Source organism: Lentzea sp. NPDC059081, from assembly GCF_042738015.1.
Classification (GTDB): domain Bacteria; phylum Actinomycetota; class Actinomycetes; order Mycobacteriales; family Pseudonocardiaceae; genus Lentzea.
Genome location: NZ_JBHYGW010000023.1, coordinates 54,114 through 111,226 on the forward strand (window position 1 = coordinate 54,114; position 57,113 = coordinate 111,226).

General features: G+C 70.6%; 52 protein-coding genes (2 of these 52 cut by a window edge). 28 read left to right on the forward strand and 24 right to left on the reverse strand.

Translation table 11 applies throughout. The features are described 5' to 3' along the window. From ACFWV3_RS35260 to ACFWV3_RS35290, 7 genes are all read left to right on the forward strand, one after another. On the forward strand, window positions 1–734 hold the 3' portion of the coding sequence (locus ACFWV3_RS35260) for an NAD(P)/FAD-dependent oxidoreductase (protein ID WP_382417881.1). 604 nt of this gene lie to the left of the window's left edge; the window shows 734 of its 1,338 coding nt (coding positions 605–1,338); its start codon lies off the left edge, out of view; it ends in the stop codon at window positions 732–734. A gap of 85 nt (window positions 735–819) precedes the next feature. Next, window positions 820–2,124, forward strand: a complete 1,305-nt coding sequence (locus ACFWV3_RS35265; protein ID WP_382417883.1) for a cation:proton antiporter — start codon at window positions 820–822, stop codon at window positions 2,122–2,124. Window positions 2,125–2,162: 38 nt separating this feature from the next. Next, the gene (locus ACFWV3_RS35270; protein WP_382417885.1) at window positions 2,163–7,412 is read left to right on the forward strand and encodes a type I polyketide synthase; all 5,250 of its coding nucleotides are present in this window, start codon (window positions 2,163–2,165) and stop codon (window positions 7,410–7,412) included. Further along, a complete protein-coding gene (locus ACFWV3_RS35275; RefSeq protein WP_382417887.1) occupies window positions 7,409–9,064 on the forward strand; it encodes a (2,3-dihydroxybenzoyl)adenylate synthase in 1,656 nt (551 codons plus the stop codon). Before ACFWV3_RS35270 ends, ACFWV3_RS35275 begins: the two co-directional genes overlap by 4 nt. Next, window positions 9,046–9,636 carry a VOC family protein gene (locus ACFWV3_RS35280; protein WP_382417889.1) on the forward strand — a complete coding sequence of 197 codons (591 nt, stop codon included), beginning with the start codon at window positions 9,046–9,048 and terminating at the stop codon, window positions 9,634–9,636. The genes ACFWV3_RS35275 and ACFWV3_RS35280 overlap by 19 nt, the downstream gene beginning before the upstream one ends. Then, window positions 9,636–9,953: a hypothetical protein gene (locus ACFWV3_RS35285; protein ID WP_382417891.1), complete on the forward strand. Its 318-nt coding sequence runs from the start codon at window positions 9,636–9,638 to the stop codon at window positions 9,951–9,953. Before ACFWV3_RS35280 ends, ACFWV3_RS35285 begins: the two co-directional genes overlap by 1 nt. 67 nt (window positions 9,954–10,020) lie before the next feature. Then, window positions 10,021–10,890, forward strand: coding sequence for an exodeoxyribonuclease III (locus ACFWV3_RS35290; RefSeq protein WP_382417893.1), 870 nt, complete (start codon window positions 10,021–10,023; stop codon window positions 10,888–10,890). Here the strand turns inward: ACFWV3_RS35290 and ACFWV3_RS35295 are convergent. The 6 genes from ACFWV3_RS35295 to ACFWV3_RS35320 form a co-directional block, all read right to left on the reverse strand. Further along, a complete protein-coding gene (locus ACFWV3_RS35295; RefSeq protein ID WP_382417895.1) occupies window positions 10,868–11,806 on the reverse strand; it encodes an HNH endonuclease in 939 nt (312 codons plus the stop codon). The genes ACFWV3_RS35290 and ACFWV3_RS35295 overlap by 23 nt on opposite strands. An 18-nt stretch (window positions 11,807–11,824) precedes the next feature. Then, window positions 11,825–13,132, reverse strand: coding sequence for an ATP-binding protein (locus tag ACFWV3_RS35300; RefSeq protein ID WP_382417897.1), 1,308 nt, complete (start codon window positions 13,130–13,132; stop codon window positions 11,825–11,827). Continuing rightward, on the reverse strand, window positions 13,129–13,797 hold the full coding sequence (locus tag ACFWV3_RS35305; RefSeq protein ID WP_382417899.1) for a response regulator transcription factor: 669 nt from the start codon (window positions 13,795–13,797) through the stop codon (window positions 13,129–13,131). The genes ACFWV3_RS35300 and ACFWV3_RS35305 overlap by 4 nt, the downstream gene beginning before the upstream one ends. 4 nt (window positions 13,798–13,801) lie before the next feature. Beyond that, a complete protein-coding gene (locus ACFWV3_RS35310; protein WP_382417901.1) occupies window positions 13,802–13,933 on the reverse strand; it encodes a hypothetical protein in 132 nt (43 codons plus the stop codon). Continuing rightward, a complete protein-coding gene (locus ACFWV3_RS35315) occupies window positions 13,930–14,295 on the reverse strand; it encodes a hypothetical protein (protein WP_382417903.1) in 366 nt (121 codons plus the stop codon). Before ACFWV3_RS35315 ends, ACFWV3_RS35310 begins: the two co-directional genes overlap by 4 nt. A gap of 66 nt (window positions 14,296–14,361) precedes the next feature. Then, entirely contained in the window at window positions 14,362–15,234 is an 873-nt protein-coding gene (locus tag ACFWV3_RS35320; RefSeq protein ID WP_382417905.1) for a hypothetical protein, read from the reverse strand. Between the two features lie 153 nt (window positions 15,235–15,387). Between ACFWV3_RS35320 and ACFWV3_RS35325 the strand changes: the two genes are divergently transcribed. Continuing rightward, window positions 15,388–15,747 (forward strand): hypothetical protein, encoded by a 360-nt coding sequence (locus ACFWV3_RS35325; protein ID WP_382417907.1) that lies wholly within the window; start codon window positions 15,388–15,390, stop codon window positions 15,745–15,747. 18 nt (window positions 15,748–15,765) lie between these two features. On the opposite strand, the gene ACFWV3_RS35330 is transcribed toward ACFWV3_RS35325, so the two are convergent. Then, window positions 15,766–16,542: a hypothetical protein gene (locus tag ACFWV3_RS35330; RefSeq protein ID WP_382417909.1), complete on the reverse strand. Its 777-nt coding sequence runs from the start codon at window positions 16,540–16,542 to the stop codon at window positions 15,766–15,768. A gap of 183 nt (window positions 16,543–16,725) precedes the next feature. On the opposite strand from ACFWV3_RS35330, the gene ACFWV3_RS35335 reads away from it, so the two are divergent. From ACFWV3_RS35335 to ACFWV3_RS35355, 5 genes are all read left to right on the forward strand, one after another. Beyond that, window positions 16,726–18,957 (forward strand): ATP-binding protein, encoded by a 2,232-nt coding sequence (locus ACFWV3_RS35335; RefSeq protein WP_382417911.1) that lies wholly within the window; start codon window positions 16,726–16,728, stop codon window positions 18,955–18,957. A gap of 129 nt (window positions 18,958–19,086) precedes the next feature. After that, window positions 19,087–19,635: a TetR/AcrR family transcriptional regulator gene (locus ACFWV3_RS35340; RefSeq protein WP_382417913.1), complete on the forward strand. Its 549-nt coding sequence runs from the start codon at window positions 19,087–19,089 to the stop codon at window positions 19,633–19,635. 95 nt (window positions 19,636–19,730) lie between these two features. Continuing rightward, a complete protein-coding gene (locus ACFWV3_RS35345; RefSeq protein WP_382417915.1) occupies window positions 19,731–20,924 on the forward strand; it encodes a cytochrome P450 in 1,194 nt (397 codons plus the stop codon). Further along, a complete protein-coding gene (locus ACFWV3_RS35350; RefSeq protein ID WP_382417917.1) occupies window positions 20,921–21,124 on the forward strand; it encodes a ferredoxin in 204 nt (67 codons plus the stop codon). Before ACFWV3_RS35345 ends, ACFWV3_RS35350 begins: the two co-directional genes overlap by 4 nt. A gap of 343 nt (window positions 21,125–21,467) precedes the next feature. Then, on the forward strand, window positions 21,468–22,361 hold the full coding sequence (locus ACFWV3_RS35355) for a hypothetical protein (RefSeq protein ID WP_382417919.1): 894 nt from the start codon (window positions 21,468–21,470) through the stop codon (window positions 22,359–22,361). A gap of 105 nt (window positions 22,362–22,466) precedes the next feature. Here ACFWV3_RS35355 and ACFWV3_RS35360 read toward each other — a convergent pair whose 3' ends face one another. Beyond that, entirely contained in the window at window positions 22,467–22,901 is a 435-nt protein-coding gene (locus ACFWV3_RS35360; RefSeq protein ID WP_382417921.1) for a hypothetical protein, read from the reverse strand. 73 nt (window positions 22,902–22,974) lie between these two features. Between ACFWV3_RS35360 and ACFWV3_RS35365 the strand changes: the two genes are divergently transcribed. Continuing rightward, the gene (locus ACFWV3_RS35365; RefSeq protein ID WP_382417923.1) at window positions 22,975–25,911 is read left to right on the forward strand and encodes a BTAD domain-containing putative transcriptional regulator; all 2,937 of its coding nucleotides are present in this window, start codon (window positions 22,975–22,977) and stop codon (window positions 25,909–25,911) included. On the opposite strand, the gene ACFWV3_RS35370 is transcribed toward ACFWV3_RS35365, so the two are convergent. From ACFWV3_RS35370 to ACFWV3_RS35390, 5 genes are all read right to left on the reverse strand, one after another. Then, the gene (locus ACFWV3_RS35370; protein ID WP_382417925.1) at window positions 25,892–26,692 is read right to left on the reverse strand and encodes a phospholipid scramblase-related protein; all 801 of its coding nucleotides are present in this window, start codon (window positions 26,690–26,692) and stop codon (window positions 25,892–25,894) included. The two genes, ACFWV3_RS35365 and ACFWV3_RS35370, sit on opposite strands and share 20 nt — an antisense overlap. A gap of 76 nt (window positions 26,693–26,768) precedes the next feature. Continuing rightward, window positions 26,769–26,960 (reverse strand): ferredoxin, encoded by a 192-nt coding sequence (locus ACFWV3_RS35375; RefSeq protein ID WP_382417927.1) that lies wholly within the window; start codon window positions 26,958–26,960, stop codon window positions 26,769–26,771. Continuing rightward, a complete protein-coding gene (locus tag ACFWV3_RS35380) occupies window positions 26,957–28,165 on the reverse strand; it encodes a cytochrome P450 (protein WP_382417929.1) in 1,209 nt (402 codons plus the stop codon). Before ACFWV3_RS35380 ends, ACFWV3_RS35375 begins: the two co-directional genes overlap by 4 nt. Continuing rightward, window positions 28,162–29,787, reverse strand: a complete 1,626-nt coding sequence (locus ACFWV3_RS35385) for an ABC-F family ATP-binding cassette domain-containing protein (RefSeq protein ID WP_382417986.1) — start codon at window positions 29,785–29,787, stop codon at window positions 28,162–28,164. Before ACFWV3_RS35385 ends, ACFWV3_RS35380 begins: the two co-directional genes overlap by 4 nt. Window positions 29,788–29,864: 77 nt before the next feature. Next, window positions 29,865–30,401, reverse strand: a complete 537-nt coding sequence (locus ACFWV3_RS35390) for a TetR/AcrR family transcriptional regulator (RefSeq protein WP_382417931.1) — start codon at window positions 30,399–30,401, stop codon at window positions 29,865–29,867. A 70-nt stretch (window positions 30,402–30,471) separates the two neighbouring features. Here ACFWV3_RS35390 and ACFWV3_RS35395 point away from each other — a divergent pair, with 70 nt between their 5' ends. The 6 genes from ACFWV3_RS35395 to ACFWV3_RS35420 all read left to right on the forward strand — a co-directional run bounded on the left by ACFWV3_RS35395 (window position 30,472) and on the right by ACFWV3_RS35420 (window position 36,749). Further along, window positions 30,472–31,539: an FAD-dependent monooxygenase gene (locus tag ACFWV3_RS35395; protein ID WP_382417933.1), complete on the forward strand. Its 1,068-nt coding sequence runs from the start codon at window positions 30,472–30,474 to the stop codon at window positions 31,537–31,539. Between the two features lie 186 nt (window positions 31,540–31,725). After that, entirely contained in the window at window positions 31,726–32,901 is a 1,176-nt protein-coding gene (locus ACFWV3_RS35400) for a nitric oxide synthase oxygenase (RefSeq protein ID WP_382417934.1), read from the forward strand. 22 nt (window positions 32,902–32,923) lie between these two features. After that, entirely contained in the window at window positions 32,924–33,994 is a 1,071-nt protein-coding gene (locus ACFWV3_RS35405; protein ID WP_382417936.1) for an APC family permease, read from the forward strand. Between the two features lie 45 nt (window positions 33,995–34,039). Then, window positions 34,040–35,131, forward strand: a complete 1,092-nt coding sequence (locus ACFWV3_RS35410; protein WP_382417938.1) for an NAD(P) transhydrogenase subunit alpha — start codon at window positions 34,040–34,042, stop codon at window positions 35,129–35,131. After that, a complete protein-coding gene (locus ACFWV3_RS35415; protein WP_045309221.1) occupies window positions 35,128–35,394 on the forward strand; it encodes an NAD(P) transhydrogenase subunit alpha in 267 nt (88 codons plus the stop codon). The genes ACFWV3_RS35410 and ACFWV3_RS35415 overlap by 4 nt, the downstream gene beginning before the upstream one ends. Beyond that, window positions 35,391–36,749, forward strand: a complete 1,359-nt coding sequence (locus tag ACFWV3_RS35420) for an NAD(P)(+) transhydrogenase (Re/Si-specific) subunit beta (protein ID WP_382417940.1) — start codon at window positions 35,391–35,393, stop codon at window positions 36,747–36,749. The genes ACFWV3_RS35415 and ACFWV3_RS35420 overlap by 4 nt, the downstream gene beginning before the upstream one ends. On the opposite strand, the gene ACFWV3_RS35425 is transcribed toward ACFWV3_RS35420, so the two are convergent. The 3 genes from ACFWV3_RS35425 to ACFWV3_RS35435 are packed head-to-tail and all read right to left on the reverse strand — an operon-like array spanning window position 36,715 to window position 40,629. Further along, window positions 36,715–38,688 carry a putative bifunctional diguanylate cyclase/phosphodiesterase gene (locus ACFWV3_RS35425; RefSeq protein WP_382417942.1) on the reverse strand — a complete coding sequence of 658 codons (1,974 nt, stop codon included), beginning with the start codon at window positions 38,686–38,688 and terminating at the stop codon, window positions 36,715–36,717. The genes ACFWV3_RS35420 and ACFWV3_RS35425 overlap by 35 nt on opposite strands. 56 nt (window positions 38,689–38,744) lie before the next feature. Next, window positions 38,745–39,548 carry an SAM-dependent methyltransferase gene (locus ACFWV3_RS35430; RefSeq protein ID WP_382417944.1) on the reverse strand — a complete coding sequence of 268 codons (804 nt, stop codon included), beginning with the start codon at window positions 39,546–39,548 and terminating at the stop codon, window positions 38,745–38,747. Between the two features lie 43 nt (window positions 39,549–39,591). Further along, window positions 39,592–40,629, reverse strand: coding sequence for an MFS transporter (locus ACFWV3_RS35435; RefSeq protein ID WP_382417946.1), 1,038 nt, complete (start codon window positions 40,627–40,629; stop codon window positions 39,592–39,594). Window positions 40,630–40,686: 57 nt separating this feature from the next. Here ACFWV3_RS35435 and ACFWV3_RS35440 point away from each other — a divergent pair, with 57 nt between their 5' ends. From ACFWV3_RS35440 to crcB, 3 genes are read left to right on the forward strand one after another with little or no spacing between them, the layout of a single operon-like run. Beyond that, window positions 40,687–41,130: a MarR family winged helix-turn-helix transcriptional regulator gene (locus ACFWV3_RS35440; protein ID WP_382417948.1), complete on the forward strand. Its 444-nt coding sequence runs from the start codon at window positions 40,687–40,689 to the stop codon at window positions 41,128–41,130. Window positions 41,131–41,134: 4 nt separating this feature from the next. Further along, a complete protein-coding gene (locus ACFWV3_RS35445) occupies window positions 41,135–41,485 on the forward strand; it encodes a fluoride efflux transporter FluC (RefSeq protein ID WP_382417950.1) in 351 nt (116 codons plus the stop codon). Next, window positions 41,482–41,820 carry a fluoride efflux transporter CrcB gene (gene crcB, locus ACFWV3_RS35450; protein ID WP_382417952.1) on the forward strand — a complete coding sequence of 113 codons (339 nt, stop codon included), beginning with the start codon at window positions 41,482–41,484 and terminating at the stop codon, window positions 41,818–41,820. Before ACFWV3_RS35445 ends, crcB begins: the two co-directional genes overlap by 4 nt. Here the strand turns inward: crcB and ACFWV3_RS35455 are convergent. From ACFWV3_RS35455 to ACFWV3_RS35465, 3 genes are all read right to left on the reverse strand, one after another. Further along, the gene (locus tag ACFWV3_RS35455; protein ID WP_382417954.1) at window positions 41,765–44,269 is read right to left on the reverse strand and encodes an NACHT domain-containing protein; all 2,505 of its coding nucleotides are present in this window, start codon (window positions 44,267–44,269) and stop codon (window positions 41,765–41,767) included. The two genes, crcB and ACFWV3_RS35455, sit on opposite strands and share 56 nt — an antisense overlap. 15 nt (window positions 44,270–44,284) lie before the next feature. Beyond that, window positions 44,285–46,552, reverse strand: a complete 2,268-nt coding sequence (locus ACFWV3_RS35460; RefSeq protein WP_382417956.1) for a HelD family protein — start codon at window positions 46,550–46,552, stop codon at window positions 44,285–44,287. An 89-nt stretch (window positions 46,553–46,641) separates the two neighbouring features. Beyond that, a complete protein-coding gene (locus ACFWV3_RS35465) occupies window positions 46,642–47,061 on the reverse strand; it encodes a MarR family winged helix-turn-helix transcriptional regulator (protein WP_382417958.1) in 420 nt (139 codons plus the stop codon). Window positions 47,062–47,197: 136 nt separating this feature from the next. Here ACFWV3_RS35465 and ACFWV3_RS35470 point away from each other — a divergent pair, with 136 nt between their 5' ends. The 3 genes from ACFWV3_RS35470 to ACFWV3_RS35480 all read left to right on the forward strand — a co-directional run bounded on the left by ACFWV3_RS35470 (window position 47,198) and on the right by ACFWV3_RS35480 (window position 48,741). Beyond that, a complete protein-coding gene (locus tag ACFWV3_RS35470; RefSeq protein ID WP_382417960.1) occupies window positions 47,198–47,800 on the forward strand; it encodes a hypothetical protein in 603 nt (200 codons plus the stop codon). A 1-nt stretch (window position 47,801) separates the two neighbouring features. After that, on the forward strand, window positions 47,802–48,020 hold the full coding sequence (locus ACFWV3_RS35475; protein WP_382417962.1) for a DUF6343 family protein: 219 nt from the start codon (window positions 47,802–47,804) through the stop codon (window positions 48,018–48,020). A gap of 133 nt (window positions 48,021–48,153) precedes the next feature. Then, window positions 48,154–48,741, forward strand: a complete 588-nt coding sequence (locus tag ACFWV3_RS35480; RefSeq protein WP_382417963.1) for a TetR/AcrR family transcriptional regulator — start codon at window positions 48,154–48,156, stop codon at window positions 48,739–48,741. Here ACFWV3_RS35480 and ACFWV3_RS35485 read toward each other — a convergent pair. The 3 genes from ACFWV3_RS35485 to ACFWV3_RS35495 form a co-directional block, all read right to left on the reverse strand. Continuing rightward, window positions 48,729–50,069, reverse strand: a complete 1,341-nt coding sequence (locus tag ACFWV3_RS35485; RefSeq protein WP_382417965.1) for a dihydrolipoyl dehydrogenase family protein — start codon at window positions 50,067–50,069, stop codon at window positions 48,729–48,731. The genes ACFWV3_RS35480 and ACFWV3_RS35485 overlap by 13 nt on opposite strands. Window positions 50,070–50,571: 502 nt before the next feature. Next, the gene (locus ACFWV3_RS35490; protein ID WP_382417967.1) at window positions 50,572–50,931 is read right to left on the reverse strand and encodes a VOC family protein; all 360 of its coding nucleotides are present in this window, start codon (window positions 50,929–50,931) and stop codon (window positions 50,572–50,574) included. A gap of 12 nt (window positions 50,932–50,943) precedes the next feature. After that, complete coding sequence (locus ACFWV3_RS35495) at window positions 50,944–52,197, reverse strand: hypothetical protein (protein ID WP_382417969.1); 1,254 nt, start codon at window positions 52,195–52,197, stop codon at window positions 50,944–50,946. Window positions 52,198–52,340: 143 nt separating this feature from the next. Here ACFWV3_RS35495 and ACFWV3_RS35500 point away from each other — a divergent pair, with 143 nt between their 5' ends. Beyond that, on the forward strand, window positions 52,341–53,681 hold the full coding sequence (locus ACFWV3_RS35500) for a S8 family serine peptidase (protein WP_382417971.1): 1,341 nt from the start codon (window positions 52,341–52,343) through the stop codon (window positions 53,679–53,681). 200 nt (window positions 53,682–53,881) lie between these two features. Continuing rightward, a complete protein-coding gene (locus tag ACFWV3_RS35505; RefSeq protein ID WP_089950817.1) occupies window positions 53,882–54,385 on the forward strand; it encodes a DUF3145 domain-containing protein in 504 nt (167 codons plus the stop codon). Between the two features lie 30 nt (window positions 54,386–54,415). Here ACFWV3_RS35505 and ACFWV3_RS35510 read toward each other — a convergent pair whose 3' ends face one another. Both ACFWV3_RS35510 and ACFWV3_RS35515 read right to left on the reverse strand, forming a co-directional pair. Beyond that, on the reverse strand, window positions 54,416–56,134 hold the full coding sequence (locus tag ACFWV3_RS35510; protein WP_382417973.1) for an ABC transporter ATP-binding protein: 1,719 nt from the start codon (window positions 56,132–56,134) through the stop codon (window positions 54,416–54,418). Then, window positions 56,134–57,113, reverse strand: the 3' portion of a protein-coding gene (locus tag ACFWV3_RS35515) for an ABC transporter ATP-binding protein (RefSeq protein ID WP_382417975.1). 637 nt of this gene lie beyond the right edge of the window; only the last 980 of its 1,617 coding nucleotides appear in the window; the start codon falls outside the window, past its right edge — the gene reads right to left on this strand; the stop codon is at window positions 56,134–56,136. The genes ACFWV3_RS35510 and ACFWV3_RS35515 overlap by 1 nt, the downstream gene beginning before the upstream one ends.

A 57,113-nucleotide genomic window follows, 5' to 3' on the forward strand; every position in this document is an offset into this window, starting at 1 on the left:
AGAGCAAGAACCCCGGCTGGGAGGGCGACATCCAGATCGGCCGCCACGAGAGCGGCTGGGTGTGGGCGATCCCGATCTGGAAGGACACGATCAGCGTCGGCTCGGTCATGCGGCGGGAGAGCTTCCAGGCGGACCAGGCGGAGGAGCTGTTCGCCAAGCACGTCGCGAGCCTGCCGCGGATCGCGGACCGGTTGCAGGGCACCACGCCGCTGGCCGACGGCGTCCACGTCGAGACCGACTACTGCTACTACTCCGACACGATCGCCGGTCCCGGCTGGTTCCTGGTGGGCGACTCGGCCGCGTTCTTCGACCCGATCTTCTCCGCCGGCGTGCTGCTGGCCACCACGAGCGGCGTGCGGGCCGCTGAGACGATCGACACGCTCCTCGGCGCCCCCGACCAGGAAGCCGAGCTGCAGCACCGGTACGAGAACTTCTACAAGACCGGCTACGACACCTACTCCCGGGTGATCCACGCCTACTACGACTACGACTACAACCTGCGGAAGTGGCTCGTCACCGTCGGCATGGACTCCCCGGAGGCCCGCTGGAACGACGACAAGTACGTCGTCCGCCTGCTGTCCGGCGACTTCTGGAGCGACAGCCCGGTCAACCGGGCGCTGCGCGCCGAGTCCAAGTGGAACACCTTCGCGCCGTTCGAGCGCGACCTGGAATGCCCGTACTACGGGCACCTGAACGCGGCGGAGGCCGCGGAGGAAGCCGCTGCCGTCTCGTAGCGGCGGAACCGGTCGTGGGTGGTGACGAACCCGTGCCCTGTCACCGCCCACGACCACTTCTCGGCCACTTCAAGGGAGGAAACTCGTGGGGGCGAACTTCGAGCTGGCGACCAAGGTGCTCGCCGCGCTTTTCGTGGTGCTGGCGGCGACCAGGGCCTGCGGACGGCTCGCGCTGCTCGTCGGGCAGCCGCGGGTGGTCGGTGAGATCGTCGCGGGTGTCCTCCTGGGACCGTCCGTGGCTGGGACGTTGGTGCCCGGTGTGCAGGAGTACGTGTTCTCGGCCGACGTGAAGAGCGTTCTCTACGCGCTCAGTACGTTCGGCCTGGCGTTGTTCATGTTCCTCGTCGGCGCGAGCCTCGACCACGGGTTCGTGACCAAGCCCGCGGTGCGCAAGGCGACGGTGCTGGCCGTCTCGGGGATCGTCCCCAGCTTCGCGCTCGGCGCGGCCGTCGCCGCGGTGTTCTACGACCGGCTGTCGCTGCCCGGTGTCAGCGAGCTGCAGCTGCTGCTCTTCCTCGGCGGAGCGCTGTCGATCACCGCTTTCCCCGTGGTGGCGCGGATCCTGGACGAACGCGGCCTGTCCAACACCCGGATCGGCTCGCTGACCCTCGTCGCCGCCGCGGTGGACGACGCGGTGGCGTGGGGGATCCTGGCGGTGATCATCGCGCTGGCCAAGGCGGGTGACGCGTCCGGCGCCGTCGTCACGATCGCGGGCGCGGCGGTGTTCGCCGGCCTGATGCTGACGGTCGGACGCAGGCTGCTCGCCCGGCTGGCCCGCAGGGTCGAGAGCGACGGCGAGCTCAGGCCGCCGACGTTCGCGGTGATCCTGCTGGTGGTGATCGCGGCGAGCTGGTTCACCGACTTCATCGGCGTCTTCTCGGTGTTCGGCGGCTTCGTCACCGGTCTCGCCATGCCGCAGAACCCGGTGCTGCGGCGCGAGCTGCTGACCCGGTTGATGGACTTCAACGCGATTCTCCTGCTCCCCGTCTTCTTCGCCCTGTCCGGGCTGAACACGCGGTTGAGCGGGCTGGCGGACGCCGAGGTGCTGGTGCCGCTCACCACGATCGTCGCGGCGGCGTTCGCCGGCAAGTACGTCGGGTGCGGCCTGACCGTGCGGCTGCAGGGCTTCTCGTGGCGCTACGCCTCCGCGATCGGCGGCCTGATGAACGCCCGCGGCCTGATGATCCTCGTCTTCATCAACATCGGGCTGGCGTACCGGCTGATCACACCGCAGCTCTTCTCGATGCTGGTGGTCGTCGCCGTCCTGACCACGGCCGCCGCCGTCCCGATCTACCGGCTGTCCATGCCGAAGCACATCGAGGACGCCGAGAAGTGGACGCCGACGTCCACCGAGTTCCTGCCCGCCACCGCGCGGGACTCCCACGCCTGACCACGGTCGGCGCCACCACTCGAGAAGGGCAGTGTTCCATGGCTGATGCGACGACGTCGCCCAGGGAGACAGGCCGTGTGCCGATCGCCGTCGTGGGCATGAGCTGCCGGCTCGCCGGCGGTGTCGCCTCACCCGGCGACTTCTGGCGGTTGCTGGCCGACGGCCGCGAGGCGATCTCGGAGGTGCCCCCGGAGCGGTGGGCCGAGTACGCCGAGGCGAGCGCGGCGAACGCGGCTACGTTGCGCAGAACGACGCGCTGGGGCGGTTTCCTCGACGACATCGCCGGGTTCGACGCGGAGTTCTTCGGCGTGCTGCCGCGCGAGGCCGAGCTGATGGACCCGCAGCAGCGGATCCTGCTGGAGGTCGCCTGGGAGGCCCTCGAACACGCGGGCATCGCACCGTCCACTTTGGCCGGTGGCGACGCCGGGGTGTTCGTGGGCGTCGGCTCGGACGACTACGGCCGCCGGCTGCTGGAGGACATCCCGCGGATCGAGGCGTGGACCGGCATCGGCGCCTCCATGTGCGCCGTCGCGAACCGGATCTCCTACGCGCTCGACCTGCGCGGCCCGAGCTTCGCCGTCGACACCGCCTGCTCGGCCTCGCTGGTCGCGGTGCACCTGGCGTGCCAGGCGCTCGAACGCGGGGAGACGCCGCTGGCGCTCGTCGGCGGCGTCAACGTCATGGCGGGACCGGGACTCACGGTCGTGCTCGACGAGGCCGGCGCGATCTCGCCGGACGGCCGGTGCAAGTCGTTCGACGCGTCGGCCAACGGGTACGGCCGCGGCGAGGGCGCGGGCGTCGTCGTGCTCAAGCTCCTCTCCGACGCCGAGCACGACGGCGACCGCGTGCTCGCCGTCATCCGGGGCAGCGCCGTGCACCAGGACGGCAAGACCAACGGCATCATGGCACCCAGCCGGGAGGCGCAGACCTACCTGCTGCGCCGCGCTTACGAGGACGCGGGCATCAATCCGTCCACTGTGGACTACGTCGAGGCGCACGGCACCGGCACGCGGATGGGCGACCCGATCGAGGCCGGCGCGATGGCCGCGGTGTTCGGCGCTGACCGGCCGGCGGACGACCCGTGCCTGATCGGGTCGGTCAAGTCGAACATCGGGCACCTGGAGGCCGGCGCCGGCGTCGCCGGGATGGTCAAGGCGATCCTCGCCCTGACCCACGCCGAGATCCCGCCGAGTCTCAACTTCACCGAGCCGAACCCGGAGATCCCCTGGGACACCGCGGGACTGCGGGTCGTGACGGAACGCACGGCGTGGCCGGTGCACGACCGCCCGCGCCTCGCCGGGGTCTCGGGTTACGGCTACGGCGGCACGATCGCCCACGTCATCCTGGAGCAGGCGCCATCGGTGTCCCAGGGTGCGGCGGGGGAGGCCGCCGGGCCACGGGTGTTCGCCCTGTCCGGCGCGACCGAGGCCGGACTGCGGGCGAACGCCGACCAGCTGGCCGCGCACGTCGAGTCCGAACGGCCTCCGCTCGCCGCGGTGGCGCACACGCTCGCCGATCGCCGCGCCCACCTCGACCGCCGCGCCGCCGTCGTCGCGGAGACGCACGAGGAGCTGGTCGCCGGTCTGCGGGCGCTCGCCGCCGGCGAGGAACCGCCGGGGGTGACGACCGGACGCCCGGTGTCCGGCACGGCCGGTGACGTCGTGATGGTGTTCTCCGGGCACGGTTCCCAGTGGGTAGGCATGGGCAGGGACCTGCTCGACCACGAGCCCGCGTTCCGCGCGGTGCTGGACGAGATCAGCCCGGTCTTCGTCGAGGAGATCGGCTTCGACCCGCGCGAGGTCCTGCGCGGCGACGAGCTCGACGCCACCGACGTCATCCAGCCGATGATCTTCGCGATGCAGCTGGGCCTCGTCGCCGTGTGGGCGGAGCACGGCGTCGAACCGGCCGCCGTGCTCGGCCACTCCGTCGGCGAGATCGCGGCCGCGGTGACCGCGGGCGCGCTGGACCGGATCGACGGCGCCCGGCTGATCTGCCGCCGGTCGAGGCTGCTGCGCCGCGTCGCCGGCAAGGGCGCGATGGCCATGGTGAACCTGCCGTTCGACGAGGTGGAGGCGCGTCTGGACGGACGCGGCGACATCGTGGTCGCCGCCATCGCCGCCGCCACCGGGTCGACGGTGATCGCGGGAGACGTGGACGCCGTCGGCAAGGTGTCGGCGCGCTGGGAGGAGGAAGGACTCGTGGTCCGGCGGGTGGCGTCGGACGTCGCCTTCCACTCGGCGCACATGGACCCGCTCCTCGGCGAGCTGGAGGCCGCGTTCACGGGTCTGGGCACGCGGGACGCGCGGCTGCCGATCTACAGCACGGCGATGGCGGACCCGAGGTCGTCCGCGCCCCGCGACGGCGTCTACTGGGCTGCCAACCTCCGCAACCCGGTGCGGTTCGCCCAGGCCGTGCGAGCCGCGGCGGACGACGGCCGCCGGATCTTCCTCGAGGTGTCGAGCCACCCGGTGGTGGCGCACTCGATCTCCGAGGTGCTCGCGGACGCGGGCGTGGACCAGGCGTTCGTCGGCTCCACCCTGCGCCGCCGGACCCAGGACAGGGCGAGCCTGCTCGCCGGCCTCGGCGCGCTGCACTGCCACGGCGTGCCCGTCGCGTTCGGCCCCGGTGCCGGTGAGCTCGCCGAGCTGCCGGGGAACGCCTGGCAGCACAGGAGGTTCTGGCGCGAGGGATCGGCGGGCAGCCGCCGTGCCGCCGGGCACGACGTCGACAGCCACACCGTGCTCGGCGGCCTGACCACCGTCACCGGTACCACGCCGATGCGGTTGTGGCAGACCTACCTGGACCACTCGTGCCGGCCGTACCCCGGTGACCACCCGGTGCAGCAGGTGGAGATCATCCCCGCCGCGGTGCTGCTGAACACGTTCCTCCAGGCCGCCGGCCAGGCGGGTGCGCCGGTCGCGGCGGGCTGGCCGGGCCTGCGTGACGTCTCGCTGCGCGTGCCGGTGTCCGTCGCGGCGCCGCGCGAGCTGCAACTGTCCTATCAGGACCGTGCGCTGCGGCTCGGTTCCCGGTTGGTGGACGAGGTGGAGGCCGGTGACCAGGACGGCTGGCTGACGCACACGACGTCGTCGGTGGACCAGGCGCCGTCGGCACCCTCCGGCCTGCTCGACGCGGCGTCGCTGAGGCTGCGGTGCGCGGAGTCGTTGCCGGAGGACTTCGTCATCGACCGGCTCGCGTCGATCGGTGTCGCGGCCATGGGTTTCCCATGGGCGATCGAGGAACTGCGCCGCGGTGACGACGAGCTGTTCGCCGTCGTGTCGGCAGGGGAAGACGAGCCGGGCACGTGGGCGTCGGTGCTGGACGCCGCGCTGTCCATCGCCTCCGTCGTGTTCAGCGGTCAGCCCGTCCTGCGCATGCCCGCCGCGATCGGCCGCGTCGCGTTGTCCGGTGGCTCTCCCGGCCGGGTGCTGCTGAGCGTCCGGGCGTCCAGCGACGACACCGCCGACGTCCGGGTCGCCGGCGAGGACGGTCAGGTCGTCGCCGAGCTGCTCGACCTGCGGTACGGGCGGCTGGACGGCGATCCCGGCGCCACGGCGAGCCCGCGGCGGCTGGTGCACGAGCTGGCGTGGCGCGATTTCGACCCCGGTGCGCCCGGCCACCTCGGCACCGTGGTCGTGCTCGGCGGGAAGCACCGGCTCACCGGCGCGGTGACGGCGGGGCTCGCCGCGGCGGGCGCGTCCCACCGGCTGGTCGACGACCTCGGTGAGCTGAACCGGTTGCGCGACTGGCTCGGCCCCGACGGCGCGGTGCTCGTCGTGCCGGACGAGGACGGCGAGGACGTGGCCGGCGCCGCCGCGCGGTCGGGCTGGCTCGCCGCCGCGGCCGCCGCCACCGTCGCCGGCTGGGCCGGTCCGCGGCCCCGGATCTGGCTGGTCACCGCGGGTGTCAAAGAGAGCGCCTCCCCTGCCGCGCTCGGGCAGTCCCCGCTGTGGGGCATCGGCAGGATCATCGGCGGCGAGCACGGGGACGTGTGGGGTGGTGTCGTCGACCTCGACCCGTCCGACGTCGCCGGTTCCGCCGCGCTGGTGCCGGGGCTGCTCGCCGCACGGCCCGGCGAGGACGTGGTCGTCCTGCGCGACGGGGTCGCCCGCCGCTCGCGGCTCGTACCCGTCGACCGCGCGCCGCAGAAGTCCACTGTGGACTGCCGGCCGGACGGCACGTACCTCGTCACCGGCGGCCTGGGAGTGCTCGGCCTGGAGATCGCCCGCTGGCTCGCCGGCCGCGGTGCCCGCCGCATCGTGCTGGCCGGCCGCCGGGGCTTGCCGTCCCGCGAGGGGTGGGACGAGGTCACCGACCCCGCGACGGTGGCGCAGATCGCCGCGGTGCGGGCGTTGGAGGGCCTGGGTGTCACGGTCGTCGTGGCCGAGCTCGACGTCAGCGACCGCGACCGGGCCGCCGAGGCGCTCGCCTCCGTGACGTCCGGGCTGCCGCCGGTCCGCGGCGTGGTGCACGCCGCCGGTGTGCTGGACAACCGGATGCTGGCCGACCTCGACGAGGACTCGCTGCGGCAGGTGCTGCGGCCGAAGGCGGACGGCGCGCTGGTGCTGCACGAGCTGTTCCCGCCGGGCAGCCTCGACTTCCTCGTGCTGTTCTCGTCGTGCGGCTACCTGCTCGGGCTGCCGGGGCAGGCGAGCTACGGCGCCGCCAACGCGTTCCTCGACGCCTTCGCCGCGCACCGGCGTGCGGCGGGAGCCGACGACACGATCAGCTTCGGCTGGACCTCGTGGCGCGGCCTGGGCATGTCGACCTCCTCCGAGCTCATCGACGGCGAGCTCAACGCGCGGGGCACGGCGGACGTCACGGCCACGGAGGCGTTGCGCGCCTGGGAGTTCGCCGAGCGCTACGACGGGTCCCACTTCGCGGTGCTGCGGATGCTCGCGCCGGAACCGGGGATGTCCCGCCCCCCGCTGCTGGACGAGGTGGTCGTCGAGGAGGCCGTCACCGAGGCGGTGCCGGACGCGGAGTGGGCCGGGCTCGAGGGCGACGAGCTGCGCGAGTACCTCGTGACGGTGGTGCGCGCGCAGGTGGCGAGCGAGGTGCGGCTCGCGGCCGAGGAGCTCGACATCCGGCGCCCGTTGTCGGAGATGGGCCTCGACTCGGTCATGACGCTGGTCATCCGCCGCAGGCTGGAGAAGCTGCTGCGGCTGAGCCTGCCGTCCACGTTGCTGTGGACGCACCCGACCGTCGCCGACATCGCCGGCCACGTGGGCGTGCTGCTCACCGGACCCGAGGAGCAGGAGGAGCCGGTGGAGGTGGTGGTCGCGTGACCGCCGACCTGCCGGGCTGGCCGCAGGAGCTCGCGGCGTCCTACCGGGCTGCCGGGTACTGGCGCGGCCGCCCGCTCGGCGAGTGGATGTGGCGCTGGGCGGACGAGCACGGCGACCGCGTGGCCCTGGTCGACGGCGATCTCGAGCTCTCCTTCCGCGACCTGGCCCTGCTCTCCGACCGGCTGGCCGAGGCCCTGCTCGCGACGGGAGTGCGGCGCGGCGACCGGATCGTCGTCGCGCTGCCGAACCGCTGGGAGTTCGTCGCGCTGGTGCTGGCGTGCTTCCGGGCGGGGGTCGCCCCGGTGCTGGCCCTGCCCGCGCACCGCGAGCAGGAACTGGGATACCTCGCCCGGCACGCCGAGGCGCGCATGATCGTCGTGCCGGACGAGTGGCGGGGCTTCGGCCACGAGGCCCTCGCCGCGCGGATCGCCGCCGATCTGCCGTGGCCGTGCGCGGTGGGTGTCGTCGGTGAGTCGGCGACACCCGGCCATCTCGGCCTGCGGGAGTCGTTGCGGCTCGACGGGGACACCGGCCGGCGCCGGCGGCTGGACTCGGTCGCGCCGGATCCGGGCGACGTCGCGGTGTTCCTGCTGTCCGGCGGGACGACCGGCCTGCCCAAGATGATCGGTCGCACGCACGACGACTACGAGTACAACCTGCGGCGCAGCGGTGAGGTGAGCGGCTTCTCCGCGGCGACCAGGTACCTCGTGACGTTGCCCGCGCCGCACAACTTCCCGTTGGCGTGCCCGGGAATCCTGGGCGCGCTGGCGGTCGGTGGCCGGGCGGTGCTGCTGGCCTCACCCGAACCGGTCCGCGCCTTCCGGGCGATCGCGCGCCATCGGATCACGCACACGTCGTTGGTGCCCGCGATCGCGCGGCGCTGGGTCGACAAGGCCCAGGAGACGCGGCCGGACCTCGGCAGCCTCGCGGTGGTCCAGGTCGGCGGGTCGGTGCTGGACCCCGGGCTGGCACGGGCGATCCCGCAGACGTTGGGGGTGCGGCTGCAGCAGGTGTTCGGCATGGCGGAGGGCCTGCTCAACTACACCCGGCTCGACGACCCGGACGAGGTGCTGCTCGGCACCCAGGGCAGGCCGATCAGCGTCGGCGACGAGGTGCTCGTCGTCGACGAGTCGGACGTGCCGCTGCCCACCGGCGCGGTCGGCGAGCTGCTGACCAGGGGGCCGTACACGCCGCGCGGCTACTTCCGCGCCGCCGAGCACAACGCCCGCGCGTTCACGGCGGACGGCTGGTACCGCACGGGAGACCTGGTGCGGCTGCGCGAGGACGGCAACCTCGTGGTCGAGGGCCGGCGCAAGGACCTGATCAACCGCGGCGGTGAGAAGGTGTCCGCCGAGGAGGTCGAGACCGTCGCGCGGGCTGTGCTCGACGTCGCGGACGCCCTCGCCGTGCCGGTGCCGGACCCCCGGTTCGGCGAACGCGTGTGCCTCGTCGTCGTTCCGCGCGGACCGGTGCCCAGCCTGGCGGAGGTCCGCGCCGGCTTCACCGCCCACGGCGTCGCCGACTACAAGCTGCCCGAACAGGTCGAGTCGCTCGACCGGCTGCCGCTCACCCCGGTCGGCAAGGTGGACCGCAAGTCGGTCCGAGCCCAATTCGCGAGGAAGACGGAGGAGACATGGACACCGGTTCGCTGAGCCTCGGAACGGAGCTGAAGGGGGTCGACCACCTCGCACACGTCACCTGGAAACCGGGCGAGACCGTCGACTTCTACCGCGAGGTGATGACGTTGCCCCTCACCCACGCGGTGACCGGCACCGGCTGGCTCGCCGAGGAGTTCCCCGACTTCGTGCACTTCTTCTTCGGCCTGGGCAAGGGGAACTACCTGGCGTTCTTCTACTACTTCGGGTTGCCCGAGAACTCACTGCACACGTCGGACCTGATGCACCTCTCCCGGCACATCGCGTTCCACGTGGACACGAAGGAGGAGATGATGGCCTGGCGGGACCAGATCAAGTCCCACGGCGTCAAGGTGACCCCGCCGCTCGCCCACGAGCTGCTGGAGTCGATCTACTTCGACGACCCCAACGGCATCCAGCTGGAGATCGCCTACCCGTTGCGGCCGTTCGGTGACGTCGACGCCCGCGACGCCGACGTCACCGTGCGCGCGCTGCGCGAGGTCGCCGCGATGCCGAACCCGACGGTGGACGCGATGTGGCAGCGCAAGGCAGCGCTCGTCCGGGAGCAGTTCGGGGCGGTGACCCGCTGATGCCCGCGATCTTCATCCTGGACACACCGGAGTTCGAGCCGATCGTCCGCACCGCCGAGCACGCGGGCATGACCGTGCGCAGGACGGGGGACTACCTGGAGGCGACGAGCCCCGGAGCCGAAGTGACGCTGGAGCGGTCGGTGACCGGCGTGCGCCCGTCGATCTGGTTCGCGGCGCTGACCGGCGGGCTCGTCGGCCACATCGTGCACTTCGACCACGACCACCTGCGGCTCTCCGACACCGAGCCGAGCACGTCCGGCGACCGCGGCATGCGGTGGGACGGCGGAGGGTCGAGCCTGCTGCGCCGGTCTGGCTGAACCTGCGAGCGGGTGCCGTTCGCGCGGCACCCGCTCCTCCATGCGCGCTCGAGCCGCGGTGACTACCGTGGCAGGGGTGCGAGTGGCGACCTGGAACGTGAACTCCGTCAAGCAACGCGTGCCCCGCCTGCTGCCGTGGCTCGACCAGCGGAAGCCGGACGTCGTGTGCCTGCAGGAGACCAAGCTGGCCGACGACGCCTTCACCGCGTTGCTCGGCGACGCCCTGCGCGAACGCGGCTACGAGGTCGCGCTGTTCGGTGAGACGCAGTGGAACGGCGTGGCGTTGCTGTCCCGCGTGGGTCTGGACGACGTCGAGGTGGGCATCGCGGGCGCACCGGGCTTCCCCCACGTCGAGGCACGTGCCGTGGCAGCGACGTGCGGCGGCGTGCGCGTGCATTCGCTGTACGTGCCCAACGGCCGTGAGCCGGAGTCGGACCACTACAAGTACAAGCTGGAGTGGCTGGCCGCACTGCGCGACGTGCTGGACAAGGGCCCTGCGGACGCGTTGGTGTGCGGCGACATCAACATCGCACCGGCCGACGCCGACGTCTTCGACCCGGAGGCCTACATCGGCCAGACGCACGTCACCGAACCCGAACGCGCCGCACTGCAGGCCATCGAAGCGTTGGGATTCCACGACGTCGTGCGCGACCGTTGGCCCAACGAGCGCATCTTCAGCTACTGGGACTATCGCGCAGGCATGTTCCACCGCGACCTCGGCATGCGCATCGACCTGGTCCTCGCGTCCAGCTCCGTGGCGCCGCGGACGAAGGCGGCGTGGATCGACCGGCACGCGCGCAAGGGCACCGGGCCCAGCGACCACGCGCCGGTGATCGTGGACCTGGACGAGGCGCCGGACGGGGACATCGGGCCCGTGGTGCCGCCGCCGTCGTCGCCGGGGGCGAAGAAGAAGGTCAAGCTGCCTCAGGCGAAGTAGGACGCGCCTGCTCCCAGTGCGTGCGCAGCCACTCGCGCTGCGCCCGCGTGAGGTCCACGCCCAGCGGTTTGCCGTGCAGCTGCCCGTAGTCCTGCAGGTGCCGGATGTCGACGTGCACGTCCAGCAGCCAGGTGTCCGGGCGCACGGCGAACAGGCCGCGGTCGAAGAGGCGGTGCAGGTCGCGCCGCAGCAGGAAGCCGCCCTCCTTCTTGTGCTCGCCGACCTCGGCGTAGCTGTAGAGGTGCGCGGCTTCCAACGCGTCGGCCGGAGCGGGGCCGGAGAACGCGCATTCGTTGCCGTACAAAGCCAACAGCTTGCCGCGGAACGCGCTCTGGCCCCGTCGCACCCGCACGACCGCGGTGGCGTGACCGCCGGCGACGTAGTCCGCGGCCGCCTCCAACGGTGCCAGGGCGAGGTCACCGTCGAGAGCGGCGTGGAAGCGGTCGTAGTCGAGGGGCCGCAGGCTCAGCTGCGACTTCGGGCTCAGACACAACGACCGCAACCGCGCACCGTCGAGCCGACCCTCCAACTCGACCCAACCGGCGCCGTGTCGGGTGCGGTACGTCTTCACCGTCTTCCGGCGCGTGCGCGGCACGTCGAACTCGTGGCCGCAGTTGTAGCACTTCAGGCGAGGGAGAACGGTGGTGCGAGTTTCGATCCGCGCCTTGTCGCACCGCGGACAGCTGTGCGAGTCCTTCTCCGCCGTGCCCTCGTCGACGGCTTCGATCACCGACGCGCCGAGCAGGTACGTCTTGTCCCACAGGACGATGACATCACCCTTCTTGGGCTTGCCGTGGTTCGGAACCGTGTCGTCCCAGCTGTAGTGCGACGACGGGTCGTCGTCGTACCCGTCGTTGCTCGCGCGCGCACGGTCGTCGCCTGCCGCCAACATCAACCACGCGGTCGTGTCCCCCATGGTGGACAGATCGCAATGTCACCCGATCGTGTTAGCGGGCGGCAGGGTCACGGTGAACGCGGCCCCGCCCTCCGGTGCCGGACCCGCCGTGATCGTCCCGCCCATCCGCGTCACCAGCCCGTGCACCAGCGCGAGGCCCACGCCGGTGCCCACCGGGCGCGAGTCCTGGTAGCGCGCGTGCAGCACGCCGCGGTCGAACGCCACCGGGTAGTCCTCGGCGGCGAGGCCGGGGCCGCCGTCGCGGACCTCCAGCACGGACGAGAGGGACAGCACCACCGGGTGGCCTGCCGGGGTCACGCGCAGGGCGTTCTCCAGCAGGCCGTCGATCACCTGGCGCAGGCGGCGGGGGTCGGCGTGGACCACCGGGGAGGCGGAGACGTCCAGCCTGAAGTGGACCCCGCGGGCGTGGCAGCGGGCGTGCCAGACCTCGGCGGCCGAGCGGACCACCGGTTCCAGCGACATCGGTGCCAGGTCCAGGCGGAAGTCGTCGGCGCCCAGGCGGGCCAGGTCCAGCAGGTCGCTCACCAGGCGGTCGAGGCGGCGGGCCTCGTCCAGGATCACCGTGCCGACCGGGGCCACCTGGTCGCCGGTGACGACGCCGTCCGCCAGGGACTCGGCGAAGCCCGTCACGGCGGTCAGCGGGGTGCGGAGCTCGTGGGAGACCGAGAGCAGGAAGTCGCGTTGGCGGGACTCGCTGCGCTGCAAGGCGTCTGCCAGCGAGTTCACCGACGTGGCCACCTCGGCCAGTTCGACGGTGCCCACGACGGGGACGCGGAGGTCGCGGCGGCCCGCGCTCATCGAGTGGGCCACGGACGCGACGCGGCGCAGCGGGCGGCCCAGCACGGTGCCGAGCGCGAGGCCTGCCAGGCAGGCGACGACCAGGCCGATGCCCAGCGCGAACAGGATGTTGCGGACCAGCTTGCGGTAGGTGCCGCCGACCTCGGTCTCCTGCACCAGCGCGAAGCCGCCCGCCCCCGACGGACGGGCCTCCACGTTCAGCCGGCCGCTCACGCCGGACACCGGCGAGCCCGACGCCACACGCCCGGCGCCCGCCTCCCTGGCCGCGCGGACGGCGGCCCGGTCCGATCCCGACACCTCACCGGTCGCACTGATCCGCACGATCGCGATGCCCTGGCCCTCCAGGACCTGCTCGACGCGGTTGTTCGAGATCTGCCCCGCCACCACGTCGGCCTGCGAGCGCAGGATCTCGCGGCTCACCTGCTGCGAGGTCGAGAGCACCAGCCGGGTCGACACGACGCCCGCGATCAGCACCGCGACGAACGCGACTCCGAGGCACACCAACGCGATCCGCGCCGCCAGGTTCATGACGCGTCCGCCGAGTAACCCACGCCGCGCACCGTCCTGATCGGACTGGAGGTGCCGAACTTGGCCCGCAGCTGGGCGATGTGGACGTCCACGGTCCGTGTGCCGGCCACGGACGAGTAACCCCACACGGCCGATAGGAGCTGCTCACGCGAGAACACCTGACGTGGATGCTTCATCAGGTGCGAGAGCAGCCCGAATTCCGTTGATGTCAAAGACACTTCGTCCGCACCGGCGAACGCACGCCGCTCGCCCACGTCGAGCCGCACGGACCCCACCTGCAGAACGTCCGACACGACCGACGAGCGCCGGAGCACCGTGCGGACGCGCAACGCCAGCTCACGCGGGCTGAACGGTTTGGTGATGTAGTCGTCGGCCCCCAGCTCCAGGCCGAGCAGGCGGTCCACCTCGTCGTCGCGGGCCGTCACGAACAGCACGGGCGTCCAGTCGCCGGACGCCCGCAGCGCCCGGCAGACCTCGATGCCGTTCATGCCGGGCAGGCCGACGTCCAGGACCACCGCCACGGGCGAGAGTGCGCGGACCGCGGCCAGTGCCGCGTCCCCCGAGGACTCCAGGTGCACGCCGAAGCCGTCGCGGCGCAGGTACAGCGCCACGAGCTCGGCGATCGCCGGTTCGTCCTCCACGACGAGCACCAGGCCACGTTCCACGCGTTCACCCCGGCTGGTTGATGTCCGACTCGATGCTGTTCAGCGTCGACTCCACATCATCCAAGTCCGAGACCGGCGCCTCGCTCCGGCACGCCGTCAGCGACACCAGCAGCACGAGCGCCGCCACCCACCTCACTTGGAACCACCGCAGTGCTCGGACTTGAACTTGGTGACCCGCTCCGAGGCCTTCGACAGCTTCCCGAGCTGCGCGTCCCGCAGCTTCAGCCGCGCGTCCAGCACGTCCGCACGGGCCGTGTTGCCGGACTTGCGCGCGTCGGCGGCCTTCTGCTCGATCCACTTCTTCGAGCCCAACGTCTCCGCGGTGCCGTTGATCCGGTCGGTCAGGGCCTTCACCTTCGACTCGACCCGCGGTACGCGCTCGGAACAGATCTTCTGCACCTTCTCGGGGCTGATCGTGATCGGTTCCTGCGCCGACGCGGTCCCCGCGCCGAGCAGCAGCAGTCCGGCCACGAGCCCACCGATCTTCGCGATGTTCATGCCGAGAACGATGGCCGGGCACCGTCAGGACGAGGTCCGCCGAATGTTCGGGTTCTGCAAAGATCGCTACCGCAGCGACACGCCGTGCGCCGCGGCCGCCTGGATCATGGGGCGCGTCCGGTCCCACACCCGTTCGGACCGCAACCCCTCCGCCGCGCTCATCGCCTGGGCTCCGACGGTCTGCCCCTCGTCGACGTCGCCGTCCAGGAAGTGGCACGTGGCCAGCGCGATCAGGCAGAACGTCCGGCTGCGCGCCATCGCCGGCCCGAAGCCCTCGACGGCCGAGGTCAGCGCGGGGACCGCGGCGCGGGTGTCGCCGAGCTCGGTGTGGACGATGCCGGTCATCGCGGTCAGGTCGGTCTCGTCGTGGAACCGCGCCCAGTCCGGCGCGTGCGCCAGGTCGGCGGACGCGAACGAGTCCTTCGCCTTGCCCAACGCGCGCACCGCTTCGTCGGAACGGGCCTGACGTGCGTATGCCCACGCCTCGTTCGCGTACATGATGCTAGACGCCAACGGTGCGAAGGCGCCTCTCTGGAAGTACGCCAGCGCATCGCCCGGAGCACCGTGATGCAGATGCACGCGCCCACGTCGGTACACGATGTTGGTGGTCAGGTCCTCGTCGTGGCGTGCGAAGTCCAGTGCGCGGTCGAAGTGGTGGTACGCCGCTCCCACCTGGCCGCTGTCGAACGACGTCCACCCGGCCAGGTTGTGCAGGTCCGCGACGGCGGACAGCAGACGGGAGCGCACGGGGTCGGACGCCTCGGCCGCGAGCAGCTGCTGCGCCCAGTAGATCCGCACGACGACGGCGTCCCGGCAGGCGCCTCCGCCATGCTGGTAGTCCACCGACCGGAGGGAACGCGTCTGCGACTCCAGCTGTTCCACATCGCTCGTCCCGATGCGGGCGGAGTGCGGAGGAGGGAAGTACGCAGGATTCGCCATCGTGTACACCTCTGCGCCGTTGACATCCGAGAGTAGGGGCGTGATGACCGGCTGAGAAGAGGTTCCCCGCCGGGTGGAATCGTGTCCGTGACGCGGTTGAGCAGGTATTAATGCGGGTATACAGGGCCGTTCTCGAGGAGCAGTGTTCGCCGCATGAGGCGACGCGCCCACCTGCGACTGGTGACCTCGTCCGAGACCGCGGACCCGACCATGACCGCCGTCCTCGGCGCGGAGGACCTGGCCGAGGAGCTCGGCCTCGATCCCCACGCCAGGGTCACGTGCCGCCTGCATCGCCGCTGGTTGCACCAGTGCGTGGCCTCACCCGACCACGTCATCCCCGTCACCGGGCACCGCTGGTGCCGTCCGTGCGGCAGCCCTCTCGAGGTGCACGTCGACGCCACGACGGCGCGCTTGTCCTGCCCGAGCTGCGGCACGCGCACGCCGGACACGGCAGCGAACCGCCAGGTCGTGCGGGCGTGCCGGACAAGTCTCGCGGCGATGCACGCGAGGTAGAACGACGACCCGGAAGTGTTAACCCTGGTGGGTGAAAACCGCCGGTTCCGGAACGGCGACGGGCGGCCGTTGGCTGTCCTCCGGCACGTCGAGCAGCGCCCAGATGATGTGCCGGCCACCACCCGCCGGCGTCTCGCCCATGCTGAAGTTGCACACGGCGATGGACGCGACGTTGTGCCGCATGACGTGCCACTGCTTGAGGTCGAGCCGTGCGGTCGTGCGCACGGCGACGGACAACTTGTCGCCGCGCATGCGCAGCAGCAGCGCGAGAGGGCTGTCGTCCTCGACGTGCGACAGGAGCTCGACGGCCACCTGCGGCGCGACGTCGAGCATCGACTGGACGCCCCACCGCTCGCAGGCGCGTTCGGTGATCCGCTCGGCGACGTGCGGCATGCAGCGGCAGGTCGGCAGGGCCGCGTCGACCCGGTCCTCGTGCTTGAGCCGCACGACGGCGGCCACCGCGGCCGAGGTCGTCGCGTGCATCGGGATGTGCCGGGGCAGGCCGCGCGACTCCAGCGTGGAGCGCAGCCGGTGGTCGCTCACGACGAGGCTCATCGAGATGCCCGGCCAGCGCGCCGCCGACAGCCACACGACGTCGAACACGACGAGCAGCGCGGGAGACTCCGCGACGAGGTCGTCCAACTCCACGACCACGCCCACGAGCTCCTTCGTGGCGCAGTCGAGCAGCACGTCCTGCACGCGCATGTACGTCGTCCAGTCGAGCCGCCCGCCGAACCGGACGACGAGCACGCCGTTCTGCTCGCGGACGTCCACCTCGAGGCCGTCATCGGTCACGGGTCCCCCTCCCTCAGGTGTGTCCCAAGCCTTCAAGGCTCTCTCCGCGACTGCATCGTCCCTAGGGGGTAACTACCCGTGTTTCGGCGTTGGTACCTCCGGGGGACCGCGTTGCAGCGGGAGAACGGGCCGACCTAGGGTGCCGCTGTGGGTGGTTCGCTTTCCCCAGGTCGCAAAGGCAATTTGCCTGCCGACACAACTACTTTCGTCGGCCGCAGGAATGACGTCGCCGAGGTCCGCAGGCTGCTGTCCGAGTCCCGTCTCGTCACCCTCACGGGTGTTCCCGGAGTCGGCAAGACCCGGCTCGCGCTGCGGGCCGCCGCCGAGACGCACCGGGCGTTCCACGACGGGGTGTGGTTCGTCGAGATGGGCGGCGTCACCGATCCCGACCTGGTCGTCCACACCGTCCTGGAGCAGCTGGGCGTCCACGACGACACGGTCCGCCGGCACCGCACGGTCCTCGTGGAACACCTGCGCGACCGGCAGGTGCTGATGGTGCTGGACAACTGCGAGCACGTCGTGGAGGCCATCGCCGAGCTCGTGGACGTGCTGCTGCGCTCGTCGCGCGGGCTGCGCGTGCTCGTGACCAGCAGGGAACGCCTCGGCGTCGACGGCGAGCACCTGTGGCAGGTCGCGCCACTGCCGCGGGACCCGGCGCTCGCGCTGTTCGCCGAACGGGCCGCGGCCGTCGAGCCGGGGTTCGCGCTCGGCCCGCAGAACGAGGACCAGGTCGGCAGGATCTGCGCGCTGCTGGATGGAATTCCGCTGGCGATCGAACTGGCGGCGGTGCGCCTGCGGGTGCTGACGCTCGACCACCTGCTGTCCAGATTGGACAACACCTTCCGGGTGCTGGCCGACGGCAAGCGGGGCGGCGACCCGCGGCACCAGACGCTGGAGGCCGCCGTCGACTGGAGCTTCCACCTCTGCACGCGTTCCGAGCAGGTCCTGTGGGCACGGGCGTCGGTGTTCTCCGGCACGTTCGACCTGGAGGCCGCGGAACGGGTCTGCTCCGGTGACGGCAGCGCGGCCGACGAGATCATGCAGTCGCTGACGGGCCTGGTCGACAAGTCGGTCGTGGTGGCAGAACGGCACCCGTCCGGCACGCGGTTCCGGCTGCTGGAGCCGCTGCGCCAGTACGGCCTGGAGAAGCTGCGCGGCGCCGGGCGCGAACAGGTGATGCGGCAACGGCACCGCGACCACTACATCGAGTGGGCGCGCGGGCGGGAGAAGGAGTGGTTCGGGCCCGCGCAGCCGCAGATCTTCTCGCTGACGCGGCTGGAACACCAGAACCTGCGGTCGGCACTGGACTTCTGCTTCGACGACGACGGCGACCACTGCGTGCTCCTCGCCGGCACGCTGTGGTTCTACTGGGCGGGCTGCGGCATGCTCGGCGAGGGCCGCCACTGGCTCGACCGCGCGCTGGCCGACGTCGAACCGGGCCCGCTGCGCGCGAAGGCGTTGTGGGTCAACGGGTACGTCGCGACGTTGCAGGGGGACATCCCCGCGTCCCGCCGGATGCTGGAGGAGTGCCGCGACTACGCCGTCGAGGTGGGCGACGGGCTCGCGCTGGCCTACGCGACCCACCGCCTGGCGTGCACGCACCTGGTCGGCGACGACCTCGCCCTCGCGGACACGCTGTTCGAGGAGGCCATGTCCCTCTACCGCGGCCAGGGCACGGTCAACAGCCACACCATGCTCGCGGGCATCGAGCTGGCGATCTCCGCGATCTTCCAGCGCGACTTCGCCGCCGCCGAACGGCTGTGCAGCGAGGCCAAGGCCGTCGGCGAGGAGCACGGCGAGCTGTGGGCGCAGGCGTACGCGATCTACGTGCTGGCCCTGTGCGCGTGGGTCCGCGGCGACTACCCGCGCGCCGAGCAGCTCGGCAAGGAGTGCCTGCGGATCAAGCGGACGTTCCACGACCTGCTCGGCATCGTGCTCGCGATCGAGGTGCTCGCGTGGATCGCGGCGTCGCAGGGCAACGCGGAGCGCGCGGGCACGTTGCTGGGCGCCACCAACGAGATCTGGCACACCGTCGGCTACCCGATGTTCGGGTCGCGCTACTTCGGCGCCCCGCACGGCGAGTGCGAGTCCGTCGCGCTCTCCGCGCTGGGCGAGCAGGAGTTCCGCGCGGTGTTCCGCAAGGGCATGGACCTCGAGCTCGACGACGCCGTCGCGTTCGCGATCGGGGAGGAGCAGGCGGAGCACGTGCCGGCTCCCGAGGCGCCCACGCCGCTGACCAGGCGCGAGCAGCAGGTGGCCGACCTCATCGCCGGGGGCATGTCGAACAAGGAGATCGCGGCCCGGCTGGTGATCGCGCGCCGGACCGCGGAGGGGCACGTGGAGCGGATCCTGCAGAAGCTCGGGTTCTCGTCACGGGCGCAGATCGCGACCTGGGTGACGGAACGCCGGAACTGACGGTGGCACGACCGTCGCGAGTGGACAGTCCGGGTCCGGTGCCCGCCCGCGCGATCGCGGGCATGCCCGCGTGGTTGATCCCGGCGGTACGGTGCACGTCATCTGAACCACCCCGAGAGAGGACCACGGGTGGGCCGCACGCCCTTGGACGCGCCCGAGCGTCAGCAGGAGGTCTTCGCCGCCGTGCTCGCCGTCCTGGCCGAGGTCGGGTACGCCCGGTTCAACATGGACCTCGTCGCGGCCAGGGCGCGCGCGAGCAAGTCGAGCCTCTACCAGCGCTGGCCCTCGAAAGCGCGGCTGATCATGGCCGCGCTGCGGGCGAACCTGCCCGTGCTGCCCCAGCCGGACGAGGGGTCGTTCGCCGAGGACGTGCGCCAGATCCTGCGGTCGTGGGGCGAGCCGATGCCGTTCGACACCGCCGGGATCTTCCTCGGCCTGCTCGAGGGCAGCCGTCAGGACGCCGACCTGGCCCGTCTGCGCGAGGAGCACGTCGACCGCGCCTACACCGTGCACCTGCAGGTCGCCGTGGACCGGGCGAAGGCGCGCGGCGAGCTGCCGCAGGGGCTCCACTCCGGCGTGCTCATCACCGCGCTGATCTCGACGTTCGTGCTGATGTCGGAGGAACAGGGCGTGATCGACGACATCGTCGACGGTCTGCTGCGGCCCCTCCTGAGCTGAACTTTAGTGCCAAACAACTCGTCAGCGCGTAGTCGCTGCGCTACGTTCGGTCATGAAGTCAAAAGAACAGTTCTGTTCTGTTGAGGGGGAATCCCGTGACTGACGCAGCTGTGTGCCCGGTCATGCACGAACGCGACCACCCGTTGATGCCGCCGGTCGGCTTCGCCGAGGCCGTCGGCGACGGGCCGGTGAGGATGCTCTGGCCCAACGGCGTCGAGGCCTGGGTGGTGTCGAGCTACGCCGGGGTCCGGCAGGTGCTGTCCGACCCGCGGTTCAGCACCCGCAAGGGCGGCCAGCCCGAGATGCGGACCGACGACGGCGAGACCGTGATCGACCCCGACCAGCCGGGCAACATCAACGGCGTCGACGGCGCCGCGCACATGCGCCTGCGGCGTCCTCTCTCGCGCGGCTTCATGGTCAAGCGCATGAACGAGCTGCGGCCGCGCATCCAGCAGATCGTCGACGAGCACCTCGACGTGATGGAGGCCAAGGGCGCGCCCGCCGACCTGGTCACCTCGCTGTGCCTGCCGCTGCCGTCGCTGGTCATCGCCGAGCTGCTGGGCGTGCCGCCGGAGCACCAGGAGCTGTTCCAGGCCACGGCCGGCGACCTCTTCGGCAAGAACGGCTCGAAGGACGAGTACCTCGCCCACGCCACGAAGCTTGCGGACGTGCTCGCGCCGATCGTCGCGGAGAAGAAGGCCGCGGGCACCAACGACGACCTGATCGGCCTGATGGCCAACGACACCGACTTCAGCATGGACGAGCTGATCTTCCTCTGCATCGGCCTGCTGGCCGCCGGGCACGAGACCACGTCCAACTTCCTCGGCCTGTTCACGTTGCACCTCTTCGAGCAGCCCGCCCAGCTGGAGGTCCTGCGGCGCGACCCGAGCCGGGCGGACGTGGTCGTCGAGGAGCTGATGCGCTACACCGTCGGTCACCTCGGGGGCGCCGGCCTCACCCGCCGCGCGACCGAGGACGTCGAGGTCGACGGGGTGCTGATCAAAGCCGGTGACTGGGTCAGCGTGTCGCTCATGGCGAACCTCGACGAGGCGCTCTGCCCGCGGCCCGGCGAGCTCGACCTGGACCGCGACGCCGTGTCGCACCTCGGCTTCGGCTTCGGCCCGCACCAGTGCCTCGGCGCCAACCTCGCCCGCGCGGAGCTGCAGATCGGGCTGCGGACGCTGTTCGAGCGGTTCCCGGGCCTGCGCCCCGCCGTGCCCGTGCGGGAGATGCGCTACCGCGACGACATGATCACCTACGGCGCCGCCGAGATCCCGGTGGTGTGGTGAGCGTGCCCGCGGTCCGGATAGACCAGGCGAGGTGCATCGGGTCGGGCCAGTGCGTGCTCGCCGCACCGGACGTGTTCGACCAGTCGGACGACGACGGGCTCGGCGTCGTGGTCGTCCCCGATCCGCCGGCGGACCTCCTGCCCGGCGTGCGTGACGCGGTGGACAGGTGCCCCGCGCAGGTGGTGACCCTGCAAGAGTGACATGAGCGGCCGTTCCGGTGAGGCGTCATCACCGGGAATTGATTCAGTGCCGCTTCGATGACACCTCGATGGCCTCTTTCCGGTCACCACGAGCGTCCAGAATCGTGAGCGCGACCACCACGGCGTTGTGGTGGTCGCGCGCTCCTGTGTCCCCCTTGAGACCGGAAAACCCTTCCCGACCAGGCCGGACAGTGGGATCGTGGCGACGGCGCGGTGAATACCGGCGGTGCGTGACGGGTATCTCCACAAGAGTGTCCGACGTGCGTCAGGAGGACCAGCTATGTTCAACGGCGATGCATTTCCAGCTCGCGTGGACAAAACCGACGGGCGTCATGTCGAAACGTTGACGAGCGCGCTTCGGGCACTGGACTACGAATACGGCGGGGGCGCGTGCCGGGACGCCTGCGTGGCGTTGCTCGGCTGGGCGAACCCGCTGCTCGACGCCGGGTCGTCCGGGCCGGTGCTGCACCGGCTCCAGGTGGCGATCGCGGACCTGCACAACCTGGCCGGCTGGGCGTCGTTCGACATGGGCCTGCTGGAGTCCGCGCACCGGCACTTCGGCAGGGCCATGGAGCTCGCGCGGTCGTCGGGCAACACCGCGCTGGAGGCCAACGTCCACTACCGGATGGGCCGCGTGCACCTGCACTACGAGCTGGCGCAGGACGCCCTGGAGTCGTTCCAGCGCGGTCTGCCCATCGCGCAGGCCAGCGGGTCGACGCTCGCCGTGTCGATCCTGCACGCCAACGAGGCCTGGGCGTTCGCGAAGATGGGCGCGGAACGGCAGGCGCTGCGCCAGTTCGCCCGCGCGCAGGACGAGTTCGACCGCGCCGAGACCGAGGACGCGCCGCCGTGGGCGCGGTTCTTCGACCTGGCCGACCTCGTGTCGATCGGCGGCATGGTCCACACCGAACTGGCTCGTACGTGCGACGTGAAGTACGCGCGGACGGCGATCCCGTTGCTCACCAGGGCGATCTCGTCCGGCGGCGAGGAGGCCTCGCGCAGCCGGTCGTTCCGGCTCGCCGCGCTGGCCGTCAACTACCTGGTGCAGAACGAGCCGGAGCAGGCCCGTGACGTGGGGGAGCAGGCGATCGCGGTGTCCGGCCCGATCCGCTCGGCCCGCACGCGCGACCGCATGCGGCCGTTGAAGCAGGAGGCGGACCGGTTGCGGGGCAACGCGGCCGCGGACGAGCTGTCGTCGCGCCTCGGGGAGTTCATGAGGTCGCAGGGAGCGGCGTGACAGGCGTCGCCGGGGCCGAGGAGAGGTTGGGCTTCGGACCCCGGCGACACCATCGCCCGAGCAGCGCCCGGCTGGGGGGCTGGGGCGCTGCCCGGCGCCGGGACGTCAGCAGCGGATCTCGGTGCTGACCTGGTAGAGCGTTCCGTCGACCTCCCACTCGCCGTGCGCGGAGGTGCAGACGTCGAGCGTCGCGGCACCGCCCGACCACAGCTCCTTCTGCCGGTAGGAGCCGTGCCGGCCGCCCGCGAAGCCGTACGGCTCGTGGTGGTTCGGGCCGCCCCACTTCTCGATGACGACCGCCGGCGTGTACGGGGCGCCCGCGTTGTGGGTGTCGGTCCAGGTGTAGATGTAGGCCCAGTTCTTGCCGCAGCCCTTGAACTGCTTGACGGAGGCCCATTTCTGGCCACCGGATCCGATGTAGGCGGTCGCGCCGATCTGCGTCACCGGTCCGCAGCCGGGGGCGCTCTCGGCCAGCGCGTCGTTCGCCGTGACCAGCCCCCAGAGCAACGCGGCGACCGCGACGAAGGTTGTCCTCCTCATGGGCGAGAAGCATCACGTCACCCGCTGACATTTCCCTGACACGTCCGGTTACCGGCTGGTTAGGATCGGGCCCATGCAGCGGCAGTGGGGGTTCAGGGTTCTCGGATCGTTGCAGGTCATCGACTCGGGCCGGGTCGTGGAGCTGCGGTCGGCCAAGCAACGGGTCCTGCTCGCCGCGTTGCTGATGAAGGCCAACGCACCCGTGTCGTCCTACGAGCTGATGGAACACCTTTGGGGCGACGAGCCTTCCGGGGCGGCACGGGCGACTCTGCAGACGTACGTCATGCGGTTGCGGCAGTCGCTGGACGACCTCGCCGACCGCAAACTCGTGCGCACGTGGCCGACCGGCTACTCGATCCACGTCGACGACGACCAGCTCGACCTGCTGACGTTCCAACGCCTTCGCGCCGAGGCCCGGCGCGCGCCCGACCTGGAGACCGAGGCACGGCTGCTCGGCGAGGCGGCGGAGCTGTGGCGCGGGCCCGCCCTGGACCAGGTCTCGTCGCTGCGGATGGAACAGACCGACGTGCAGCGGCTGAACGAGCAGCGCTGGGAGGTGCTGGAACGCCGCAACGACGCCGAGCTGCAGCTCGGCAGGCACGACCAGGTCGTCGACGAGCTGCGGTCGCTGGTCGCGGAACACCCGCTGCGCGAACGGTTCTGGTTCCAGCTCATGCTCGCGCTGCACCGCTGCGGCCAGCAGGCGCAGGCCCTCGACGTCTTCCGCCGCGCGAGCGAGGTGCTCGCGGAGGAGCTCGGCATCGACCCGAACAAGGAACTGCGCGCGCTGCACATGGAGGTGCTCGCCGGGTCGTCCGCGCCGGTCTCCGTCCACTCCGGACCGTCCTGGCTGCCGCCCGCGGTCGGCGACTTCTCCGGTCGGGCCGACGAGGTCGCGCGGCTCACGACCGGGTTGCGCGCCGGCGGCACCTGGACCATCACCGGGCCCGGCGGCGTCGGCAAGACCTCGCTGGCCGTGCACTGCGCGCACGCCGTGCGGGACGCGTTCCCGGACGGCCAGCTGTACCTGAACCTGCGCGGCGGCGAGCAGCGGCCTGTCGAACCCGCGGCGGCGCTGGACCGGTTGCTGCGCGGGCTCGGCGTGTCCGGCGGTGCCATTCCGTCCTCCGTGGAGGATCGGGTGGATCTGTACCGCGACCTGTTGTCGGACCGCAAGATCCTGGTCGTGCTGGACAACGCGGTCAACGAGGCCCAGGTGCGGCCGCTGTTGCCGGGCACGACCTCGGGCGCGGCACTGGTGACGTCCAGGGCGGCGCTGGCGGGCCTGGAGGCGGCGCACGTGGTGCCGCTCGACGTGCTGCCGGCGGACGACGCGCTGGCGTTGCTGCGCGCGGCGGTCGGCGAGGCCCGGTGCGCCGCGGAACCCGTGGCGGCACAGGAGATCGTGACGTACTGCGGCAGGTTGCCGCTGGCGTTGCGGGTGGCGGCCGCCCGGCTGGTGGCGCGCCCGCACTGGCAGCTCGCGAAGCTCGCCGGCCGGTTGTCCGACGAACGCCGCCGCTTCGACGAGCTGTCGCTGGGAGACCTCGACGTCCGCGCGTCCCTGGCGTTGTCCTACGACGGCCTGGATTCCTCGCACCGCACGGCGTTCCGGTTGCTGTCGCTGGTCGACACCCCGGACTTCCCGGCGTGGACCGCGTCCCCGTTGCTGGGCCTCGGTCTCGACGACGCGGAGGACCACGTCGAGGCGCTGGTCGACGCGCGGCTGGTCGACTACGCGGGCAGGGACGCGGTGGGGCAGGTGCGGTACCGGCTGCACGACCTGCTGCGCGCGTTCGGCAGGGAGGCGGCGTCCGAGGACCCGGCGGTCGCGCTGAAGGCGTTGGTGGAGCAGTGGGTCGACCTCGCCGTGCGGGCGGACGTGGAGCTGCCGCACCAGGCGATCCGCCTCGAACCCCTGGCGCTGGAACCGTTCGGCCTCGGTGACGCCGCCACCTGGTTCGACGCGGAGTGGCAGAACATCCACGCCCTGGTCACGCAGGCCGTCGCGCTCGGCCTCGGCGCGCAGGCGGCGGAGCTCGCGATCCGGTCGGCGGCGTTCTGCGACCTGCGCGCCCGGTTCGACGACTGGGAGCAGGTCAACTGCCTCGGGCTGTCGTGCGCGCCGCCGGACCGCAAGCCGGTCCTGTTCCAGCAACGTGGAATCCTGCGCGCACGGCTGCACGACTACGTGGCGGCGTCGGAGAACTTCCAGGCGGCGCAGGAGGGTTTCGCCGCCATCGGTGACGTGTGGGGCGAGGCCTACGCCTGGTACGGCATGGGCTGGATGCACGAGTGGAGCGGCCGGTCGGCGCAGGCCCGCGAGGCCCACCGCGAGGCCATGACCCGGTTCGTCACGTCCGGCAACCCGCACGGCGAGATCGAGGTGCTCTGCTCGCTGGGCGCCATCGAACGGCGGGCGGGCGGACTGACCGCGGCCACGGGCTACCTGGAACGGGCCCGGCGGCTCGCGAGCGGGCTGGGCGACGAGCAGAGCGCGCTGATGGCGACGCTGGAACTGGGGCGGCTGCACCAGTTCACCGGCGAGCTGGCGGCGTCGGCGGAGTTCCTGCGGTCGTCCCTGGCGGCGGCGCGGAAGCTGGGCGATCCGGACATGGCGGCCAACATCCGGCTCTTCCTGGCCGACACGCTGATCCGGTCGGGGCAGGCCGGCCTGGCCGAGGAGCAGCTCGGGCAGGCGTGGGAGTTCTTCGAGGAGCACGACGACCGGCAGGGCCGCATCTGGGTGTGGCGCCTGCGGTCCGGGCTCGCCCCGACGCCGGAGGAGGCGCTGCGGCTGGCGACGCTCGCGCTGGACCAGGCGCGGGAGATGGACTCGCCGCCGGAGTTCGGCCGGTCGCTGCGGGTGCTGGGCAACGCGCTGGACCGCGCAGGACGCCTGCTGGAGGCCCACGAGCACTGGCGGCAGGCAGAGGAGACCCTGACGGCGGCCGGGTTCGGGGCCGAGGTCGACGAGCTGCGTCTCGCGATCAGCTCTGGTTCTGGCTGAGTGCTGTGTCGACGGTGACGCCGGACGCCACGATCATGCTCAGCAACGGGTCCGGCACCGGCCGGTGCAGCTGCACGACGTAGTTGTCCGCGGTCGAGAACATCGCCTTCGCCATGCCCTGCCAGGTCTTCGTGATGCGCCCGACCTCGGTGTCGGTGTGGTCGCGCAGCGAGAAGTCCCACGCGCGCCAGTTCTCCGCGTAGATGCCGCCGACCTGCATCCCGTTGCACACGTAGGCGAAACGGATCTTTCCGAACACGTTCTCCTGGATGATCTCGCCGATCGGCATGCCGTCACCGCGTTCGACCAGCACCTTGGACTTCCACAGGGTCGGCGGCCTGGTGATGCGCAGGACCGGGTGGCCGTGGACGTCGCGGATCTCCAGCCGGACGTCGAGCATCGAGTCCATCTTCGTGAAGGCGCGCAACGCCTTCGCGGCGCCGGACTGCCCGACCTGCTCGACGGTGCCGATGTGGCGGGCGTGCTGGTCGTAGATGACGTAGGAGTTCGACAGCTCGACGAGCTTCGCCTTCTGGTTCACCACCAGGACCGGCTCGGTGAACAGGGTCCCGCCGCCGCCGGCCACGGGTTGCTGGATGCCCGCGCGCTGCACCTGCCTCGCGACGCGGTCCTGACCCGTGCCGCCCACCTGCATCTCGACCTGATGGGCGTCGGCCTGCTGCTGCCGCGGCTGCACGTGCGGCGTCCACTGCGTGCCGTCCCACCACCGCACGAAACGGGGGTCGGCGTTGTCCGGGTACCAGCCGGGCGCGGTGTTCACGCGAAAGAGCGTACGACCACCGCGGGGTGCCAGGCGACGGGGCACAGGTGTCGCCTGGCAGCTCTGGCAACGGCTTTCAGGTGACGGTGATGGCCCCCGCCGGGCACAGACCGGCCGCTTCCTTCGCGGTCGCCTCGTGCGCGGCGTCGGGTTCCTCCACCAGGAGCACCACCGTGCCGTCGTCCTCGCTCTGGTCGAAGAGGTCGGGGTCGGTCAAAACGCACATTCCCGAACCGCAGCACTTCGACTGGTCAACGGAAATCCTCATGACGACCACGCTACTGGCAACGAGTGCACGCCGTAGATCCCCATGTCGGTGCGCAGCGGCACTTCCCCGGGATCCACGTCGAGCCGCAGGTCGGGGAACGCCGCGAACAGCTTGGCGAACCCGATCCGCATCTCGATGCGGGCGAGCTGCTGGCCCAGGCACTGGTGGATGCCGTGGCCGAACGCGACGTGCCCCGACGCGGGCCTGCGCAGGTCGAGCTCGTCCGGGTTGCCGGGGAACCTCTCCGGGTCGCGGTTGGCCGCGGGCATGTGCATCAGCACCGTGTCGCCGGCCTCGATCAGGTGCCCGTCGATCTCCACGTCCTCGCTCGCGGTGCGCACCGGTCCGAAGTGGATGATCGACAGGTAGCGCATCAGCTCCTCGACGGCGTTGTCGACGACCTCGGGCTCGTCCTTGAGGATCTTGAGCTGGTCCGGGTGCTGCAACAGCGTGAACGTGCCGAGGCCCAGCATGTTCGCCGTGGTCTCGTGGCCCGCGAGCAGGAGCAGCAGCGCCATGTTCGCCGCTTCCTGGTCGGTCGGCTCCCCGGTGGCGAGCAGGTCGCTGATCATGTCGTCGCCCGGGTTCTCCTTCTTGCGGGCGATCAGCTCGTGCATGAACTCCTGGATGCGCGCCATGGCGTCCATGGCCTCCTGGAACGTCGACTCCAGGCTCAGCAGCTTCGCCGTGTCCTCCTGGAACCTGTGCCGCTCGTCGTACGCGACGCCGAGCAGGGCGCAGATCACCAGCGACGGCACCGGGAGCGCGAACTCCTTGACGAGGTCCGCCCTGCCGTCGAGCGACCGCAGGTGTTCGAGCTGGTCGTCGACGATCGTGCCGATCCAGTCGGACAGCTGGTTCATCCGCCGGACGGTGAACTGGCCCTGCAGCATCCGCCGCAGCCGGGTGTGGTCCGGCGGGTCCTGGCTCAGGAACATCCCCGGCTGGACCTTGCGGCCGCCCTCCGGGATCTCCCCCTGGAACCGCAGGTCGAGCATGTGGTGCTTGTTCGGGTTGGTGGTGAAGCTCGGGCTCGCCAGGATCTCGCGCACCTGGTGGTGACCCGTCACGAGCCAGCCGAGGTGACCGTCGGCGAACCTCAGCCTGCTGATGCGGGCCTGCTCGCGGATGCCGCTGACCTCGACGGGCGGGTCGAACGGGTTCGGGCGGGCGGTCGGCAGTGTCTCGGAGATCAGTTCGGTCATCTCGCACACCTCCCAGTGCTCAGCAGAGGACCTACTTCTGAAGCTACAGAACTTTCATGACTTCGTGAAGGTGAATTCAGGGTTACGGAACGCCACGACCCGAAATCCGTCCGCATCCGCCGGTCGTGGGTCGCGACGGCCACAGCCGCCCGCGTCTCGCGCAGCGCCTCCGTCAGGTCGTCGACCAGGGCGATCGACAGGTGGTTGGTGGGTTCGTCCAGCAGCAGGACGTGCGGGCCGCGGCTCAGCAGGACCGCGAGGTCGAGCCGCCGGCGTTGACCGGTGGACAGCCGGGAGACCGGGCGGGTCAGGTCGGCCGCCGTCAGCAGACCGAGCTCCGCCGCCCGCGGGCAGAGCCGGGCGGCGGTGGCGTCCTCGTCCTCGAACGCCGACTCCTGGGCGAGCAGCGCGACCCGGCCGGTGTGCGCGACCGTGCCGGTCGTGGGGGTCAGGCGACCGGCCAGCACGGCCAGCAAGGTCGACTTGCCGGCGCCGTTCTGGCCGGTGACGAGCAGCTTCTCGCCCGCGCCGAGCGAGATTGGCTCGGTGAGGCGCAGCCGGCCGGGCACCTCGAGCGGGGTGGCGTGCAGCAGGTCGCCGTCCGCCTCCAGCTCGGGCGGGGTGAAGCGCAGCGGTGGCGGGGGAGCGCTGACGCGCTGGTCGCCGAGCTCCTCCAGCCTCCTGGCGACGGTGCGCATCTTGTTCGCCGCGCGCGTCGTGCGCTTGTGCTTGAACGCGCCCTTCGGCGGACGCCAGCCGTCCTGCAGCCGGGACCGCGCCCGGTCGACCTTGCCGGTCAGCTCGTCGTGCTCGGCTTCTTCCTGCGCGAACCGCTGTTCCCAGCGCCGGCGTTCGGCGCGCTTGGCCTCCTGGAACGCCCGGTAGCCGCCGCCGTGCAGGTGCACCTGGCCGTCCGGTGCCGGGTCGAGGTCGAGCAGCTGCGTGCAGACGTCGTCGAGCAGTGCGCGGTCGTGGCTCACGAGCACCACGACCCCGTGGTGCTGCCGGAGGCGTTCGGTCAGAAAGGCCAACGCACCCGCGTCGAGGTGGTTGGTGGGTTCGTCGAGCAGCAGGACGTCGGCGCGTTCGGCGAGCAGGCACGCGAGCCTGACCCGGTAGCGCTGCCCGACGCTGAGGTGTTCCAGCCGCGTCGACCTGTCGTGGTCGGCGTCGAGCGCGTCGAGGGCGATCTCGGCGCGGCGGCCGGCGTCCCAGGCCTCGATGTCCTCGGCGTGGGCCAGCGCCCGCTCGTAGCGCCGCTCGTCGAACGGCTCCGCCGCACTGTCCAGTTCGGACAGTGCCAGCCGGCTCTCCCGCAGCGCCTCGGACAGCAGGTCCCCCACCGTCTCGTCGGGTCGGAACGGCATTTCCTGTCGTACGAGGCTCAACGAACCGTGCAGGGCGACAGTTCCCTGGTCCGGCGCCAGGTCGCCGGCGAGCAGGCGCAGGAGGGTGGTCTTGCCGCGGCCGTTCTCGCCGATGACGCCGAGGCGTTGGCCTGCGGAGACCGTCAGCGAGATGCCGTCGACGACGGGGCCGGTCTCATAGCCCTTGGTGAGGTCATGGGTCGTCAGATGAACATGCGAACGCACGGGGATCCTCTTCTGGGTACGCGAAATCAGGACGTGTTACGCGGTGGCACACGTCAGTGATCAGAGGTAGAAGACCCCGTACCCGAATCCCATGAGACCCAACGTACTTACGGCCGCAACGCCTTTTCGACCGCGTCGCGCAGGTCGGCGACGCTCTCCTCGGTGCCGGGAGCCGGCCCGAGAACGCTGCCCGCGCCCACGAGCCGGTAGAAGAGCAGACCCTCCAGGAACGCCGTGAAGTGCGCGGCCGCTCGTTCCGGGTCCGGGTGACCCAGCATCGTGGCGAGCGCCGTGGCCTGCTCGCGCGGGGAGTGGTCGAGGATCGACCTCAGCTCGGGGTGGTGCGTCGCCTCCAGCATCGCCGCGTACCGCGCGAGCGTGCGGTCGCGCTCGACGAGCCAGCTGTCGAGCGTGCGCGCGAGGCTGCCGGCGACGTCGGCGGGGTCGGGAGCCACGTCGAGGCGTTCCAGGGTCGCCAGGCGCTCCACGAACCCCTCGACCAGCGCCTTGCGCGTGCGGAAGTACGCGCTGGTGGAGCCTTCTGGCAACCCGGCCTGGCGGTCGACCGCGCGGTGCGTGAGGCCGCGCATGCCCTGCGCGGCGACCAGCCGGATCGCGGCGTCGGTGATCAGGTCCTTGCGCATGTGTCAGCAAACTCCTTCTACATCCGTAGATTACAGGTGTAGATTCTCTACAGCTGTAGAGGAGGCCGGGATGAAGGCGATCGTGGTGGGTGGCGGCATCGGCGGGCTGGCCGCGGCGGTGTCGTTGCGCCGCGTCGGCTGGGAGGTCGTCGTCCACGAACGCGCCGCGGCGTTCGGTGAGATCGGCGCCGGTGTCGGCGTGATGCCGAACGCGATGCGCGCGCTCGAGTGGATGGGTGTCGACGCGGAGGTCAGACGGCTTGGCACGCCGCGGGTGTCGGGTGGTGTGCGGTCGTCGGACGGACGGTGGCTCGTGCACCTGCCCGACGTCGGCCAGGAGAAGGTCACCGCGATGCACCGGGCGGACCTGCACGGCGTGCTGCTGCGCGCGTTGCCGTCGGAAATCCTCTTCAACGATGCCGAGGTGACGAGCGTTGAGGACCTGGACGCGGACCTCGTGGTGGCGGCGGACGGCATCAACAGCCGCCTCCGCGCGGAGCTGCTGCCCGACGCGCCGGGACCGGTGTACGCGGGGGCCACGGCGTGGCGAGGGGTGGCGCCGGGGCCGTTCGACCTGCCCATCTCGCAGACACTCGGTCCCGGCGGTGAGGCGGGCGTCCTGCCGTTGGGCGACGGGCGGGTCTGCTGGTACGTCGCCGCGATGGCGCCCGCCGAGGCGGACCTGGACCCGCTCGAGCTGTTCGCGGGCTGGCACGACCCGTTGCCGTCGCTGCTGGCCTCGACTCCCGAGGTGATCCGGCACGACATCTACGCCCTGCCGTTGCTGCCGACGTTCGTGTCGGGACGGGTGGCGTTGCTCGGCGACGCCGCCCACGCGATGACGCCGTACCTCGGGCAGGGCGCCTGCATGGCGTTGGAGGACGCGGTGACGCTGGCGGTGTGCGACGGCGACCTCGTCCGGTACGACGCGCTCCGGCGGCCGCGGACGCAGGCCGTGTGGCGCGGGTCGAGGCTCGCCGGGAGGTTCGGGATCGAGGTCCGCTCGCCGATCGCGGTGGCGCTGCGCGACCTCGTCCTGCGCGCGCTGCCGTCCTCCGCGGCGGTGCGCGGGATGACGCAATTTGCTACGTGGGAATTGCCTGCCCGGTTCACTCGAACGGGTCGAAATGCGCAGTGACCTAGATCACCGATTAATGTTCGATCTCGGGGAGATAACAGTCCGGATTCACTCTTTGTGCCAGGCATTGTCACCCGGTTGAGGGATCAAGGACTTCTGAGCGTGTCAGACGTGATCAAATGATCCGGATGGAGTAGCGCGAGAGGCGGTTTCCGCACCACTAAAGCGCGACTACGGTGGCCCGCCATGACCCCCGTCCCGACTGACGCGATGCCCCGTTCCCTCACGGCGCTTCCCCCGGCGCAGGTCGAGAAACTCGGCGACGTCGAGATCGCCGAGGCAGAGGACTTCATCCGGCAGCACCACGCGGAGAACCCGGACCTCGGGCCCGTCGAGGCCAGGCTCGCCGAGATCCACGCGGAGATCGCCGCGACCGGCACCTACCGCCACACGACCGCCGAACTGACCTTCGGCGCGCGCGTGGCGTGGCGCAACAGCTCCCGCTGCATCGGCCGCCTCTACTGGCGGAGCCTGAAGGTGCGCGACCTGCGCGAGGTGTCCGCCCCCGCCGAGGTGGCGAAGGAGTGCGTCGAGCACCTCCGCGTCGCCACGAACAAGGGCAAGATCCGCCCCGTCATCACGGTCTTCGCCCCTGCCGAGCCCGGCACGCACGCCCCGGTGATCCACAACGAGCAGATCATCCGCTACGCCGCCTACAAGGGTGCGGACGGAGGCGTGCTCGGGGACGGGCGGAACCTGGCGCTGACCGAGCTCGCGGTGGAACGGGGCTGGCAGCCGCCGGCCATCCGCGGCCCGTTCGACCTGCTGCCGCTCATGGTCTCCTGCGAGGGTCACAAGCCCGCACTGGTCAGGATCCCGGCCGACGCGGTCCTCGAGGTCCCGCTCTCGCACCCGGACCTGCCGTGGCTCGGCGCGCTCGGCGTGAAGTGGCACGCCGTGCCCGCGATCAGCAACATGCGGCTGCGCATCGGCGGGATCGACTACCCGTCGGCGCCGTTCAACGGCTGGTACATGGGCACCGAGATCGGCGCCCGCAACCTCGCCGACCACGACAGATACGACCTGCTGCCGTACATCGCCAGACGGATGGGCCTGGACATGTCGTCGGAGGCGACGTTGTGGCGCGACCGGGCTCTGGTGGAGCTCAACCGCGCCGTCCTGCACTCGTTCGCCGAGGCCGGCGTCACGATCACCGACCACCACACCGAGTCGAAGAGGTTCCTGACGCACCTGGAGAAGGAGGAGGCCGCCGGACGGTCCTGCCCCGCGGAGTGGTCCTGGATCGTGCCTCCCGTGTCGGGCGGGCTCACGCCGGTGTACCACCGCTACTACGACACGGGTGAACTGCTGCCGAACTTCTTCCCCGCGGCACAGCCCACCGGATGCCCTGTGTCTCACTGATCCTTGGCGGCACACTGACCGGGTGCAGCTCACCCGCAGCCTTGGTGTGACCGACGCCGTCTTCGTCGGGCTCGGCTCGATGATCGGCGCCGGGGTGTTCGCGGTGTTCGCCCCGGCCGCGGCCGCCGCTGGGTCCGCGTTGCTCGTCAGTCTGGTCATCGCCGGGGTGATCGCCTGCTGCAACGCGTTGTCGAGCGCCTGGCTCGCCGCCAGGTACCCGCAGTCGGGCGGCACGTACGTCTACGGGCGGGAGCGCCTCGGCCGCGTGTGGGGCGACCTCGCCGGGTGGGCGTTCGTGCTCGGCAAGACGGCGTCGTGCGCGGCGATGGCGTTGACCGTCGGCACCTACGCCGGTTTCCCGAAACCCGTCGCGGTCGCGGCCGTCGTGGCGCTGACCGTGCTGAACCTGACGGGTGTCCAGAAGTCCGCACTGGTCACCCGGCTGATCGTGGTCATCGTGCTGCTCGTGCTCTGCGCGACCGTGGTCACCGCACGCGATTCCGTGCAGCCGGCGGAGTTCCTGCCCGCAGGAATCCTTCCCGCCGCCGCGCTGCTCTTCTTCGCGTTCGCCGGCTACGCGCGCATTGCCACCCTCGGAGAGGAGGTTCGCGAACCACAACGAACAATCCCTCGCGCCGTGGTCATCTCGTTGGCCATCACGCTGGTCGTCTACGCGGCCGTCGCCGTGGTGTCTCTGCACGCGTTGGGTGCGGGTCTCGCTTCCTCGACCCTCGCCGACGTGTCGCCGGCGCTGGCGCCCGTCATCCGCGTCGCCGCCTGCCTGGCCGCGCTCGGGTCGTTGCTCTCGCTGCAGCTCGGTGTCTCGCGGACCGCGCTGGCGATGGCGCGCGACCGGAGGCTGCCGTCCCCGCTGGCCGACCTGCGGATCGCCGAGATCTGCACCGGGCTCGTCGCGGTGGCGCTGGTGCTCACCGTCGACGTCACGCGCGCGATCGTGTTCAGCTCGTTCTGCGTGCTGCTCTACTACGCGATCGCCAACGCCAGCGCGTGGACGCTCGGTAAGCGCGTCGTGCCCGCTGTTGGGCTGGCAGGGTGCCTGACCCTCGCCGGTGCGGTTCTCTGGCAACTGTGATGTGGCCCAGGTCACCTTTGATCGCGTAACGTGCGTACGGTGAAAGTGGGAACTCCCGCAGAGTCGCGGCCCGCCGAGCGCCGAGTCGCCTGCGTACCGGAAACGGTGCCGTCGCTGGTCGACGCCGGACTGACCGTGCACGTCCAGGAGGGCGCGGGCCGCCACGCCCACGCCCCCGACGCCGCCTACCGCGCGGCCGGAGCCACCGTGACGGCCGAGGACCCGACACCCGAGTCCGACGTCGTCGTGTCCGTGCAACCGCTGAGCCTGGACCAGGCCGCCGGCCTGAAGCCCGGCGCGGTGACCATCAGCTTCCTGCAGCCCGGCGCCGAACGGGACCTGCTGGAGGTCTACCGCGAGCGCCGCGTCACGTCGTTCAGCTTCGACCTGCTGCCGCGCGTGACCCGTGCCCAGACCGCCGACGCGCTGTCGTCGCAGGCTCTCGTGGCCGGCTACCGGGCGGTCCTGGTCGCCGCCGGACGACTGCCGCGCTTCCTGCCGATGTTCACCACCGCCGCGGGCACCGTGCCGCCGGCCAAGGTGCTCGTGCTGGGAGCGGGAGTGGCGGGCCTGCAGGCGATCGCGACCGCGCGCCGCCTCGGCGCCGTCGTCGAGGCCTACGACGTCCGCAAGGCCGCCGGCGAGGAGGTCCGCAGCCTCGGCGCCAAGTTCCTGGAGCTCGACCTGGAGACGCAGTCGGGCGTCTACGCGTCCGTGCAGTCCGAGGAGTTCCTGGAACGCCAACGAGAACTCATCGGCGAGCACGTGACCGCGTCCGACGTCGTGATCACCACGGCCGCGATCCCCGGCCGCAGGGCGCCGGAGCTCGTGACGACCGACATGCTCAAGGCGATGGCGCCGGGTTCCGTGCTGGTCGACCTGGCGGCGGAGTCGGGTGGCAACTACGCGGGATCCGTGCCGGGCGAGGAGATCTGGGTCGGCGACGTGCTCGTGCACGGCGCGCGGAACCTGCCGTCGTCGATGCCAGTGCACGCGAGCCGCCTGTACTCGCGCAACGTGGTCAACCTGCTCAAGCTGATGATCGTGGACGGCGTGGTGCAGCCGAACCTCGACGACGAGGTGCTCGACGGCTGCTGCCTCACCCACGACGGTGAGATCCGCAAGGAGTTGCCGTGATCGACCTGCTGACGATCTTCGTGCTGGCCGTGTTCGTGGGCTTCGAGGTGGTCTCGAAGGTGTCCACGATCCTGCACACGCCGCTGATGTCCGGTGCGAACGCCATCCACGGCGTGATCCTGGTGGGCGCGATCCTGATCACGGGGTCGGCGGAGAGCACCTTGGAGCTGGTGCTCGGGTTGCTGGCGGTGTTCCTGGCGACGGTGAACGTGGTCGGCGGGTTCGTGGTGACGGACCGGATGCTGGAGATGTTCAGGAAATGATCGTCCAGCTGATGTACCTCGTCGCCGCGCTCTGCTTCATCCTGGCGCTCAAGGGTTTGAGCTCGCCCAAGTACGCGCGCTACGGCAACTTCATCGGCGCGTTCGGCATGCTGGTCGCCGTCATCACCGCGTACGTCCACGGCGTGGTCCACAACGGACTGTGGATCCTCATCGCCGTCGCACTCGGTGTCGTCGTGGGCATCCCGGCCGCCCGCTCGGTGAAGATGACCGCCATCCCGCAGATGGTCGCGCTGTTCAACGGAGTCGGTGGCGCGGCGGCGGCTCTGGTCGCGCTCGCGGAGTTCTTCGCAGTGCCCGGGACGACGGTGATGTTCCGGCTCGCGACCGTCCTGACGGTGCTGATCGGGTCGGTCAGCTTCTCCGGGTCGGTGGTCACGTTCCTCAAGCTGCAGGAGCTGATGACGACGCGGCCGGTGCTCCTGCCGGCCGGGCAGCAGCTCGCGATCGCCGCCGGCGTGTCGTCGGTCGCCCTGTGCGCGTTGACGATGGCGGTGCCGAACGGGTTCCTGCTGTGGTTGCTGGCGGCGGTCGGGCTGGCGCTCGGGGTGCTGTTCGTGCTGCCGGTCGGCGGGGCGGACGTGCCGATCGCGATCTCGTTGCTGAACGCGTTCACCGGGCTCGCGGTGGCGGCGTCCGGGTACGTGCTGGCCAATACGCTGCTGATCGTCGCGGGCACGCTCGTCGGCGCGTCCGGCACGATCCTGACGCGGTTGATGGCGCAGGCGATGGGACGCTCGCTCACGAACATCCTCTTCGGGGCGTTCAAGGCGACAACCGCTACGGCACACCAGGAAGAGCAGCGGACGGTCAAGTCCGGCACGGTCGAGGACGTCGCGATCCTGTTGGGGTACGCGAACAACGTCGTCGTCGTGCCCGGCTACGGGTTGGCCGTCGCGCAGGCGCAGCACGCCGTGCGGGAGCTCGTGTCGCAGCTCGAACGACGCGGAGTCGCCGTGTCGTACGGGATCCACCCCGTCGCCGGGCGGATGCCGGGGCACATGAACGTGCTGCTGGCGGAGGCGGACGTGCCGTACGAGCAGCTCAAGGAGCTCGACGACGTCAACCCCGGCATCACGTCGGTCGACGTGGCGGTGGTGGTCGGGGCCAACGACGTGGTGAACCCCGGTGCGCGCGACGAGCCGGCCAGCCCGATCTACGGCATGCCGATCTTCGACGTGGACCGCGCGAAGTCCGTGGTGTTCATGAAGCGGTCGATGCGGCCGGGGTTCGCGGGCGTGGACAACGAGCTGCTGTACAACCCGAAGACGACGTTGCTGTTCGGGGACGCGAAGGACTCGCTCACGAAGCTGCTGGCGGCGGTGAAGCAGCTCTGACCAGCAGCTCCGTCACCTGGGCGGCGGTGAGCGCTGGCAGCAGGCCGATCACGCCGTCCGCGCCGGCCGCGCGCCAGTCGTCGGCCTCCTCGAGGGTGTGGACCTCGTCCACGGCGAACCGCACGCCGAAGCCGTGCACGGTCGCGATGAGGCCGCGCATCGCCTGGTGCAGCGGGGAGTCCTGGCTCGGGGCGGGCGCTCGGGTGATCACCGAGCGGACCGGCACCTCGGTCAGCACGGCCAGTTCGTCGTGGCCGCCGCGGAAGCCGTCCAGCGCCGTGACGATGCCGCTGTCGTGCAGCACCAGCGCGTTGTCGTCGCCCGCGAGGACCGAGGAGACGTCCAGGGCGATGCGCAGCCGTTCGGGCGGCAGGCCCGTCTCGTCGAGCGCCCGTTTGACGTCGGCGACCAGATCCTCGTCCCGGGACTGCAAGGCGCCCAACGCGATGTGCAGCGTGGGCGCCCCGTCACCGAACTCCTCGACCCATCTCGCAGCTTGGGCGCACGCCTCCCGCAGCAACCACCTGCCGATCGGCAGCGACAGGCCCGTCGAGTCGGCCAGCGCCATGGTGTCGTTGTGGCTCAGGTCGTCCCAGTGCAGCCGGGCGACGGCACCGAGCACCTCGCGGGTCTCCAGGTCGTGGACCGGCGCGTAGACGATCTCCAGCTCGCCGTGCTCCCACGCGCCCGGCATCGACGCGGCCAGCGCGTACCGGCCGCGGCGGCGGGCGTCGTCGTGCGGGTCGTGCAACGCCCACTGCCGCTTCCCGCGCGCCTTGGCCTGGCGCAGGGCGGCGTTGGCGCACCGCATCAGCTCCGCGGCGGTCGCGAACGACGGCGGCCGGTCCACCACGCCGATGCTGGCCGAGAGCGCGATGCCGTGATCGTCCACAAAGGTCGGTTCGCCGAGCACCTCCTGGATCTCCTCGACGGTCGACGTGACGGTGTCGGCGGTCGTCAGGAGCGCGAACTCGTCGCCGCCGATCCGCGCCAGCACGGCGTCCTTCTCGGCGGCGAGCTTGCCGAGGCGGTTCGCGACGATCTTGAGCAGCTTGTCGCCGGTGTCGTGGCCCAGGCCGTTGTTGACGACCGAGAACGCGTCCAGACCCAGGTGGTACAACGTGATCGGCCCGCCGTCGAGCAGGCGTTCGACCTGCGAGGTGAAGTGCTGGCGGTTCGACAGGCCGGTGAGCGAGTCGTGCAGCAGCTGGTGGTCCAGGCTGCGCTGCAACAGGTGCAGCTCGCTGATGTCCTCGACCATCGTCACGTGGTGGGTCGGCTCGCCGTCCGCGTCGCGCAGCACGGACACGACCAGGTGCACCCACACCGGTTCGCCGTCGACGCGGATCAGCTGGCGCTGGTCGCGGAACCGGTCGAGGCGCCCCTCGCTGACCTGCCGGTAGGAGGCGCCCAGCGAGGCCAGGTCGTCGGGGCGGTAGAAGTCGCGCAGGTCGCGTTCGTCGAGGTCGGAGCCCGACTCCAGGCCGACGATCACGGCGAGGGCGTCGTTCGCCTCGACGCACCTGCCGGTGAGGTCGGTGATCACGATGCCCAGCGCCGCGGAGTCGAACACCTCCCGGAACCGCGCCTGGCTGACCTTGAGCGTGCGTTCGACGCGCTGCTTGGCCCGCACGATCGCGACCTTGATCTGCTCCTGCTGGTCGAACGCGTCCATCCGCATCGCCTGCGCGTACGCGGAGCCGAGCCGGGACAGCAGGGGCAGGTCGAACGCGGGGGAGAGGACCTCCATGGTGACGCGCAACGAGTCGGGACCGGTTGCGTGGAGTGACACCAATCGATCGCCAACCGATTCAGGCGACTCCGGGAGCTCCACCAGCGAGTCGAGCAGCGCCTGCCGGATTTCGGCGTGGGACAGCGGGATGTACGCGGTCGACGTCAGCGCGTGCATCCAGCGGGCGGCGAGCTCCGGAAGTTCCATGCTGTGACAGAGCGTACGGATTCCCCGCCCACCGGGCCAGCAACACAGCGCCGTGCCTACACCTTTCGGCCTACCGCCGCGTAGATCGCCGCCTCGTCCGGGTCGTCGGTGTTCGTGCCCTCCGGACGCCACAGCGGCGACGGCACGATTCCCGGCTCGACCAGCTCGAACCCCGCGAAGAGCCCTTCGATCTCGCCTTTGGTGCGCGGGTGGATCGGGTTCTGGCTCTTCTTCATGACCTCGACGACCGCGGCCATCTCGTCAGCGTCGAAGTCCGGGGTGAACTGCGAGAACGCCAGGTAGCTGCCCTCGGGCACGGCGTCGCGGTACGCGGCGAGGATCGACCGCGGGTCCGCCTCGGCCGGCACGAAGTGGAAGACACCCACGGTCAGCACACCAACCGGTCGGGTGAAGTCGAGCAGTCCGCTCTCCCGTGCGGCCTCGAGCACGGCCTCCGGCTTGGTCATGTCCTCCTGGATGATCGTCGCGAGCGGGTCGCCCTCGAGGATCAGCTGGCTGTGCGCGACCGCGACCTCCTCGAAGTCCACGTACACGACCCGTGACTCGGGATCGGCCTTGCGCGCGATCTCGTGCACGTTGCCGACCGTCGGGATGCCGGACCCGAGGTCCAGGAACTGCCGGATGCCCTGCTGCACCATGAACAGCACCGCTCTGCGCAGGAACGCCCTGTTGAGCCGCGCGACCGTGCGCGCGTGGGGCTGCGCCCGCAGGAACATCTCGGCGAGCGCCCGGTCGGCCGCGAAGTTGTGCCCGCCGCCGAGCAGGTAGTCGTAGAGGCGCGCGGCGCTCGGCTTGCCCGTGTCGACACCGTCCGGAACCCAGCTCACCCGTTCAGCCATGCCCCCACGCTACTGAGACGCCGCACGGGTGCGGCAGGTGCGATCACTGGAAAGTGTGAACCAGCGCGGTGGCCACGGCGACGCCCAGCGCGGTGCCGAGCCCGCGAGCGACGTTGACCAGCCCGCTCCCGACCCCCGCCGACGCCTCGGGCAGCACGCCCATCACCCGCTTCGTGCAGGCCGGCGCGATGATCCCGAGCCCGACGCCCGCCACCGCCAGTTGGAGCACCAGCGGCACGGGCAGGACCCACGCCGTCGCCGCTACTGCGACCCCCGTCCAGATCCCCGGTCTGTGCAACGTGGTCGCCGCGACCGCGAACCCGAGCGGCAGCGCTGCCACCGTCAGTCCTATCTGTGCCAACGGTTGTTGCAGGGTGAACGGCAGCAACGTCATCGGCGCGAACAACGCGGCGTGGGCGAGCAGCACACCGGTGAGCCCCGGCAGCACCTTCCACGACGGCTTCTTCCCCTTGTCGCCGCGGGTTTTCGTGCGGGGGAGCAGGTAGTGCCCGAGGACCATCGCGACCACGCCGATCGGCACGTTGATCGCGAAGACCGCCTGCCACCCGTGGTGCTCCGTCAGGTACCCGCCGAGCACCGGCCCGGCCGCGAGCCCGGTCGCCTGCGCCGCGGCCTGGACGCCGAGCGCCTTCCTGCGCTGCTCGGGCGCGACGGCCGTGGTGACCAGAGCGACGCTGTTGGCCTGCAACATCGCCGCCCCCACCGCCTGGACGACCCGCGCCGCGATGAGCGCCCCGAAGCCCGGCGCGTACACGCACGCGACCGACGCGGCGGTGAAGAGCGCGAAGCCGTAGATGTAGACGATCTTCCGGCCCGCCCTGTCCGCGATCCTGCCCATTGGGACGAGCAGCGCCACGAGCGTGATCAGGTAGCTGAGCGAGATCCACTCGGGATCGGCCCCGAAGTGCGCGCTCATCGCGGGGAACGCCAGCGTGACGATCGAGGCGTCGAGCTGCCCCATGAACGCCCCGAAGCAGACCGTCGAGATGACCAGCCAAGGCGCGAACGACCGGCGGGTGACCCAGGCCGGCCGAGGCGACTCCGTGACGAACCAGTTCATCGTTCCCAGATTATATCTGACACAGAGCTATTAGCGTGAGTTCAGTAGGATTTCCGCATGTCAGACGAAGCCCGCACGCTCACCGACGTCGTCACTCGCCTGCGCCGGGCGCTGCGGACGAGCATCCGTGCGGACTGGCCGTGGGAATCCCTGCCGATGGCGCAGGTAGAGCTGCTGCAGACCCTCGCCGAGCGCCCGCCGATGAAGGTGGGCGACCTGGCCGCGGTGTTGAAGCTCGCCCCCAACACGGTGTCCGGCCTGGTGTCCCAACTGATCGACTCGGGCCTCGTGGTTCGCGGTGGAGACCCCAAGGACAGGCGGGTAGCCCGACTATCCGTCTCACCCCGTGGACACGAACAACTGCTCGTGTGGCAGCGCGAACACGAGAAGCGCATCGGCGCCGCACTGGGCAAGCTGGAGGCGTCGGAACGAGAGGACGTCGTGCGCGCGCTGAAGGCCTTGGACCACTTGGTGGAGCACCTTGCCGAACCATCAGCCTGACCCGGTGGACCCGGACGTCGACCTCCACGTCCCGGCACAGCGTCGCGAGCTCGGACTGCCGTTCGTCTCGCTCGTGTCACTGGGCGGCGGGCTCGGCGGGGTCTCGCGCTACGGGTTGTCGCTCCTCGTGCCGGGCGCCTGGGGGCTGTTCCTGATCAACGTGCTGGGGTCGTTCCTGATCGGCGTGCTGATGGGGCTGGTGCCCCGGCCGTTGGTGCGGGCGTTCTTCGGGGTCGGAGTGCTGGGCGGGTTCACCACGTTCTCTTCGTACGCGGCTTCGTGGTCCTGGGCTTTGCTGGCGACGCCGGTTTGTGCTGTGGTGGCGGCGTTCTTGGGTCTTCGGGTGACGCGATGACTTTGCTGGCTGTGTTTCTCGGGGCCGCGTTGGGGGCGCCTTGCCGGTACCTGCTCGATCGGTTCGTGTCGGCGCGGGTGTCGTCGGACTTCCCGTTCGGGACTCTGACGGTGAACGTGCTCGGGTGCTTGCTGATCGGGTTTCTTGTCGGGACGTCCTGGATGCCGCTGCTCGGGGTCGGGTTCTGCGGGGGGCTCACCACTTATTCGACGTTCAGCTACGAGACGGTGAAGCTGTTGGAGGCGGAGAAGTATCGGCCGGCGCTGTTGAACGTGGTGGTCAGCGTGGTCCTTGGGGTGGGAGCGGCGGCAATCGGTCTCGGTCTAGCACGCTGATCTCGTGCCGCATCCAGCGTGCGAGGTACTCGCGCACGGGAGACGGGAGGTCGTCGCGTTCGAGTGCGGGAGCTATCAGCTCCTCACGGTCCCCAGGGCTCTCCTCGAAGGCCGGCAGTGCCAGCATCGCGTGAAGGGCACTGGCCGACCTGAGCGTCAAACTGAAATCCATGGATCCGTAGTCCGCCGGCCAAGGAGTGGGCAGCGCCACCATCTCGATGGCCACCAGATCCGCGATTTCAGGACCCAGGTCGGTGTCGGAGAGCGAGGGACTCACCCGACCCGCGAACGAGCAGTCGGCGTACAGCGGATCCGTGCCCGAACGTCGGACGATCTCGGGGAGTACGCCCGGCTCGGACAACGGGAACCTCCCCGCTGCCCAGGGAGAACTCTTCCACAGATCGACGAGCTCGAAGTGGTGCTCCGTGGTCAGGTGCCAGAACTCCGGAAGGTGGTCGAGCAGCAGCGCCGCACCGAACTCACCGTGGTGCAGAAGAGTGCTGATCCGGGCAGCGACGGTCTGGTCGATGATCCGTTGGTTCGTGGAAGAGCAACCGCGTATGCAGTCGAATAGCGGGTCGTCGGCCTCGGTGACGAACACGGCGTTAAGGCGAGCTTCGACAGGGAATTGAGCACTCGCGTCTACTGCGGCGGTGGCGATCGCGCGGATGGTTCGCTTGGCCGGATGCACGTAGTGCAGTGATCGAGCGGCGAAGCCGAGTCCGCCATCACCGAGCGCTTCCGTCAGCAACTCGTCCACGCCACCCTCGACGTTGCGGTCGTAGAGCTGTAAGGCGATCTGCCCGACCACGTCCCACTGGTTGATGTACGGACGGAGCACGGCCCACAAGTCCGCCGCCGTGCGATGAGTGCGCACCAGGTACTCGGCCGCGAAGTACTCCAGGAACGTCCGGTGCGTGAACCCGTAGACCTCGGCACCGACGTCCGTGAGGATCCACGCCCGACCGGTGCAGTACGCGAGGAACTCCTCCGCCATCGCAACGGACTCGTCGTGGTCGTCGAGCTTGGCGTCCAGGTACGCCGTGAGGACGTTGATGATTCGCCCGCGTGGCAGTGCTTTGCCGGACTCGGTCGCGTTGAACATCTTCCAAGCCAGGTGCTGCACGGCACCGCGCAACCGCCCGTGGAACTTCAACGGCAGTGCGATGCCTCGTTTCGAGTCCCACTGCTCGAACATCATCAGCGCACACCGCTCGTACACCTGAGCGAGGTTGCGGGGCAGGTACCGGTCGCTGGAGTACATGGCGCACAACAACGTCAGCAGCAGCGGGTTGCTGCGCAGCTCCGGGATCGAAGCGCTGTCCTCCAGGAACGACGTGACCAGTCGCGAGCGCTCGACGGGTGAGGTGGCGTCGTCCAGCTCGAACCACCGCGTCACGTACGCGGCGACCTGGTCGGAGTCGAACTCGTCGATCTCACCGGACACGAACAGGTCCGTGCTCAGCGGCGCGTCCGCATACCCGACCTTCCGCGCGGTGGCCAGCATCGGCACCAGCGGGTAGAGGTGTGCGAACCCCTCCACCAACGACACCACCCGACGCCGCAGCTCGATGTGCACCAGCTCGTCGAGTCCGTCGAGGATCACGACGGCACGGCCGGTCCGCAGCAGGTACTCGACGGCGTCTCGCGGCGGCTTCACGTTGTACGGCGCGTGACACAGCTTCTCCAGGTAGTGCAGGAGGTCGTGGCCACCCTCGTCGAACGACGTGGCGAACTCGCGCAGCACCAGGAGGAACGGCACGCGTCCGCCCACGGCGACGTCGTGGGCGAACTTCGCGGCGAGCGTCGACTTGCCGGCGCCGGGGTCGCCCTGCACCAGCACTCGCTCGCCCGGAGCACCGAGCCGGAGGAACGTGCCCAGGGTGGGTTCGACGTACAGCTGGTCGTACCGCACAGAGCGGCTCACGCCGACGTGCGGCATGCGGATCCGGCAGTGCAGTGCGATCACCTGGTCGCGCAGGCGGGCGGCGAAGGCGTGGACGCGAGTGAGCGACTTGAGGCTCTTGAGCAGGGCGCTGTTCTGGGTGGCCGCGGTGTAGAGGTCGCCCCGGCTGATCTTGTCGCTCGTGTCGTCGTAGAGCGGCGAGGCTTCCTGGCAGGCGGCGATCATGACGTCGTGGACGATGTCGGTGACCCTGGTCAGCAGGTGGTCGGCCAGGCCGTACAGGCGGAGCCCTTCGCTCAGCTGGTCCTTCGACGACTTGCCCGCCAGGTCGCCGGCGCGCTTCTGCGCCACGACCGTGGCGAAGTCGGGGGAGTCGAGGTAGGTCTCCAACGCCTCGACGTCCTGGCGGCGCAGGTCGGACAGCAGACCCTCGGTGGCGGCGTTCGAGACCCGCGGCAGCTCCACGGTGTCGTTCAGGCGGGCGGAGAGCTGGTCGCTCACCCCCACGACGACCCGGACGACCGCTGACTCGATGCCGGCCATCCGGGTCTCCGTTCGTTAAGAAACGTCCTTCAGCCGGGATAGCACATCCGGCAGCGCCCCGGTGTGCACAACGCCAAGCCGTTGCGTAGCACGCGTCAGCGCGACGTACAGATCCGAAGCCCCCCGAGGCGACTCGGCCAGAATCCCAGCCGGCTCGACCACGACGACGGAGTCGAACTCCAGTCCCTTGGCATCGGTCACGCCGAGCACCACGACCTGCGCCTGCTCCAGGTCGTTGCCTTGGGAGGACGCCGGCACGGCCGACACGACGGCAGACCCCACCGACGGCAGCAAAGCGCCGGGCACGATCACCGCGACCTTGCCGTCACCGACTGCGGCGACCTCGCGAGAGATGAGCGAAGGCACCTCCGCCGCGACCGAGGACACCGCGGAAACCCAAGGCGCCACACCGGTTTCGCGCACGGACGTCGGCGGCACGAGGGACGCGTCGACCGACGCGAGGACGTCGGCGGCCACCTCCATGATCTCGGCCGGGGTGCGGTAGTTCACCGTCAGCTCGGTGAGGCGCCAGCGGTTCTGCACGTACGGCGACAGGACGGAGCCCCACGACGTCGCGCCGCCGATGTCGCCGGTCTGCGCGATGTCGCCCACCACCGTCATGGACTTGCTGGGGCAGCGGCGCATCAGGGTTCGCCAGGCCATCGCGGAGAGCTCCTGCGCCTCGTCCACGATGATGTGGCCGAACGTCCAGGTGCGGTCGGCGGCGGCGCGTTCGGCCGCGGTCTCGTAGCGGTCGACGCCGTGGCGCTGGGCCAGGCTGTACGCGTCCATCAGGTCCGAGGCCATCAGCAGGTCCGGGTCGGCGTCGTCCTCCAGGTCGAGGATGTCGAGGACGCCCTGGGCGTACTCGATGGCCTGGCGGCGCTGGCGTTCGGCGCGGGCCTTGGCCTCCGTGTCGTCCTCGCCCAGCAGCTCGGCCGCCTCGTCGAGCAGCGGGACGTCGGCCGGGGTCCAGTCGTCGGACGTGCGGTGCAGCAGGTCGCGTTCCTCGCGGGTGAACTTCGCCATCGCGCGGTTGCGGCGCTTCGGGTTCTTGTAGAGCTCCGAGAGCAGCGTGAACGGGGTCAGGACCGGCCACAGCGACGAGATCGCGGCCTGGACCTCCTGGGACTCGCGCAGCTCGCGGCGGATGTCGTCCACGTCCGTCTTGTCGAGCAGGTGGTTGCCCAGCCGCGAGGCGACCATGCCGGCGAGCGTCGAGATGACCTCGCGCGCGAACGTGCGGCGGGCCTCGTTGTGCGGGCGGCGGGTGCGGCGGGCACGGCCGCGGGCGTCGGAGATCGCGCGGCGGTCCAGGCGCAGCACGTCGTTGTCGAAGCGGATCTCGACGAACGGCGGCGCCTCCTGGCGGTCGCGCACGGCGGCGGCGACCACGTCGGCCATCTGGATGCGGCCCTTGATCGCCGCGACCTCGGCGGACTCGCGGCCGACGGCGGTCAGTCCCGGGTAGAGCTCGCCGACCGTGGACAGCAGGACGCCGGTCTCGCCCAGCGAGGGGAGGACCTGGCTGATGTAGCGCAGGAACGTCGTGTTCGGGCCCACCACCAGGACGCCGCGCTTCGCCAGCTGCCGGCGGTGGGTGTAGAGCAGGTAGGCGGCGCGGTGCAGGGCCACCGCGGTCTTGCCGGTGCCGGGACCGCCCTGCACGACGACGACGCCGTTGAGCTCGGACCGGATGATCGTGTCCTGCTCGGCCTGGATGGTGGCGACGATGTCGCTCATCTGGCCGGTGCGCGACTCGTTCAGCGCGGCCAGCAGCGTCGCCTCACCGGTCAGGCCCTCGTTGCGCGACGGCGTGGCCGAGTTGATGTCGAGGACCTCGTCGTCGAGGCCGATGACCTTCCTCGACCGGGTCCGCAGGTGCCTGCGCCTGCGCACGCCGTCGGGCGAGGCGGCGGTCGCGAGGTAGAACGGCCTGGCGGCGGGCGCCCGCCAGTCCATCAGCAGCGGCTCGTATTCCTTGTCCTCGTCGAAGAGACCGATTCGGCCGATGTAGAAGCGGTCACCGTTGTGGAAATCGAGCCGGCCGAACGCGAGTCCGTTCTCGACGGCGCTGTACTGAGCCAATTGATCGGTGTACATCGCGACGGACGTGTCGCGCTCGGACCGCATCTGGTGCGTGCCGCCGGTTTGTCGCAACGATTGTGCGAGTCGTTTCGACGTCTGTTCGCGGAGGTCGTCGAGCCGGCCGTACAACATGGCCACGTATTCCTGCTCCGGCTCCATTTCGGCGAGCCGGAGGTCATCGGAGGGGCTTGACAACTTGCCTCATTTCTCGATACGATGCGACGTCGGTTTATCTGCCGACTCGCCCACTCTTGCCCGCGCCCGGTCGCGTGAGCGCAGACTGTCTAATCTACACGCATATCAGCGTGGTGCAGATAGGCCTTGCGCAGCAGTGTGGTCAACGTATCGCGCTCTCGCGGTGTCAGCGACGCCAGCAGCTCCTCCTCGTGCGCGCGGGCCGCTGCCAGCCGTTCCCGCAGGGCCTGTCTGCCGTCCTCGGTGATCGAGACGGTGAACCGCCGCCGGTCCCGCTCGTCCCTGCGGCGCAGGGCGAGCCCGTCGCCCTCGAGGTCGTCCAGGACCGACACGAGGTCGCTGGGATCCATCCGCACGCTGTCGCTGATCCGCTTCTGCGCCACGGCCTCGCGCTCGGAGAGGTGCGCGAGCACGGCGAGGTGCGGTCCGCGCAGACCGGTCCGGCGCGCTTCCCGCACCAGCTGGAGCATCAGGTAGCTGGGAAGACGCAGAAGCTGATCGATGCTCATGACTTCCAGCATAGGAAAGATCTGTCCCCCGATCGTGGGTAGCGCAGCGTGAACAACGCCCTCGGACGAGGGCCGACAGGGTGAGCGTTGGGGTGACGTTTCTCCGCAAACGGCCAGTTCACGGCAAGGTGGGGGTATGACGCGTGCGGAGATCGTCCGGCTCGCCCGCTGTGTGGTGCGCCGGCCCAGGTGGCAGCTCGTGGTGGCCGTCCTGCTGTCCGCGTGGACACTCGCCTGGGTGCTCGGCCAGCTGGCCGACGATCCGCTCAGCCCGCTCGGCGTGCTGGCCTGGACCGGCATTCCACTCGATTCGGCTTCCCTATGGGCCAGGGAGCGCGTCGACGTCCTCGCGTGGCTCGCGACGCTCGGCGGCCTGTGCTGGGCCGCGACCACCGAACAGGGCCAGCTGCCGGCTCTAGCGGGCTGGTTCGCGGTCCTCGTCGCCGGAGAAGCCGCTGGTTACGAGCACGCGGTGCAGCGCGCGATGCTCAGCATGGTCGTGTTCCTGGCGGTGCTGGCGGTCGTGTCGCTGACCGGACGCCGCGCGTTCGTCGTGGACCGGGTCGCGGTCATGCCCAGGGACGTCGTGCGGGCCGGAATCACCGCCGCCGTGCTCACCGCCGTGGTTCCCCTGATCGCTCCCGGACTGGCCGTCACGCGGCTCGTGCGACCCTATGTGACGAAGCCGCCGCGGAACTTGCGCCGGGTTGAGACCCCGCTGCTGAGGGAAACCGGATGAGGTGAGCGACTACCTGCCACCCCCCGCTCCACCGCGCAGCGCACTGACGTTGCGGCTCTGGCTCGCCGCGTTCGGCCTGGTCTTCAACTCGGTCGGGGCCTGGCTGGCGCTCAGAGCTGATCTCGTTTGGCTCGGCGTGCTGTTCTTGCTACTCGTCGCCGTGTGCCTCGTGGACTTCGCCTGGGTGGCTCGCCGCAAACGCCGCGGAGAGCCGGGCTGAAACATGTCGGCAACCTGTGCTGTGCACGCACGCATTTTTGGATAAAGATGTCGGCGTGCATGAAAATCCGGCAAAGGGCAGGTTGGCCAGGGTGATGCGCCGGCAGCCCGTGCAACAGCGCGGAGCGGCCACCGTGTCCGCGATCCTGGACGCTTGCGCGAGCCTGCTGAACGAATACGACTACGACGACATCACCACGGCTCGCATCGTCGATGTGGCCGGAGTGCCCATTGGTTCTTTCTATCAGTACTTCCCGGACAAACGATCCGTGGTGCACGCTCTGGCACTTCGCGGTATGGAGACGTGCCTGCGCGAGATCGAGGACATGTTCGCCGCCGATCTGATCGCGGACACGTGGCGCGAGGCCATGAAGCAGGTCATCGGCGTGTACATGCGGATGCTCGCCGAGATCCCCGGTTTCGGGCGCGTGCGGTTCAGCGACCTGCTCGACAGCCACCGCCTCGACTCGAGCGTCGACCAGTACGAGCTCATGGCCGAACGCCTCGCGGAGCTGTTCGTGAACCGGTTCGGCGCGCACGGCGACGCCCCGGTGATGCTGACGTTCCGGATCGCCGTGCAGACCGCGGACGCGCTGTTCAAGCTCGCCGAACGCGTCGACGAGGACGACCGCGCGTACGTGGTCGGCACGGCGAACGAGCTGCTCACCTGCATGCTCGGCTCGGTGCTGGAGGAACCCCGTGACGAGGCTCAGAGCCCGTAGGCCTCCAGCATCCGCAGCCACACCTCGCTGATCGTCGGGTACGCGGGCACCGCGTGCCACAGGCGGTCCACGGGGACCTCGCCGACGATCGCGATGGTGGCCGCGTGCAGCAGCTCGGCCACGTCCTGCCCGACGAACGTGACGCCGACCAGCGTGCGCGTCCGTTCGTCGACGACCATCCGCGTCTTGCCCTTGTACCCGTCGGCGTGCAGCGACGACCCGGCGACCGCGATGTCGAGGTCGACCACCTTGACGTCCCGCCCGGCCTTGCGCGCCTCCTCGGCGGTGTGCCCGACGAACGCCACCTCGGGGTCGGTGAACACGACCTGCGGCACCGCCACGTGGTCCGCGTTGGCCTGCCCGGCCGACCACGGCTCGGGCTCGCCCCCGCGCGCCCGCTGCAGGATCGCCGACCCGGCCGCCCTGGCCTGGTACTTCCCCTGGTGCGTGAGCAACGCCCGCCCGGTGACGTCACCGGCCGCGTAGAGCCACCGACCGTCCACACCGGACACAAGACCGGTGTCGTCGATCGTCATGGGCTTGCCGTCCTCGGTGGCCGGCACCCGCCCGGTGGCGATGAGGATCTTCTCGCCCTTGACGACCCGCCCGTCCTGCAACGTCAGCTCACCGGGCTTGATCGACGAAGCGCGCCCGTTGAAGAGCACCTCGACGCCGTCCTCGCGCAACCCGTCGACGACGAGCGGCCCGACGAACTCCTCCATCTTGGGCAACGGCCGGTCACCCGACACGACGAGCTGCACCTTCGCCCCGAGCCGAGCCCAGGCCTGCGCCATCTCGACCCCGACCACCCCACCCCCGAGCACGACGAGCGACTCCGGCACCTCCCGAGCCGACGTGGCGTCCCGCGAAGTCCACACAGGAGTGTCGTCGAGCCCGTCGAGCGGCGGCATCTTGGGCACACTGCCGGTGCACACCACCACAGCCTGCCGAGCTCGGTGCACCTCCCCGCCAACAGTCACCTCACGCTCGCCGGTGACCGCACCCTCACCGCGGATGACGTGGATGTTCTCCGACTCGGCCCACTGCACCTGCCCGGAGTCGTCCCAGTTGGAGGTGAAGCCAGTCCGCCGAGCCAGCACCTCCTTCGGATCCAACGACCCCGCGTCGACCCCCTGCACCCGCCGAGCAGCCGCCAGCGCATGACCGGGCCGCAACAACGCCTTGGACGGCATGCAGGCCCAGTACGAGCACTCGCCGCCCACCAGCTCCTTCTCGATCATGGCGGTGGACAGACCACCAGCAGCCGTCCGCCAGGCCACGTTCTCACCGACGGGGCCACCACCGATGACGATGACGTCGAAGTCCATGCCGCTCACACTAGGCCCGCGCGAAGGGTGAGTGCGCGCGCAGAGGGACCAGGGGATGGCGGGACACGGAGAACGGGACCCGCGCACGCCAATGGCGAAGCCGAGGCCTCAAGCGATGCCGAAGGCGAGCAGGAACAACCCCCGCGCACTCGCGACCGCGATGCCGAAGGCGAGCCGGAAAGACCTTGCGCCGATGGGTAGCGGTGAACCCACTCGTGGTTTGCGATTGGGGCTTGACTTTGGGTGCGAGGTGCTACCGCTTGTGGATCGGCCGGTTGCGGAGCATCCGGCCTTTTCCGGCCGAACCAGCGCCTCGCAAGGGCCCCGAAGTCAAGCCCCAATCGCAATCGTCGCGGAGCGGCGATGAACCCCGCTGCTTCGTCCGAGGTGCACGACCACGCTGGAACAGGCACCCAACCGCCCAGCGCAACCACGCTGGAACCCGCACGATCCCACCGCAACCACGCCGGAACCCCGCCGCACGCCACCCGCGTTGAACCCCCTACTCCAACCACATCAAACAAAACGGATGCCCGACAGGATCAGCGAACACCCGGAACCTCTCCTCATCCCGAGCCTCCAAGAACCGAGCCCCCATCCCCAGAACCAGCCCAGCCGCCACCTCGACGTCCTCGACCAGCACATCGAGGTGGAACTGCTGCGACCCCCGAGGATCCGGGAACACCGGCGCCACGTACTCAGGAGCCCGCTGAAAGGCGATCCGAGTACCGGAAGCCACGATGACCACCCAGTCGTCATCACCGCCATCCAACCGAGAAGCCCCCAGCAACTCCGAGTAGAACGAAGCCAGCGCAGCAGGCTCCGGGCAGTCGAGCACGACAGAGCGAAGTTGTCCGACCATGCGGACAACCCTCTACCGAGTGGCAGGCAGCCGCAACGCGGACTTGGCGATCGGGTCGAGCGCGGCGTCGCCGGCCCCGCCGGACCACACCACGAACGTCAGCTGCACGTGGCTGCCCTTGACCGCGCTGGCGAAAGCCGCGTTCTCCAACGGCTTGCCGTCGGGCCCGTGCACACCGCCGGACCCCGGCTGCGCCACGACGGACATCAACGCCCGGGCCGACGGCGCGTCCAGCAGGTCCAGGTCCGCCACCAGCACGGTCACCTGCTTGTCGGACACGATCGTCTCGTAGGTCGCGCGCTGCATCCCGCCGCACTCGTTGGCGATCAGCCACGCCTTCACGTCGCCGAACGCCTGCGCCTGGCAGTCCTTGTCCTTCTTCGCTTCCTTGGGCACGAACGCCGTGCCGTCCACGACCACCGTCGTCGGCTGCGGCACCGTGGGCTCGGTCGTGGCTCCGGTCGCGTTGTCGTCGCCGCCGGACAGCAGCACCAGCAGCCAGATGATCAGGATCAGCGCGACGACCCCGACGGCCGCGAGGAAGGTCCAGCGGGTCCTCTGCGGCTCGGCGCCTTCCGGCAAGCGTTTGCGGGAGAGCGGCCGGCGGACCTGGACCTTGGGGATCAGCATCGTGCTGGCGGAGGCGAGGTCGGGGGCCACGGCGTCGCTGAAGCCCTCGGCGAGGAACGAGCGCGCGTCCGGCGGGGTGCCGGTGGTCTGCAGGATCGCGAGGAGCTTCGCCGCGTGGTCGGCGGTGCACGGCACGGTCGCCGTGGCGAGTTCGCGGGCGGCGGTGAGCAAAGTGGACGGTTTGGGGTGCAGCACGCGCACGCCGCGGTTCAGGTCGACGGTGGGCTGCACGACCTGGCTCACGAACGGGCCGACCGCCACGACAGTGCTGACCGGGAGCGGTTCCGCGCGCATCTTCTGGATCCGCTGGGCCACCGCGGTCGCCGCCGCCACCGCCTCGGCCGCGGGATTGGGTGAGCCGTCCTGGGACACCAGCGGCCAGCCGTCCATCTTCCACTGGTCGTTCAGCGGTGCCTCGAGCTTCACCGCCGGGTCCGGCAGGTCGACGCCGACGATCACCAGCACGCCCTTGGGCAGCACGACGATCGCGTCGAGGGGCACGGGGCAGTCGGGCGGCTGGACGCCGATCAGCGCGATGCCGCCCAGGGCTTGGGTGCCCGTGCCGCACGCGGTGAGGGCGGCACGCACGTCCGCCCCAATGGACGAGGGTTCAGCGCCCAGACGGATCAGCCGCACGAGTCCCTACCTTTCCGCACGGGGGGACACCGTAGCGGTCCGGGGTCGGGCAACCGCAGCCAGTCGAGACATTGCGTGATCGCCGTCACCGGATTGTGGATAACTCGTTGGTTGGATTGCCTGCCTATGTTCACGGAGGGTCTATGTACACACGCGCTGCATCGATCGCCGTACTGCTGGTGGCCGTCGCATCCCCTGTCGCGACGGCCGCGCCGACCTCCACGGTCTACGTCCACGGGACCGACATCGCCGCCGCCGAACAGGCGGTGGCCGCGGCCGGCCTGGAGAAGATCACGAGCTTCCGCAAGATCGGGGTCGTCGCCGCGCGGGGCGACTCCACGCGGATCTCGTCCGCCAGGAGCAAGGCGGGCGTGACGCGCGTCGAGGTGCAGAAACCGATCAGGTTCCTCGGTTCCACCTCGCACACCGCCACCCGCGGCCTCGACGCCCGCAACAACCTCGGGCTCACCGGCGAGGGCGTGTCGGTCGCGGTGATCGACTCGGGTGTCGACCCGACGCACCCGTCGTTCGGCGGCCGGATCGTGCGCAGCCTCAAGAGCCTCTGCCTCGACGGCTCGACGCAGACGAACTGCATCGTGCCGGTGCCGAACTTCCTCGACACGGACACCACGTCGCTGGGCGGTCACGGCACGCACGTCACCGGCATCGCGATCGGCGGCGACGTGCAGACCACCGGTGGGCCCGTGATCCACGGCGCGGCGCCGGGCGCGAAGGGCGTCGTGATCTCCACCGGCGCGGCGATCCTCATCCTCGGTGCGGACGCCGCGCTGAACTGGGTGCTGGAGAACCACAACGCGCCGTGCGGTGCCGGTGTGCCGGCGTCGGCGTGCCCGCCCATCAAGGTCATCAACAACTCCTATGGGCCGTCTGGTGGCGGTGCGTTCGACCCTGAGTCGGTCACTGTCAAGTTGCAGCGCCAGCTCGTGGCCGAAGGAGTCGTCGTCGTGTGGGCCAACGGCAACGACGGCGGCGACGGGTCGGCGAACCTGTCCAACCCGCCCGGCATCGACCCGACCCCCGGCGTGATCTCCGTCGCGTCTTACAACGACCAGGGAACGGGCACCCGCGACGGCGCCGTGTCCGACTTCTCGTCGCGCGGCCTCGCGACGGACCAGTCCACGTGGCCGGACATCTCCGCGCCCGGCGAGAACATCACGTCGTCGTGCCGCCTCTACCTGCCGATCTGCGCCACCGGCCTCGACCCGCAGAACGGTCCGGGACTGCTCGACCTCGGCACGTTCAACACGATCAGCGGCACGTCGATGGCGGCCCCGCACATCGCCGGGATCGTCGCACAGCTGTTCCAGGCGAAGCCCTCCGCGACGCCCGCCGACATCGAGCGGGCGCTGAAGTCGACGGCCCACAAGTACGGCACCGGCTACCAGCCGGCCGGGCCCTACACCTCCTCCTACGACAGGGGAACGGGCCTCGTCGACGTCGTCGCCGCGGTAAACGCGCTCTAGATCACGATCACGCATCGCTCGGCCGGGGAGATCGGGACTTAAGACCTGTATCTGCCCCGGTCGGGTGATGATCGAGCTGGTTCTTATGGCGGACATGCCTCAAGTCGAGGCAGAATGCAGCGAGCGGGAATTCACGGTGATCACCTCACTCGGCAAAGGCGTAGGGGAAGACGTCCCTCGTCGAGCAGCGGAGGTCAGCAGTGAGCACCCGTGGCAGCACCAGTGGCGTGGTCTACGTCCACTCGTCGCCGTCTGCGGTCTGTCCGCACGTCGAGTGGGCGATCTCGGGCACCCTCGGCGTCCGAGTGGACCTCAGGTGGGCAGCGCAACCCGCGGCACCAGGCCAGTTGCGCGCTGAATGCGCATGGACCGGAGACGCCGGCACCGGCGCGAAACTCGTGGCTGCGCTGCGCGCGTGGCCAATGCTCCGCTTCGAGGTGACCGAGGAACCGTCACCTGGTCAGGACGGCGAGCGCTTCTGCTTCGCCCCCGTGCTGGGGCTGTGGCACGCGCGCACGTCGGCCAACGGAGACATCGTGGTCAACGAGGACCAGCTGCGCGCCCTCGCGGTGAGAGCCCGCGGCGGTGAGTCGTTCGCGCACGGCGTGGACGAGCTGCTCGGCGCCGCGTGGGACGACGCGCTGGAACCGTTCCGCCGTGCGGGCGACGGCGCGCCGGTCACCTGGCTGCACCGTGTGGGCTGACCGGATCCTCTAGTCCTGTGTGGACCCCGCTCACCGTTTGGGCAGCGGGGTTTCCTCGCGGTGCGTGGGATCCCAGGCCAGCATCAGCCGCCCGTACAGCGGGGACGTCCTGATCAGCTGCTCGTGGGTGCCGAGCAGCGGTGTGCCGCCGTCCATGACCAGCACGCGGTTCGCCCTCAGCGCCGAGCTCAGCCGGTGTGCGATCACCACGAGAACTCCTTGCCGCTGCGCGAAAGCCCGTTCGACGCGCGCCTCCGCGGCGGGGTCCAGGTGTGACGTCGCCTCGTCCAGCACGACCACGGTCGCGGACGTCACGTAGACCCGCGCGAGCGCGAGGAGCTGTGCCTCACCTGCGGAAAGTCCCTCGCCGGCATGACCGATCGGGGCGTCCAGACCACCGAGCGAGTCCAGAAGCTGTTTGGCGCCAACCTTGTCCACCGCCTCGACGAGGTCGTGGTCGCTGACCCACGGTGCGAGGAGCGAGAGGTTCTCCCGCACGGTGCCGGTGAAGAGGTACGTCTCCTGAGGGATCAACGCGATCGCGTGGTGGCGGATCGACGGCGCCACCCGGTCCACCGGGACACCGCCGAACAGCACGCTGCCGGCGTCCGGTGGCATCAGGCCGGTGAGCAGACCGGCCATTGTGGACTTGCCGATCCCGGAGGGGCCCACCACGGCCAGGTGGTCGCCGGGTCCCAGCGCGAGCGACAGGTTCCGCAGCACCGGCACCGCGCCGGGGCTCCAGCCGAACGTGACGTCCTGCAGCACGAACACGCTGTTCGCCGGGGTCTCGTCACCGGACTCGCCGGCGGGCCGCGGCGCGGTCTCCTGAAGTCGTTTGAGCGCAACCATCAACCGCATCACCACGGTGCTCGTGGTGCGCGCGAGCCCGTGCAGGGCGGGGTTCACCGACGTCGTCAGGTAGACGACCGCCGCGAGCGCCGCGCCCTTGGTGAGCTCGCCCGACGCCACGAGCGGCGGGGCGAAGGCCACGAGCAGCGCGATCGGGGCGAACCCGCCGACCGCGATCACCGCGGCGCGCAGCGAGTTCGCCCACGCGACCGTCACCGCGGCCTTGGCCTGCCGGTCGACCTGCTCGGCGATGTCCCGGTACGCCTCGGCGGCGGCGTCGCAGGCGGCGACGTCGCGCAGTCCGGTGAGCACCGCGCCCGCCGCCTCCGCCGTGCGTTCGTCGGCCACCACGACCTCGCGCTGCCGCCGGGCCAGGGAGGGCAGCATCAGCCCGAACAGCACCAGCGCGGCGACGATCGGCAGGACGACCAGCCAGACCAGCGCGGTTGCCGTGGTCGCGAGGCCGACCAGCGCGGCGAGCGTGGTGACCAGCAGCGCCCGTGCCTGGACCAGCACCCCGGCGGTCGCGTCGCGGACCACCTCGACGTGCCGGGTGATCATCGCGACCGCGCTGGCGTCGGGTGTGCGGCGGTGCGCCGGGTCGCTGAGGACGCCCTCGACGATGCGTCTGACCAGCGCGTCCCGCATGGGTTCCACGACGTCGCCGAGCCGGGCGAACACCTGCCGCTGGCCCAGCGCGCCCACCACCGCCAGGGTGGCGAACGCGAGCAGCCACAGGACGCCGGCCAGCGGTTTTCCGGCCGCGAAGCCCCGGTCGACGGCCGACCCGACGAGCTTGCCGCCGAAGAACGCGGGCACGCCCTCCAGCGTCGACCAGGCGAGCAGGGCCAGGACACCTCTGCGGTGTCCTGCCAGGGTGGAGAGGTAGAAGCGCATCACTGGCCCCCGGTGAACACGGCGCGGTAGTCCTCGTGGTCCCAGAGCGCGCGGTGGGTGCCGGTGCCCCGGACGCGGCCGTTCTCCAGCCACACCACGACGTCCGCCCGCGCGGCCGTCGCCGGTCGGTGCGTGACGACCACCCTGGTCCTGCCGGGCAGCGCCGTGGTGAGGGCTTTGTCCACTTTGGCCTCGGTAACGGTGTCCAGACTGGCGGTGGCGTCGTCGAGGACGAGCACCTCGGGATCGCGGACGATCGCGCGGGCGAGCCCGATCCGTTGCGCCTCACCGCCCGAGAGCGGGACGTCGGCGAGGGGGGTCTCGTAGCCCTGCGGCAACCGGATCAGCACCTCGTGCACCTGTGCGGCGACGGCGGCGTTGCGCACCTGGACCTCGTCGGCGTCCGTTCCGTAGCCGATCGCCCGGCCGATCGTCGTCCCCAGCAACGCCGGGCGATCGAAGGCGTAGCCGACCTCGCCGTCGCGCAGCACCTCGCCGCTGTCCACAGCGGACAGTCCGCCCAGTACGGAGGCCAGCGTGGACTTGCCGGCGCCGGAGCTGCCGACGACCGCGGCGAACGTGCCGGCGGGGAGGGAGAGGGTCACGTCGCGCAGGGCGTCGCCGACGCTGACGTCGCGCAGCTCCAGCACGCCGGCGCCGGGACGGGCCGGCGGACGCCCCGGCACCGGGGTGCCGAGGACCTCGGCGATCCGGGTGGCGGACGCGCGGGTGCGTTCGAGGGCGGTGAGCTGGGGGAGCTGGCCGACGATGCCCATGCCGAGCGCGGCGTAGCCCAGCGCGGCCAGCACGTCGCCGGGGGTCAGCCTGCCCGCCATCACGCCGAAACCGGCGGTGACCAGCACCGCGACCTCCACAGCCGGCAGCAGCAGGCCGGCGCGCCACATCATCCTCGCCTGGGTGCGCCACATGCCCGCGCCCGCCGCGGCGAGCCGGGGGAGGGGGCGCAGCACGCGGCCGG

Excerpts from the sequence above, each read along its gene's own strand:
- ACFWV3_RS35270 (WP_382417885.1), top strand. The coding sequence starts at position 2,163 with ATGGCTGATGCGACGACGTCGCCCAGGGAGACAGGCCGTGTGCCGATC.
- ACFWV3_RS35280 (WP_382417889.1), top strand. The coding sequence starts at position 9,046 with ATGGACACCGGTTCGCTGAGCCTCGGAACGGAGCTGAAGGGGGTCGAC.
- ACFWV3_RS35285 (WP_382417891.1), top strand. The coding sequence starts at position 9,636 with ATGCCCGCGATCTTCATCCTGGACACACCGGAGTTCGAGCCGATCGTC.
- ACFWV3_RS35295 (WP_382417895.1), bottom strand. The coding sequence starts at position 11,806 with ATGGGGGACACGACCGCGTGGTTGATGTTGGCGGCAGGCGACGACCGT.
- ACFWV3_RS35300 (WP_382417897.1), bottom strand. The coding sequence starts at position 13,132 with ATGAACCTGGCGGCGCGGATCGCGTTGGTGTGCCTCGGAGTCGCGTTC.
- ACFWV3_RS35315 (WP_382417903.1), bottom strand. The coding sequence starts at position 14,295 with ATGAACATCGCGAAGATCGGTGGGCTCGTGGCCGGACTGCTGCTGCTC.
- ACFWV3_RS35320 (WP_382417905.1), bottom strand. The coding sequence starts at position 15,234 with ATGGCGAATCCTGCGTACTTCCCTCCTCCGCACTCCGCCCGCATCGGG.
- ACFWV3_RS35325 (WP_382417907.1), top strand. The coding sequence starts at position 15,388 with ATGAGGCGACGCGCCCACCTGCGACTGGTGACCTCGTCCGAGACCGCG.
- ACFWV3_RS35360 (WP_382417921.1), bottom strand. The coding sequence starts at position 22,901 with ATGAGGAGGACAACCTTCGTCGCGGTCGCCGCGTTGCTCTGGGGGCTG.
- ACFWV3_RS35365 (WP_382417923.1), top strand. The coding sequence starts at position 22,975 with ATGCAGCGGCAGTGGGGGTTCAGGGTTCTCGGATCGTTGCAGGTCATC.
- ACFWV3_RS35375 (WP_382417927.1), bottom strand. The coding sequence starts at position 26,960 with ATGAGGATTTCCGTTGACCAGTCGAAGTGCTGCGGTTCGGGAATGTGC.
- ACFWV3_RS35380 (WP_382417929.1), bottom strand. The coding sequence starts at position 28,165 with ATGACCGAACTGATCTCCGAGACACTGCCGACCGCCCGCCCGAACCCG.
- ACFWV3_RS35390 (WP_382417931.1), bottom strand. The coding sequence starts at position 30,401 with ATGCGCAAGGACCTGATCACCGACGCCGCGATCCGGCTGGTCGCCGCG.
- ACFWV3_RS35395 (WP_382417933.1), top strand. The coding sequence starts at position 30,472 with ATGAAGGCGATCGTGGTGGGTGGCGGCATCGGCGGGCTGGCCGCGGCG.
- ACFWV3_RS35400 (WP_382417934.1), top strand. The coding sequence starts at position 31,726 with ATGACCCCCGTCCCGACTGACGCGATGCCCCGTTCCCTCACGGCGCTT.
- ACFWV3_RS35420 (WP_382417940.1), top strand. The coding sequence starts at position 35,391 with ATGATCGTCCAGCTGATGTACCTCGTCGCCGCGCTCTGCTTCATCCTG.
- ACFWV3_RS35425 (WP_382417942.1), bottom strand. The coding sequence starts at position 38,688 with ATGGAACTTCCGGAGCTCGCCGCCCGCTGGATGCACGCGCTGACGTCG.
- ACFWV3_RS35430 (WP_382417944.1), bottom strand. The coding sequence starts at position 39,548 with ATGGCTGAACGGGTGAGCTGGGTTCCGGACGGTGTCGACACGGGCAAG.
- ACFWV3_RS35435 (WP_382417946.1), bottom strand. The coding sequence starts at position 40,629 with ATGAACTGGTTCGTCACGGAGTCGCCTCGGCCGGCCTGGGTCACCCGC.
- ACFWV3_RS35440 (WP_382417948.1), top strand. The coding sequence starts at position 40,687 with ATGTCAGACGAAGCCCGCACGCTCACCGACGTCGTCACTCGCCTGCGC.
- crcB (WP_382417952.1), top strand. The coding sequence starts at position 41,482 with ATGACTTTGCTGGCTGTGTTTCTCGGGGCCGCGTTGGGGGCGCCTTGC.
- ACFWV3_RS35455 (WP_382417954.1), bottom strand. The coding sequence starts at position 44,269 with ATGGCCGGCATCGAGTCAGCGGTCGTCCGGGTCGTCGTGGGGGTGAGC.
- ACFWV3_RS35465 (WP_382417958.1), bottom strand. The coding sequence starts at position 47,061 with ATGAGCATCGATCAGCTTCTGCGTCTTCCCAGCTACCTGATGCTCCAG.
- ACFWV3_RS35470 (WP_382417960.1), top strand. The coding sequence starts at position 47,198 with ATGACGCGTGCGGAGATCGTCCGGCTCGCCCGCTGTGTGGTGCGCCGG.
- ACFWV3_RS35485 (WP_382417965.1), bottom strand. The coding sequence starts at position 50,069 with ATGGACTTCGACGTCATCGTCATCGGTGGTGGCCCCGTCGGTGAGAAC.
- ACFWV3_RS35490 (WP_382417967.1), bottom strand. The coding sequence starts at position 50,931 with ATGGTCGGACAACTTCGCTCTGTCGTGCTCGACTGCCCGGAGCCTGCT.
- ACFWV3_RS35500 (WP_382417971.1), top strand. The coding sequence starts at position 52,341 with ATGTACACACGCGCTGCATCGATCGCCGTACTGCTGGTGGCCGTCGCA.
- ACFWV3_RS35510 (WP_382417973.1), bottom strand. The coding sequence starts at position 56,134 with ATGCGCTTCTACCTCTCCACCCTGGCAGGACACCGCAGAGGTGTCCTG.